Consider the following 56,837-nt stretch of genomic DNA (forward strand, 5'->3'; position numbering starts at 1 on the left):
CCCGAATTTCTTGACGACCATAGAGCATTGGAACCACCTGATCCCATCCCGAACTCAGCAGTGAAACGATGCATCGCCGATGGTAGTGTGGGGTTTCCCCATGTGAGAGTAGGTCATCGTCAAGATTGAATTCCGAAACCCCTATCTGCATCTGCAGGTAGGGGTTTTGTTTTGTCCGCAGGAAAGTTCGTACAGCATCATCGGACCGCTCCCGGCTGTCACAGTCTCGCTCAGGCGTCATGTCGATGAGCATTTTCTTCTTCGATGAGTGGACAGTTTGGCAAGGACACGAAGTTTATGCAGGAGTAAGACTTACTTATCTGATCGAGGAAATCTAATGCCAAACCAACTGGAGCAACCGGTTCTGCTGTTTTCCTATGGCACCTTGCAGGACCAGGCAGTCCAGCTGTCCACTTTCGGGCGCAAGTTGAAAGGGCGCCCTGACAACCTGCCAGGCTATAAGCAGACCTTGGTCGAGATAACCGATCCGACGGTGCTGGCTGCGAGCGGGAAAACCCATCATCCCATCGTGCAGGAGAGTGGCGACTTGTTGGACGAGATCGCCGGCACCGTTTTCGAGATCACAGCGCAAGAACTAGTCGCAGCCGACAAATACGAGGTGGCGGACTACAAGCGCATCAGTGTGACCCTCAAGTCCGGCATCAGCGCCTGGGTCTATGTGCGAGCGTGATTGGGCTGCAGCCACTGTGCGAGGAGAAACATATTTGTCTCGATTTCGCTGTAGGCTTCGGGTGGGATGATGACTGGAAGACTTCCATCCTCCGTATCATTACCCTGAAATCAAGGCAGCGACTGGCTGCTCGCTCTCATGACCCCCGCCTCACCATTAGCCACGAGCCACCGAAACAGCTCGGCCACCGACACTGTGTGGCTGCGCTCTATCCAGCGTACCAGCGCCGGGCCGTAGTGTTCGGTGTAACGGGTGAGCACCAATTGGCGACAGTCCGGTGACAGGCGCAGGATGATTTCCCGACAGTGCAGATGACGATTGGCCGAGTCGTCGCGTATCACCCGTTGCTGCAGAGTCAGGCTTTCAGAAACCATCGGCCGGTGCTCCTGTGCATTGAAGGGGCTGTTCTCTGGCGAGCCTTGTTTGCCATCGGCCACGTAAGCAGCACGATGCTCGGCCACCACATTGCGCAACGCGCTGTAGTAGTCCGGCAATTTTTGCAGGCTATCGGTCAGCGGTAAGGCTTCTGCCCGACCATCGACGATGCCACCGACAGTGCTGATAGTGGACAGCATGTCCACGGTATCGTTATTGCTGCCGAACGGTCGACCAAGAAGCCGAGCACGCGGCTGGCGGCGTCGCCCGAAAGTCTGACCGAAGTCCGCATCGATTATTGCGGCGCTGACGTTTTATTGCAGCGTTGAAATATATGACGAGCAGCCTCGAATGGTTTTAGATGGCGGTTCCATTCGCCCCTTAAGTGACCTTCGGTGAGCAGCCTTTTAATTGTGGACAACGACCTTGAAGTCCTCGATCTCCTGAAAAAATTCTTCATGCAGCACGGCTTCAGAGGTCGCCACAGACGGCGCCTCGCTGTGGGCGACCCTCGAGCGCCAGGCGCCGGACCTGCCGGTCCAGGTAGGGTAGGGCACAGGTCATCCCAATCGCCTTCGGTCACTTCGTGAGTGAAGGCGCTATGCCATCACTTTTTCCTCTGCTAAGGTTCTGATGCATAAATGGATCCACATCTCATGGAGTAGAAGATGTTCAAGTCTCTCACGGATAAAGCGCGAGCTCTGTCAGGCGGGATCGCCGACAAGGCCATGGCAGCGAAAGACACTGTGTCCGGCAATTTTTCGTCAGGCACATCCAAAGCCTCTGAATTTTTGGAAAATAACTGGGGCAGGGTCGAAAACGTTTTGGTCAATGCCTACTGACTGTCACGGAAGAAAAGCTCAAGGATGATGAGGTCTTCATCATGTTGGTCAAAAAAGCTTATGAAATGCTGCCAACGCCTGTCCGTCTGATCCTCTCTCGTACGACGTTCATCAATCACACCCTGACCCATCGCGAAAGCCTTGTCGCCAAGTTGCGGGAGAAAAAAGCCCTGCGTTTGCTCAACGGGCATGTGCAGGTAAATCGTCACGGGCAACTTTTCCCGACTAAAAACACCGTTATTCCGCGAGATATCCTGGAGCCTCTGGAGTCAGGCTGTTTCGCGTTGGGTGATGTCGCGGACGTCGATCGATTTTTGGCGGTTAACACGCTGCCAGCGTTCGAGCCCCCAGAGGAGGGCCGGGCAGCCGCGACCGACGAATATGCCGAACAGTGGGCAACGTATCTGAGTTTTTGTCAGCGTTTTGTCGATGAAGTCAGCGTCGGCTGGCTGCAAGGCGATAATGGCTACGAACGATCGAATGAATGGTGCCTGTTCAAAGAAGGGTGCGGCGCGGCCGCTGGTGCTCTTTTCCGCGGTGTATTCCAAGCACGCCGATGGTGGCTTCATCGATCGGCGACCGAGCATGCTCAACGTAGCGGTATCCCGGGCCAAGGACAGCTTCCTGGTATTCGGTGACATGGACCTGTTCGGCATGGTGCCCCCCGGCAAGCCTCGTGCCCTGCTCGCCGAGTACCTGCTGCGCGACCCTGCGAGTGAGCTGGCTTTCGAATACTTGCCACGCAAAGACCTGGAGTCTCTCCAGTCAACGCTTAGCCATCTGATAGATGCGGACGCTCACGACGACTTCTTGTTGAAAACCTTGGCCACCGCCATGCGTGAAGTACACATCGTTTCGCCATGGATCAAGTTGAAACGGATCCACGAAATCGGCGCATGGGAGGCTATGAGTGCCGCGGTTGAGCGAGGCGTCAAAGTGCGTGTTTATACCGACAGGGATTTCAATATTTCAGAACAGTCGCCAGACACTCAAGTTAGAAGAGACGAACTCAAGCACGCGATTGAGGCCCTACGAGGCCAGCGTATCGAATCCCATGTGGTGGCCCGGGTGCACAGCAAAATCGTCATGGCCGACGATGAGTTGCTGTGTATGGGATCATTTAACTGGTTTAGTGCGAACCGTGGCCGCTGGGCCAACTATGAAACCTCAATGGTCTATGAGGGGCCGGATGTGACGGGGGAAATTAAGGTGCACCGGGAGAGTCTAGTGTCGCGGATAGATTCACGGCTCTGACATCAGGGCCTGGCTGCTCAGCGGCCAGGCCAGCAGAGATTCCCGTTTATTGCGGCGATCAGAACCAAGGGTCGACGTTCAAATAGAGAAATAATATGGACATTAAATGGCGCCGCTTTATACAAATTGGAGCGATCCTCCTGCTTCTCATCACACCGTTTTTTGCTCAAGCGGATATTACCGAGGAACAAGCGACCGCCAATTGCCTCAAGATCAGCGAGTATTCCGCCGAGGGCGGGAAGTATTACAAGCTCAAACAGTACCCCAAGGCTCGGGAACAACATGAGCGGCAGGCTGGCTGGTCTGAAAGCTGTCAGCTGGACGAAGCGAAAATTGCCCTGGCCTACAATAACGTTGCACTCACCTACATCCATGAAGGCAATTACCTGAAGGCCCGGGCGTGGCTGAGCATCCTGCCAGACGACAAAAAGTCGATCTTCAACCTTGGCAAAATCGGTGGCGAAATCGAAAACTCGCTTGAGAAGCTTTCGAATCAGCGAGAAGGGCAATATTGGCAATATGCCGGGGCGGCGTTATGGAACTCCATGACGATCAAGCCACAAGGCCAGCAATTTTTTTTAATGTCGAAATCGTAGGCACAGTCGCCATTGTCTTCTTCACTCATGGTGTAATGCACCTTGCCGTTATCAACCGCTAATACCGTTGAAAATTCACCGATATTGGGACCGTAATACATCGCCATCAGCCCGGCGTAATAACCCTGGAAATCAACTTTGTAAACTGTTCACGGTAACGCGCACGGCCGGTGAGTCATGTGGTTTTGGCCACAATGTGGGCGCTGAAGGGGTTTATCAACGGGTCGAGTTCTAGGTTGAAAATATGGAAAGCCCCGAAAAGCTCGGGGCTGATTCCAAGGGATCAATGAACCTAAGCCTCCCAGCCCGCCCCACTGACCGCAGCCTGCGCCAGCGGGTGCAAGTCTGCCCCCTGATGCGCTGTCTGCCAGGCCAACAACTCCTTGCGCATGCCGGGCGTCCAGTACATCTGCAGGTGATTACGCACGCCGAGCACGGCCTGTTGCTGGTCCGGTTCGCTGGCGAAGTATTGGGCGATCTGGTTGACCATTTTGATCAGGTTGTCAGTGCTCATCGGCGCACCTCGGCTTTTGTTCCGGCGGTGCGTGCCTGGCGGCGTTCGTCGAGCAGGCGTTGTTGTTCATCGCTGAATGCCTGATAGCGTTTTTGCCACTCGGAAGGGTGGTAAACGCGGCTGACTTCCACGGCGGTGACCTTGTACTCCGGGCAGTTGGTGGCCCAGTCGGAGTTGTCGGTGGTGATGACGTTCGCCCCCGATTCAGGAAAATGGAAGGTGGTGTATACCACGCCTGGGGCTACCCGCTCGGAGACTCGCGCACGCAGTACGGTCTGTCCGGCGCGGCTGCCGATGCCGACCCAGTCACCCTCGTTGATACCACGACTTTCGGCGTCGGTCGGGTGGATTTCCAGACGGTCTTCGTCGTGCCAGGCGACGTTGTCGGTACGCCGGGTCTGGGCGCCCACGTTGTACTGGCTGAGGATGCGCCCGGTGGTCAGCAGAAGCGGATAGCGACTGTTGACCTTCTCCTCGGTCGGCACGTAGCCGGTGAGCATGAAACGCCCCTTGCCGCGCACAAACTCTTCGATGTGCATGGTCGGCGTGCCGTCCGGGGCCGCGGCGTTGCACGGCCATTGGAGGCTGCCGTGGCGATCCAGTTCGGTGTAGCTGACGTTGGTGAAGGTCGGCGTCAGGCTGGCGATTTCATCCATGATTTCTGACGGGTGCTGGTAGTTCATCGGATAGCCCAGGGCGTTGGCCAGGGCCACTGTGCCTTCCCAGTCGGCCTTGCCACCCAGCGGGTCCATGACTTTGCGCACTCGGGAGATGCGTCGCTCGGCATTGGTGAAGGTGCCGTCCTTTTCCAGGAACGAGGCGCCCGGCAGGAACACGTGAGCGAACTTCGCGGTTTCGTTGAGGAAAATGTCCTGCACCACGATGCACTCCATGGCCGATAGAGCCGCAGTGACGTGCTGAGTATTGGGATCGCTCTGGGCGATGTCTTCGCCCTGGCAGTACAGGCCCTTGAAGCTGCCGGCCAATGCCGACTCAAACATGTTGGGGATGCGCAGACCCGGGTCGGGTTGCAGAGTGACATTCCAGGCCTGTTCGAACTGCGCCCGTACCACCTCGTTGGAGACGTGGCGGTAGCCGGGCAGCTCGTGGGGGAAAGAGCCCATGTCGCAGGAGCCCTGAACGTTGTTCTGCCCACGCAGCGGGTTCACACCCACGCCTTCGCGACCGATGTTACCGGTGGCCATGGCGAGGTTGGCGATGCCCATGACCGCGGTGCTGCCCTGGCTGTGCTCGGTGACGCCGAGGCCGTAGTAAATCGCCGCGTTACCGCCGGTGGCATACAGTCTAGCGGCGGCACGGATGTCGGCTGCGGCTACACCGCAGATGTCGCCCAGGACTTCTGGCGAGTTTTCCGCGCGGCTGACGAACTCGCTCCAGCGAGCGAAATCGCTGCCCTCGCAACGGGCGTCGATAAAGGCCTGGTTGAGCAGTCCTTCGGTGACGATGACGTGGGCCAGGGCGTTGAGCATGGCGACGTTGGTGCCCGGGCGCAGGGCCAGGTGCAGTTCGGCGCGGGCATGCACCGAGTTCACCAGATCAATGCGTCGAGGGTCGATGACGATCAGCCGCGCGCCTTCACGCAGACGGCGTTTGAGCTGGGAGGCGAACACCGGGTGAGCGTCGCTGGGGTTGGCGCCCATCACCAGGATCACATCGGCCTGCATCACCGAGTCGAAACTCTGGGTACCGGCGGACTCGCCCAGGGTTTGTTTCAGGCCATAGCCGGTCGGCGAGTGGCAGACCCGCGCACAGGTGTCGACGTTGTTGTTGCCGAAGGCGGCGCGCACCAGTTTTTGCACCAGATAAGTTTCTTCGTTGGTGCAACGGCTGGAAGTGATGCCACCAATGGAGTCGCGGCCGTATTTTTGCTGCAAACGACGGAATTCGCTGGCGGCGTAGGTCACCGCTTCATCCCAGCTGACTTCCTGCCAAGGATCGTTGATGTGTTTGCGGATCATCGGCTTGGTGATGCGATCCGGGTGGGTGGCGTAACCCCAGGCAAAGCGCCCTTTGACGCAGGAGTGGCCGTGGTTGGCCTGGCCGTTCTTGTCCGGAACCATGCGCACCAGCTGGTCGCCTTTCATCTCGGCGCGGAACGAGCAGCCCACGCCGCAATAGGCACACGTGGTGATTACGCTGCGTTCGGGCTGACCCAACTCGACCACGCTTTTTTCCATCAGGGTCGCGGTGGGGCAGGCTTGCACGCAGGCACCGCAGGACACGCATTCCGAGTCGAGGAAGTTATCGCCACCGGCGGCCGCGACTCGGGATTCGAAACCGCGCCCGGTAATGGTCAGGGCAAAGGTGCCCTGGGTTTCTTCACAGGCGCGCACGCAGCGGTTGCAGACGATGCACTTGCTCGGGTCGTAATCGAAGTAGGGGTTGGAAGTATCCTTCACGTCGGCCAGATGATTGTCGCCTTCATAGCCATAACGCACTTCCCGCAGGCCAACCTGGCCGGCGACGGTTTGCAGCTCGCAGTTGCCATTGGCCGAGCAGGTCAGGCAGTCCAGCGGGTGATCGGAGATGTACAGCTCCATGACGTTGCGGCGCAGGGTGGCGAGCTTCGGCGTCTGGGTGTGCACGCTCATGCCTTCGCTGACCGGCGTGGTGCAGGACGCCGGGTAGCCGCGCATGCCATCTATCTCCACCAGGCACATGCGGCAGGAGCCGAAGGCTTCCAGGCTGTCGGTGGCACACAGTTTGGGAATGGTGGTGCCCAGCAGCGCGGCGGCGCGCATCACCGAGGTGCCTTCGGGCACGCTGATGCTGCGGCCGTCGATGTTCAGGGTGATTTGCACCTGGCTGTCGCGGGCCGGCGTACCCAGGTCAATGTCTGTTTTCGGGTCGAAGAGAGTGATCATTGTTCGGCCTCCGAGGCTTGCAGACCGAAGTCAGCGGGGAAGTGCTTGAGGGCGCTGGCCACGGGATAAGACGTCATGCCGCCCAACGCGCACAGCGAACCGTATTGCAGGGTGTCGCACAGATCCTTGAGGATGATCACCTGCTCATCGCGACTGCTCTGGTCAGGCGCGGCCAACAGACGGTCGATCACCTCGACGCCACGGGTCGAGCCGATGCGGCAGGGGGTGCATTTGCCACAGGATTCTTCGGCGCAGAACTGCATGGCGAAGCGCGCCATGCGGGCCATGTCCAGGGTGTCGTCAGCCACCACCACACCGCCGTGGCCGAGCATCGCGCCAATGGCCATAAAGGCTTCGTAATCCAGCGGCGTGTCGAATTGCGAAGGTGGCACCCAGGCGCCAAGCGGGCCGCCCACCTGTGCAGCCTTCAGCGGCCGGCCACTGGCGGTCCCGCCGCCGTAGTCTTCCACCAGTTCGCGCAGGGTCAGGCCAAAGGCCCGTTCCACCAGACCGCCGTGACGAATATTGCCCGCCAGCTGGAAGGGCATGGTGCCCAGGGAGCGGCCCATGCCGTAATCGCGATAGAACTGCGCACCCTTGGCCAGAATCAGCGGCACCGAGGCCAGGGTCAGCACGTTGTGCACCAGCGTCGGCAGGCCGAACAATCCCTGCAAGGCGGGGATCGGTGGCTTGGCGCGGACGATCCCGCGCTTGCCTTCGAGAGAGTCCAGCAGCGCGGTTTCTTCACCGCAGATGTAAGCGCCGGCACCGACGCGTACTTCCATATCGAAGGCCAGACCGCTGCCACCGACATTGGCGCCGAGGTAACCGGCATCTCGGGCGATATTCAACGCTGCACGCAGTGTGGCCACGGCATCGGGATATTCCGAACGCACATAGATGTAGCCGTAGGTGGCCCCGACGGTGATACCGGCAATGGCCATGCCTTCGATCAGCAGGAAGGGGTCGCCTTCCATCAACATGCGATCGGCGAAAGTGCCGGAGTCGCCTTCGTCGGCGTTGCACACAATGTATTTCTGCGCAGCCTGAGTGCCGCGCACCGTGCGCCATTTGATCCCGGCTGGAAAGGCCGCGCCGCCACGGCCGCGCAGGCCCGAATCGAACACGGCGGTCGCAGTCTGCTCGCCGCCCAGGGCGATGGCCTGGGTCAAACCCTCGAAGCCACCGTGGGTCCGGTAATCCTCCAGCGACAGCGGTCGGGTAATGCCGGCGCGGGCGAACAGCAGGCGTTGTTGAGTCTTCAGATACGGCAACTCTTCCACCAGGCCCAATGCCAAGGGATGAGAAGACGGGTCGCCCTGGAGCGCTTCGAGCACAGACGGCACATCGGCAGCCGTCAGCGGGCCAAAGCCGATACGGCCTTGCGGGCTGTCCACTTCCAGCAGCGGTTCCAGCCAGTACAGGCCGCGAGAACTGGTGCGTTGCAGGTCCAGTGACAGATTGCATTCCCGGGCCTGAGTGGCAAGGGCCACGGCGACTTCATCTGCGCCCACGGCGCGGGCCAGGGAATCACAGGGCAAATAGAGGCGCGGCATCATGCGTCCTCCCGGCAAGCATCGAGCAGGGCATCCAGACGCTCGGGGCTGAGCCGCGCATGCAGCTGACCATCCAGCTCCAGGGCTGGCGAACAGGCGCAGGCACCAAGGCAATACACCGGACGCAAACTGATGCTGCCGTCGGCGCTGCTGCCGTGATCGTCCAGTTGCAGACGCTCGCGCAACTGCGCAGCCAGCTGCTCGGCACCGCGACTCTGGCAGGACTCGGCCCGACACAGACGCAGGATATGCCGTGCGGGCGGCGCGGTACGGAAGTCATGGTAAAAACTGATCACCCCACGAACCTCGGCCTGGCTCAGGTTGAGGGCATGGGCAATCTCGGGGATGGCGGCATCGGGAATGTAACCGATGCCCTCCTGAATCTCATGAAGGATCGGCAACAGTGCGCCGGGGGAGCGTTTGTGGCGCTCCAGCAGGCTGTTGACCATAGGCAGGTGCAACATCTCATCAGGCATACAGCATTCCTCACGATCACGGACAAACCAGGCGGATGTCAGTTGTCCGAAAGTGTCGGCTGCGGCAGTCACACCACGTCACGGTATCGTGGCATTTCCAGGCCGTTGGCCAGGCACCCTGAGCGGGCATCTTGTTGGGCCCGGTGCGGTCTTTGCCGCACCTCTTCAAGGCATAACAGGCAGCTTGCCACGCTGCCTTTGATTCATCTGCACCAAAGCGACGTGTTCGATTCTGTCTACGACTATCCATTGAGTCTAGATGAGTGCCGCGCGGGGCGTTCACTCACCGGCCTAATGCCCTGAGGGCCTGTCGATGGTTGATATATAGCAATCATTACAGGTGAGAAACAGCATCAGATCTGTAGGTAATTCCAGGGAGCAGATGCGTTGATCTCTTCCGCTGTAAACCGAAAGCCAAGCAAGCCGTCACTCTGAGCCGAGTGACAAAAAGCCCCGAAAAACCTCGGGGCTAATCCCAAATGCCAGTCAGCCCACACAACCCTGTGGGAGCGGGCTTGCCCGCGATAGCGCCGGACCAGCCCACATCAATGCCAATGCCCGGCCATCATCCCAAGCAGCTCACGGCCTCAGGCGTCATACCAGTACCGACTGACATCAGAGCATCCCGCCATTTTCAGCCGCTTCAGGCTTCTCCGCCGTCCGCTTAGCTGCCGATGCAGAAGTCTGATCCCGAGTAAGCACTTTCACTGCATCATCAACCACCGCCTTACTCATCGCCGTCAAATGATGCGCAGCCCAGGCGTGGCGGTCGGTGTCTCTGGCGTAAGCAGCATCTTCGGTCAGCTTCTTGGCGAGAAACAGAAAATCAGAAGCCATGGCCAACGCATCACCGAGGGGAACGCCGCTAGTGACATGGAACAGCGGTTGATCGGCGCAGTAAATGGCGGGTGTTAGTCCGATGGTTTTCAGCTCTGATTGTTCGGTCATTTGCCACCTCCGATGATCGAGAGGCGGTGGGAGAGGGTGGATGATGAGGCGTTACGCGATTGGGAATTGCGTAGAGGGGAAAACCAAATTTTATACGGATTCATGCTGCGCATTATCAGACTCCTTGATATGGGGAGCTGCCACGTTCGTTTCCACACGAATGGGTGACAGCTGTGCGCGGGGTGGAAAACCGGGAATCAAGGAAACCGGCACGCCCGAAGACGTCCCACGCACAGCCGCCATAACTCACGCCGCAGGCATAAAAAAAGCGCCGGCAGACGTGATGGGGGCGCTGTTGCGCCTTGAATTACACGGGTTTCCACACCCGGTCGCTGAATTGGCAGCGACGGTTGAAAGGGTATCGCGCAGACCCTCTTCCTGCAAGCTTCGAAAGCCCTAACCAAAGTACTTTTTTATTGAGTTCCCTCGGGGGGGCATAAAAAATGCCTACAACCATTTCAGAAGCGTCCTATATGCGCTTCTATTACTTTCCTTTATTGTCCCGGTGATCAGGAGGATAAAAATAACCAGGTAGAGCAGAAATTGAAGATTGACCGAGCTTTTAATTCTGAAATTGCATAAGCCCTCAAGCTTTTTCCAAGCTATAAGATAAATACTGAGAAATCTTTGATCGATAGGCTAATAGGCTCAGTGGTTGGCGTTACCGAAAGTACAATAAAAAAGGATGTGGCTCATGGCAGCTGTTGAAGCAGGGCTTCGTGTAGTAGGAGGAACAAGCATTGGTAGCGGCTTTGATGACGTGCTTGCGATTGAAAAGACATTGACTCCACAGGTCGTAATTGCTTTGTGTGGCCCTTTGGGGACGCCGCTACACGAGGTTGCTCAAAGTTTCAAAGAGCTTTTGCTAAGTACGGATTACGGCTATGAGTATGTAGAGGTAATTAGGCTAAGTGACGAGATAAGAAATCATAAAGGTATCGGTCCCGAAAGCTCAACCAAAGAGCTCATTGAGGCTGGAAATGAGTTGCGCAGAGATCATGGGAATGAAGTATTAGCGAAACTGGCTGTCAGGAGAATAAGTGTCGCCCGAGCCGCTGAGCAGGCGAAAGCTACCGCTGCAAAAAAAGCCGAACATCCTGACCTATTTAGGGATGATGCAGATGATATTTTGGTACCGAATGTGACACTGAAATGGTGTCATATTATTGATTCTGTGAAGCATGTCGACGAGTTACGTCTGCTGCGATCGATATACGGAGAGATGTTGTATGTGGTAGGTGTCTATTCGCCTATAGAAATGCGTATAGCTAGACTTGAGAGTGCATCAAAGAATGAGAAGATCCATGATTTGATTGATCGTGATTCAGGCGAAGAGATAGACCACGGTCAGCGTGTTGAGGATACATTTCCGCAATCCGATTTTTTTCTGCGCGTTGAGAAGATAACCGATTCTCATCGAATTAGTAGAGTAAGGCGTTTTTTGGATTTGATGCTGGGGACCGTAATTGCAACTCCAACTGTTAATGAACGCGCAATGTATGCTGCTTTTTCGGCAGCTAGGAATTCAGCGTGTCTTTCCAGGCAAGTTGGTGCTGCAATTACTAGCAACGAAGGGGAGTTGATATCGACAGGATGGAATGATGTTCCTAAAGCATTCGGTGGGCTGTATCAGACAGAGGGCGATGGACTCAGTTCTGATGAGGATCGTCGGTGTTGGAATATGGGAGGTGGTGTTTGCTCAAATGATCAGGAGAAGAAAGCAATATCCAACTATATCGTGGATAAGCTGATTGAATCGGAAATCATATCTGCTGATAAAAAGGACGCGGCTTTATCAGTTATTAGAAGCAAAACTCAACTTAAGAGTTTGATTGAGTTTTCTAGAGCGGTACATGCTGAAATGCACGCTTTGCTTAATGCAGGGGCAACAGATGGCGCAAAAATTCGAAGTGGGAAACTATTTGTCACCACTTATCCCTGCCATTCGTGTGCTAGGCATCTGGTGGCGGCGGGTATTAAAGAAGTAATTTTTCTTGAGCCGTACCGTAAGAGTCTTGCTACCAGATTGCATCAAGATGCTATAACTGAAAATGAGAGTGATACCTCGAAGGTACGGGTGCTCCCTTTCGATGGTGTGGCTCCATCGAGGTTTCTCAAATTCTTTTCCGCCCATCCCGCCGGTCGGAAAAAAGATGGACGCATGATCCTAAGAGATGCGGAACCAGTGGCACGTATCTCAATGGAGGCGGTCTCTACTCTTGAAGGATTGGTAGTGAAGGGACTAGAATCCTGCCGCCTTTAAAGGCCAGTAGCGAAGGAGTTTATGTATGGATCGGTTAGAAGAAAAACGCGAAGCTGAGAAAACGGCGCAGCTATCCTTCTGTTTTGAGGCCGTAAGCTCCGCAATAATTGTGGGTGGCTGCGAGGCTGACTTCACTCCAAGCAGGGCAATCGCAGATGCCGTTCCTGTACGAAGTGTAGTGTTGTCTTTCCCGCAAAACCGCTGCTCGTCCGGTTCTCAGGCGCAGCTAATCCAACGAATTCTCCAGCGCTCTCGTTTTTTTTGAGGCGTTCAATTTAGAAAATCGAGAAAGATCACGTTTTCCTCGCTTGTTCAGCGTGGAAAATGTGGCTCGCTTCTTCTTATCGTGCGGTCAGGCAATCAAATTTAGCGTGTGCACTGGATTGGGATTTCCGGTGTCCACTTGGCCGAGTATTCACACAATTTCTTTCAGGTAATCCTTGAGCGCAATGAGTGGCACTTCAAACTGCTCCATCGTCCGCGCATTGCTGAAATCAGCAGACAACCGATGCAGTTCACGCCCAAGCGGCGTATCAACACCGCCTAAAGCTTCCATCGCCATATCCACACAATGCGCCACCCTAAACTGAATCCCCTCAACATCCCCCCGCCGCACCAGCAACCCAAACACCTCCCTCTCATAATCACTCATGATCGGATCATCACGTAGAATCGGACTTTCACCTTCCGTTTCATAAGCCAGCTTGAAGGCGAAAAGGGCAACGGTTTCCAGTGGCAATTCCATTGTGTGAGTCCTTGATTCGTTAGCCGAGCGGTTTCGGGTTGTGGCATTGAAAAGCAAGATCAAAAGATCGCAGCCTTCGGCAGCTCCTACACGGGGCGGTGGGTGTCAGGTGCTTTCTTGCAGACGAAAAAAAAGGCCTTGCAAAGCAAGACCTTTCTTAATTTTGGTGCCCCGAGGGAGACTCGAACTCCCACTCCTTTCGAAAACGGATTTTGAATCCGCCGCGTCTACCAATTCCGCCATCAGGGCTCAATGGCGGCGAAGTATAGAGATGAGATAACCGTTGGTCAATCAGGTACATGGAGAATTTTTGATATTTCCGCTAGACTTCCCGGCCCTGCTAGACGAACCCCATCATGCGCGTTGCTGACTTTACCTTTGAGCTCCCTGATTCGCTGATTGCTCGCCATCCTTTGGCCGAGCGTCGCGGTAGTCGCCTGTTGACCCTGGACGGGGTCAGCGGCGCCCTGGCACACCGTCAATTCACTGATTTGCTTGAGCATTTGCGCCCGGGCGATTTGATGGTGTTCAACAATACCCGGGTGATTCCGGCGCGGCTGTTTGGCCAGAAGGCTTCCGGCGGCAAGCTGGAAATCCTGGTGGAGCGGGTGCTCGACAGTCATCGCGTGCTGGCGCATGTGCGTTCCAGCAAGTCGCCGAAACCGGGTTCGAAGATCCTGATCGACGGCGGTGGCGAAGCCGAGATGCTGGCGCGTCACGATGCGTTGTTCGAACTGGGGTTTGCCGAAGAGGTGTTGCCGCTGCTCGACCGCGTCGGGCACATGCCGTTGCCTCCTTATATAGATCGCCCTGATGAAGGCTCGGACCGCGAGCGTTACCAGACGGTGTACGCCGAGCGCCTGGGCGCGGTGGCGGCGCCGACGGCGGGGCTGCATTTCGATCAGGTGTTGATGGAGGCGATTGCCGCCAAGGGCGTCGAGACCGCGTTCGTGACCCTGCACGTCGGCGCTGGCACTTTTCAGCCGGTGCGCGTGGAGAAGATCGAAGACCACCACATGCACAGCGAATGGCTGGAAGTCGGCCAGGACGTGGTGGATGCCGTTGCTGACTGCCGCGCTCGCGGTGGTCGCGTGGTGGCCGTGGGGACCACCAGCGTGCGTTCTCTTGAAAGTGCTGCGCGCGATGGCGTGCTCAAACCGTTCAGTGGCGACACCGACATCTTTATCTACCCGGGCCGGCCGTTTCATGTGGTCGATGCCCTGGTCACCAATTTCCATTTGCCCGAGTCCACGCTGTTGATGCTGGTTTCGGCATTCGCCGGTTATCCCGAGACCATGGCCGCCTATAAAGCCGCCGTCGACAACGAATACCGCTTTTTCAGCTACGGTGATGCGATGTTTATCACCCGTAACCCCGCACCACGTGGCCCAGAGGAAACAGAATGAGTCGCACCAGTCGCATGTCTTTTGAGCTCCTTGCCACCGACGGCAAGGCTCGTCGCGGTCGTTTGACCTTCCCGCGCGGTACCGTCGAGACCCCGGCCTTCATGCCGGTGGGCACATACGGCACGGTCAAGGGCATGTTGCCGCGGGATATCGTCGCCACTGGCGCGGAAATCATTCTGGGCAACACCTTCCACTTGTGGCTGCGTCCTGGCACCGAAGTGATCAAGAAGCACGGCGACCTGCACGATTTCATGCAGTGGAAAGGCCCGATTCTTACAGATTCCGGCGGTTTTCAGGTGTTCAGCCTGGGCGCGATGCGCAAGATCAAGGAGGAGGGCGTGACCTTCGCTTCTCCTGTCGACGGCGCCAAAGTATTCATGGGCCCGGAAGAGTCGATGCAGGTCCAGCGCGATCTGGGCTCGGACATCGTGATGATTTTCGACGAATGCACCCCGTATCCGGCCGATGAAGACGTCGCTCGCGTATCGATGGAACTGTCGTTGCGCTGGGCCCAGCGTTCGAAAAACGCCCATGGCGACAACACGGCGGCGCTGTTCGGCATCGTTCAGGGCGGTATGCACCAGGATTTGCGCATGCGCTCCCTGGAAGGCCTCGACAAGATCGGCTTCGACGGCCTGGCCATCGGTGGTCTGTCGGTGGGCGAGCCCAAGCATGAGATGATCAAGGTGCTGGATTACCTGCCAGGCCAGATGCCGGCTGACAAACCTCGTTACCTTATGGGCGTTGGCAAACCGGAAGATCTGGTTGAGGGTGTGCGCCGCGGTGTGGACATGTTCGATTGCGTGATGCCAACCCGTAATGCCCGCAATGGGCATCTGTTCATTGATACTGGCGTGCTGAAGATCCGTAATGCGTTCCATCGCCATGATGATTCGCCGCTGGATCCGACCTGCGATTGCTACACCTGCCAGAACTTCTCCCGTGCTTATCTGCATCATCTGGACAAATGCGGCGAAATGCTGGGTAGCATGTTGAATACCATCCACAATTTGCGCCATTACCAGGTGCTTATGGCTGGTTTGCGCGAGGCTATTCAACAGGGTACATTGGCCGCCTTTGTCGATGCCTTCTACGCCAAACGCGGGTTACCTGTTCCGCCTTTGGACTGAGTTTTCTGACCCCAAGATTCAACATTTGCAACTGGAGTGCTAAATGAGCTTTTTTATCTCTAACGCCATGGCTGACGCCGCTGCACCTGCTGCTGGCCCAATGGGCGGCGGCTTTGAGTGGATTTTCCTGGTCGGTTTCCTGGTCATCTTCTACCTGATGATCTGGCGTCCACAGGCCAAGCGCGCCAAAGAGCAGAAAAACCTGCTGGGCAGCCTGCAAAAAGGTGACGAAGTGGTGACCACCGGTGGTATCGCCGGCAAGATCACCAAAGTGTCCGACGACTTCGTTGTTCTGGAAGTCTCCGACACCGTCGAAATGAAATTCCAGAAAGGCGCCATCGCCGCCACGCTGCCAAAAGGCACGCTCAAAGCGATCTAAGTTTCAACTTCTACTCAATCGACGGGGCGCGCAAGGCGCCCCGCGTCATAAGCGGGCGGCGTGATGCTGAACAAATACCCTCTGTGGAAATACATTCTGATCCTGGCGGTGCTGGCGATCGGTCTGATTTATTCCGCTCCCAATCTTTATCCTGATGACCCGGCCATTCAGGTCAGCGGTGCCAGCACGGCGCTGCAGGTCACTCAGGCTGATCTGGATCGTGTGAGCACCGCGCTCAAGGATTCCGGGATCAACGTCAAGGCGGCCACCCTGGCTGCGGGCGGCAAGGGCGGTCTGATCCGTCTGACCAAGGCTGAAGATCAGCTGCCAGCCAAAGACGTCGTGCGCAAGGCATTGGGTGATGACTACGTCGTTGCACTGAACCTGGCACAAACCACCCCGCAATGGCTGCGCAACCTTGGCGCGCACCCGATGAAGCTGGGTCTGGACTTGTCCGGTGGTGTGCACTTCCTGCTCGAAGTGGACATGGATAAAGCCCTTGATGCACGCCTGAAAGTCTACGAAGGCGACGTCAAGAGCCTGTTGCGCAAAGAGCGTCTGCGCTATCGCAGCCTGCCGCAACTGGGCGGTGCCATTCAGCTGGGCTTCACTGACGAAACAGCCCGTGAAGAGGCGCGTGCGCTGATTCGCAAGAACTTCAACGATTTCGACATTGTTCCGGCCGACCTCAATGGCCAACCGGTACTGCGTCTGGCGATGACCCCGGCCAAGCTGGCGGAAATCCGCGAATACTCCATCAAGCAGAACTTGACCACGGTACGTAACCGCGTCAACGAGCTGGGTGTTGCCGAACCTATCGTTCAGCGCCAGGGCGCCAACCGCATCGTGGTTGAGCTGCCGGGCGTGCAAGACACTGCAGAAGCCAAACGTATCCTCGGCAAGACGGCCAACCTTGAGTTCCGTCTGGCGGCTGAGCCTGGCGCTTCGAAAGCCACTTCCGAGTCGTTCGAGTTCCGTGAAGGCAATCGTCCTCCAGCGCTGATCGAACGTGGCCTGATCATCACCGGTGACCAGGTGACTGACGCCAAGGCTGGCTTCGGCGAGCAAGGCACGCCAGAAGTGAACATCCGTCTGGATGGCCACGGCGGCGAGTTGATGAGTCGTGCGACTCGCAACAACGTCGGTCGCAGCATGGCGGTGATCTTCATCGAACAACGTCCTGTCACCACTTACGTCAAGCAAGTGGTCAACGGTGTCGAGAAAGACGTACCGGTTCAGACGTTTAAAGAAGAGAAGAAGATCATCAGCCTGGCGACCATCCAGTCGCCACTGGGTGCTCAGTTCCGCATCACTGGCCTGAACGGCCAGGGCGAATCGTCCGAACTGGCGCTGCTGCTGCGTGCCGGTGGTCTGGCGGCACCGATGTACTTCGCAGAAGAACGCACCATCGGCCCAAGCCTGGGTGCTGACAACATCACCAAGGGTATCGATGCCTCGCTGTGGGGCATGCTGTTCGTCTCGCTGTTCATCATGGCCATCTACCGCTTCTTCGGCCTCATCGCCACCGTCGCGCTGACGGTGAACATGGTGATGCTGCTGGCCTTGATGTCGCTGCTGGGTGCAACGCTGACCCTGCCGGGTATCGCCGGTATCGTGTTGACCATGGGTATGGCGGTCGACGCCAACGTACTGATCTTCTCGCGGATACGTGAAGAGATCGCGGCCGGCATGAGCGTGCAACGGGCAATCAACGAAGGCTTCGGCCGGGCATTCACCGCGATTCTCGACGCCAACCTGACCACCTTGTTGGTCGGCGGGATTCTCTTTGCCATGGGCACCGGTCCGGTCAAAGGCTTCGCAGTGACCATGTCCCTCGGGATCTTTACCTCGATGTTCACGGCCATCATGGTGACCCGCGCGATGGTCAACCTGATCTTCGGCGGTCGTGACTTCAAGAAGTTGTGGATTTAAGGGGCTGCCATGTTACGTACAATCAACTTCATGGGCGTTCGCAACATTGCGTTCGGCGTCACATTGTTCCTTACGGTTCTGGCTCTGTTCAGTGTCGCCACCAAGGGCATGAACTGGGGTCTGGACTTCACCGGCGGTACGCTCATCGAGCTGACCTACGAGCGTCCGGCCGATGTTACCAAGGTGCGTGAGCAACTGGTGACAGCGGGTTATCAAGACGCGATCGTGCAGAGCTTCGGTGCGACTACCGATCTGCTGGTGCGTATGCCAGGTGAAGACCCGCAGCTGGGTCACCAGGTGGCTGAAGCGCTGCAAAAAGTCGGCGGCGACAACCCGGCCCAGATCAAGCGCGTCGAATTCGTCGGCCCTCAGGTCGGTGAAGAACTGCGCGATCAGGGCGGCCTCGGCATGCTGATGGCGCTGGGCGGCATTTTGATCTACCTGGCTTTCCGCTTTCAGTGGAAGTTTGCGGTGGGTGCGATCGTTTCGTTGATCCACGACGTGATCGTGACCATCGGTATCCTGTCGTTCTTCCAGATCACCTTCGACCTGACGGTACTGGCGGCGGTGCTGGCAATCATCGGTTACTCGCTCAACGACACCATCGTGGTATTCGACCGGGTTCGTGAGAACTTCCGGGTACTGCGCAAGGCCAGCCTGATCGAGAACATCAACATCTCGACCACGCAAACCCTGCTGCGGACCATGGCCACTTCGATCTCCACTTTGCTGGCGATCGCGGCCCTGTTGTTCTTCGGTGGCGACAACCTGTTCGGCTTCTCCATTGCCCTGTTCATCGGTGTTCTGGCGGGTACTTACTCGTCGATCTACATTGCGAACGTGGTGCTGATCTGGCTGAACCTGAGCAGCGAGGACCTGATTCCTGCTGCGGCGGTCGAGACGGAAGTCGACGACCGTCCATAACGGTAATCGTTTTTCCCGCTATGGCCGAGAAGGCGCGAGTATTGAACTCGCGCCTTTTTTTATGCTCCAAGGCTGGGAGAAGCGCGGGTTTGTCCCGCCTGTGATGGCCAGGAGGTTCATGTGAACAAGTCGTTGCTGGTTGGTGCGGTATTGGGTGCCGTCGGTGTCACTGCCGGTGGTGCTGTTGCCACCTACAAACTGGTTAAAAGCGGCCCTGAATATGCGCAAGTGCTGGCCGTTGAACCGGTCAAGACACAAATCAAGACTCCACGTGAAGTGTGCAAGGACGTTACGGTTACCCGGCAAGCGCCGGTAAAAGATCAACACCAGATCGCCGGTACGGTGGTCGGCGCGCTGGCCGGTGGCCTGTTGGGCAACCAGATCGGCGGCGGTACAGGCAAGAAAATCGCCACAGTGGCCGGTGCGGTCGGCGGCGGTTATGCGGGTAACAAGGTGCAGGAAGGCATGCAGGAGCGTGACACCTACACCACCACTCAAACTCGCTGTAACACCGTGAATGACATCAGCGACAAAGTTGTGGGCTACGACGTTCGTTATTCACTGGATGGCAAGGAAGGCAAAGTGCGGATGGATCGCGATCCGGGCAACCAGATTCCGGTCGACAAGGAAGGCAAGTTGATCCTGGGGCAAAACGAACCGGCTCAACAATAAGCTGAGCGCCACACACAAAAAGAAGCATCTCGAGAGGGATGCTTTTTTTGTGCCTGAATTTTATGTTCACCGCCAACGTGCTATGAAAGACTCTTCATTTTTCGCGGCCTTACGCCTGCCTGTCTGAGACTCCATGCCTGCCATCGATCATCCCCTGATAGACCAGTTCCTCGACGCCCTGTGGCTGGAAAAAGGTCTTTCCGATAACACCCGCGATGCCTATCGTAGCGACCTGGCCTTGTTCAACGGTTGGTTGCAGGAGAAAGGCCTTGAGCTGATCAATGCTGGACGCGAGTTGATTCTCGATCACCTGGCCTGGCGACTGGAGCAAAACTACAAACCCCGTTCTACGGCGCGATTTCTCTCTGGTGTGCGCGGCTTCTATCGCTATTTGCTGCGTGAAAAGCTGATCGCTGTCGATCCGACTTTGCGCGTCGATATGCCGCAACTGGGTAGGCCATTGCCTAAGTCCTTATCGGAAGCCGATGTGGAAGCGCTGCTGGCCGCGCCAGACCTGAGCGAAGCCATCGGCCAGCGAGACCGCGCCATGCTTGAGGTGCTTTATGCCTGTGGCTTGCGGGTCACGGAGCTGATCAGCCTGACGCTGGAACAGGTCAACCTGCGCCAGGGTGTGCTGCGGGTGATGGGCAAGGGCAGCAAGGAACGGTTGGTGCCGATGGGCGAGGAGGCGATTGTCTGGGTTGAACGCTACATGCGTGATGCCCGTGGCGAGCTGCTGGGCGGGCGTCCCAGCGATGTGTTGTTTCCCAGCCTGCGCGGCGAGCAGATGACCCGCCAGACCTTCTGGCATCGCATCAAGCACCAGGCCAAGGTCGCCGGTATCGGCAAGTCGCTGTCGCCTCATACCCTGCGCCATGCCTTCGCCACGCACCTGCTCAACCACGGTGCCGATCTGCGAGTGGTGCAAATGCTGCTCGGCCACAGCGATCTTTCGACTACCCAGATCTATACTCACGTCGCCCGCGCACGTTTGCAGGACTTGCACGCCAAACATCACCCGCGGGGCTGAATATTGTGCGATCTGCTCTGTGTAGGAGCGGCGGTGCGGCGATCCGACTTGCCCGCGATGACGGCGGTACAGTCAAGATGGATGTCGACTGATATACCGCTTTTCGCGAGCAAGCTCGCTCCTGCAGGGTTCCCGTGTTTCCTCGATGTCTCGCGTCACCCGCATTCGGCCACAGGGGCCTTATGTGGTAGGCTTTGCCGGTTTGCACGATGGGCGTTTATGACCCGGTGTTTCGGCACGGGCGTTCTGATCGTCCCATTTGTCCGCCTTCAGGAGTTCTCATGCGTCTGACCCAGATTTTCGCCGCCGCAGCCATTGCGTTGGTCAGCACCTTTGCCGTCGCCGATGACGCGGCCGAAAAAGCCATTCGTAAAAGCCTGGAAAACCTCCAGCTTGACGTGCCGGTCGAAACCATCACCGCCAGCCCGCTGCCAGGTCTGTACGAAGTCAAACTCAAGGGCAGCCGCGTGTTGTACGCCAGTGCCGACGGCCAATATGTCGTCCAGGGCTATCTGTTTCAGCTAAAGGACGGCAAACCGGTCAACCTGACGGAGAAAACCGAGCGCCTGGGCATTTCGAAATTGATTAACGGCATTCCAGTGGCTGAAACCGTGGTTTACCCGGCCATCGGCGAAACCAAGTCGCACATCACGGTCTTCACCGACACCACCTGCCCGTACTGCCACAAGCTGCACGCCGAAGTGCCGGCGCTGAACAAGCTGGGTATCGAAGTGCGTTATGTTGCGTTCCCGCGCCAGGGCCTGGGCTCGGCGGGTGACGAGCAATTGCAAGCCGTGTGGTGCTCGAAAGACAAGAAAGCCGCCATGGACAAAATGGTCGATGGCAAGGAAATCAAGGCCGCCAAGTGCGAGAACCCGGTGTCCAAACAGTTCGCCCTCGGCCAGTCCATTGGTGTGAACGGTACACCGGCTATCGTTTTGGCCGACGGACAGGTCATTCCGGGCTACCAGCCTGCGCCACAAGTCGCCAAACTGGCATTGAGCGCGAAATAGTTTCGCATCGTCATGGTCAGCCTTTGACGATCATGGTTCGGCGGCAATATTGTCGGGCCATTAATAGAGAACCGCGAACATGCGGTTGTTTTCACGGCCGGCCTTGAGTCGGCCGTTTCATGGGGAGTTCACAGTGAAACCGGTCAAAGTAGGCATCTGTGGGTTAGGGACCGTCGGTGGCGGTACCTTCAACGTACTTCAGCGCAACGCCGAGGAAATTGCTCGTCGTGCCGGGCGTGGAATCGAAGTGGCACAAATTGCCATGCGCACGCCAAAGCCTCAGTTCCAGACGACCGGTATTGCGATTACCAACGATGTGTTCGAAGTGGCCACGAACCCTGAGATCGACATCGTTATAGAGCTGATGGGCGGCTACACCGTTGCCCGCGAGCTGGTACTCAAGGCCATCGAGAATGGCAAGCATGTGGTCACCGCGAACAAGGCACTGATCGCCGTTCACGGTAATGAAATTTTCGCCAAGGCACGCGAGAAGGGCGTGATCGTTGCGTTCGAAGCGGCTGTGGCCGGTGGCATCCCGGTGATCAAGGCGATCCGTGAAGGTTTGTCTGCCAACCGTATCAACTGGGTCGCCGGGATCATCAATGGCACCGGCAACTTCATCCTCACCGAAATGCGTGAGAAGGGTCGCACCTTCGAAGACGTACTCGCCGAGGCGCAAGCTCTGGGTTACGCCGAAGCGGATCCGACCTTCGACGTCGAAGGCATCGACGCAGCCCACAAGCTGACGATCCTGGCGTCCATCGCGTTCGGCATTCCGCTGCAATTCGACAAGGCTTACACCGAAGGCATCACCAAGCTGACCACCGCTGACGTGAACTACGCCGAAGCGCTGGGCTATCGCATCAAGCACTTGGGCGTGGCGCGCATCACCGCGGCCGGTATCGAGCTGCGTGTGCACCCGACGCTGATCCCGGCCGATCGTTTGATTGCCAACGTCAATGGCGTGATGAACGCCGTGATGGTCAATGGCGATGCTGCCGGATCGACTCTGTTCTATGGCGCTGGCGCCGGCATGGAACCGACCGCTTCGTCGGTGATCGCCGATCTGGTGGACGTGGTGCGTGCCATGACCTCCGACCCGGAGAACCGCGTGCCGCACCTGGCCTTCCAGCCGGATTCGCTGTCGGCTCATCCGATCCTGCCGATCGAAGCCTGCGAAAGCGCTTATTACCTGCGTATTCAGGCCAAGGACCATCCGGGCGTGTTGGCTCAGGTGGCGAGCATCCTGTCGGAGCGCGGCATCAACATCGAATCGATCATGCAGAAAGAAGTCGAAGAGCATGACGGTCTGGTGCCAATGATCCTGCTGACCCACCGGGTGCTGGAGCAGCGCATCAACGACGCGATTACCGCCCTGGAGGCCTTGGAAGGCGTGGTCGGCCCGGTCGTACGGATCCGCGTCGAGCACCTGAACTAAGCCGTTATCGTTCACCGGGCTCGCACGAGGGCCCGGCATTGCGAACACTGTCTATTGGAGCCAGTCATGCGTTATATCAGTACCCGCGGCCAGGCACCGGCCCTGAATTTCGAAGATGTCCTGCTGGCCGGTCTCGCCACCGACGGCGGTCTGTACGTCCCGGAAAACCTGCCTCGTTTCACCCAGGAAGAGATCGCTTCCTGGGCCGGCCTGCCTTATCACGAGCTGGCCTTCCGGGTGATGCGCCCGTTCGTCACCGGCAGCATCCCTGATGCCGATTTCAAAAAGATTCTTGAAGAAACGTATGGCGTGTTTTCCCACAACGCCGTGGCACCCCTGCGTCAGCTGAATGGCAACGAATGGGTAATGGAGCTGTTCCACGGCCCAACCCTGGCGTTCAAGGACTTTGCCCTGCAACTGCTGGGTCGTCTGCTCGACTACGTGCTGGAAAAGCGCGGCGAGCGCGTGGTGATTGTTGGCGCCACCTCCGGCGACACCGGTTCGGCGGCGATCGAAGGTTGCAAGCACTGCGAAAACGTCGACATCTTCATCCTGCACCCGCACAACCGTGTGTCCGAAGTGCAGCGTCGGCAGATGACCACCATCTTCGGCGAGAACATCCATAACATCGCTATCGAAGGCAACTTCGATGACTGCCAGGAAATGGTCAAGGCCAGCTTCGCCGACCAGAGCTTCCTCAAAGGCACGCGCCTGGTGGCAGTGAACTCGATCAACTGGGCGCGGATCATGGCCCAGATCGTTTACTACTTCCACGCAGCCCTGCAGTTGGGCGGCCCGGCGCGTTCGGTGTCGTTCTCGGTGCCGACCGGCAACTTCGGCGATATCTTCGCCGGTTACCTGGCGCGCAATATGGGCCTGCCGATCAACCAGTTGATCGTCGCCACCAACCGCAACGACATCCTGCACCGCTTCATGAGCGGCAATCAGTACGTCAAGGAAACCCTGCACGCCACGCTGTCGCCTTCCATGGACATCATGGTCTCGTCGAACTTTGAACGCCTGCTGTTCGACCTGCACGGTCGCAATGGCGCGGCGATTGCCGGTTTGATGGACACCTTCAAGCAGGGCGGCGGTTTCAGCGTCGAACAGGAACGCTGGACCGAAGCACGCAAGCTGTTCGATTCGCTGGCCGTGGACGACGCTCAAACGTGTGAAACCATTGCCGAAGTCTTTGAACAAACCGGCGAGCTGCTGGACCCGCACACTGCCATCGGCGTAAAGGCTGCGCGTGAATGCCGTCGCAGCCTGGATATCCCGATGGTGATCCTCGGCACGGCCCATCCGGTCAAATTCCCGGACGCAGTGGAAAAAGCCGGTGTAGGAAAAGCACTTGAACTACCTGCACATCTTTCTGATTTGTTTGAGCGAGATGAACGTTGCACCGTATTGCCGAACGACCTGAAAGCCGTGCAGGCCTTTGTCAGTCAGCATGGCAACCGCGGCAAGCCGCTGTAACCGGCAAAAGCTGTCACATTTTGAAGCCCGTCTCCTGACGGGCTTTCTCATTTCTGCATGCCACACTTGTCGGGTTTCGTAAAAGAAGAGCCGCCCATGAAGGACGGGCGAGACGATCACCAAGGAAGTGGCAATGCTGTTTTTCAGAGGGTTTAAACCAGCCGTGTGCTGGATGTTTTTGCTGGGCGTCCTGGGCTTTGGGCAATGGGTGAAGGCCGCACAATTAACGACACACGAATCCCGCGAGTCAGCCACCGTCGCACGCATTGAGCTGGACGCTCAGGAGCGGCAATGGATTGCTGAACATCCCATGGTTATCGTCGCGTCGGCGCAGTACCCGCTGTACCTGTTCAAGGATGAGCACGGTCACTGGAGCGGTTTGAACAATGATGTGCTCAACCGCATCAGCGCCATGACCGGGTTGCGGTTTGTCCATGAAGAGTCGTTTTCCACCGACCAACTGTTGGAGCGACTGGAACGTGGCGCGGCGGACTTGAGCACGACGCTGGCAATGAATGACGAGCGCAAGGTATTTCTGGATTTCAGTCATGCGTTCGGCGGGGCAGGCTGGGTTCTCGTGGGACTGGCCGGCACGCCTGCGTTACAGTCCCTGGAACAGCTTTCGAAAAGGGTCCTGGTATTGCCGGCCCGGCACGCCCTGGAGGGGGCGATTCGGCGTGACTACCCGGCGATCGAGCTGCGCTCGGTCAAAACCCAGGTTGAGGCCCGGGCACTGGTGGAAAGTGGCGAGGCCTACGCCACCATTGAAAACGAAATTGGAGCGCAGCTCTATCCCTCGGGCCGGCTCAAGGTCGGGCATGCGGTGGAGGGCAAATGGGAGGCTGATCACTTGGCGGTTCGTAAAGGACAGCCGCAGCTATTGAGCATCCTCAACAAGGCGCTCGAAGCATTTCCGCCCGCCGAATTACGTGCCATGCGGCTGAAATGGCTGAACGGAATTGCGCCGGTACACGCGCCCTCGGCCTGGCAGCGGATAACCCAGTGGGGTTGCTGGAGCCTGTTCATCGTTAGCCTGTTCGGCTTGCTCTCATTGCTTTGGAACCGCCGGCTCGCGGCACTGATCAAGCAACGTCGGGACGCCGAGAAAGACCTCAATGACCAGCTCGCCTTCCAGCACGCATTGATAGACGCCATGCCCGATCCGATGTTCGTGCGTGATCTGGAAGGACGTTTGATCATGTGCAACAAAAGTTATGAGGAGCGCTTGTCGACCCGTTTCGACCAGGTTCAGGGGCGACAACTGATCGAGCTCGATGTCTTGCCCAAAGAGACCGCCGAACAGTTGCACGCCGAATTCATGACTCAGCTCGGTACTCGCAAGCCCCGCTTCAGCGAACGTCAGTTGATGTTCAAGGATGGCGTCAGAGACATCTACCAGTGGACGGTGCCGTTTTACAGCGCGGACGGTCAATTGCGAGGATTGCTGGGCGGATGGAGCGATATCGGCAAGCGCATAAGGCAGCCATGAATGGGCAGGCGCAATCCCTGTGGGAGCGGGCTTGCTCGCGAAGAGGGAGTGTCAGTCGACATTAATATTGCCTGGCACACCGCATTCGCGAGCAAGCCCGCTCCCACAAGTTCTGCACCTGGCATCAAGCGTGAGTTTTTACTGTCATCTTTGCCGTGCATGCTCTATCTACCAGAGGCGCCGGTGCGCCTGCCGTTGGAATCCAGAACTTTCTTCTCGGGCCTGGGATCATTTACTGTGGACACGCCCCAGGCACTTTGTTTTCGGACTATTGAGTGGTGATGATGGAAAGTATCAGTCTATTGCTCGGTGAGGCTCTGAGCCCGTATCAGGTCACGTTGACCCCATCGGGCGGCCATGGCGAATGCCTGGTGACACTGAAGAGTGCGAGCGGCGCTATCGTGGTCGAACGGCTGTTCAATCAGGCCCAGTTAACCGATAAACGTCTGCTGACGGATGTGGTCGACGGGCTGCACCGCGACGTTCTGATCGCGGAAGGACGGCTGGAGCCCTGTGTCATTGCGGCGTTGCGCAATGCTGCTCAGGACAAAATCCTGGCCAGCCGAAATTGAACTGTTTTTTGTGGGAACCTTCCTGCGCCAAGGTCAGTCAGACCCTGTAACAGCAGGATCAAGCATTGTGCTCCGGTGCTTGTAGCTTGTTGTCACTGGCCTTTATTCAGGCCACGTTTAACCCCGAGTTGTCTCCCCACTTCTCGGGGTTTCTTTTTGCCTGCGATTTGTCATTGCTGATGAAAGCAGGCGTTTCAGCTTAGATAGCGCCGTCTTCACGCAGCCGTGCGATCTGTGCCGGGTCGTAGCCAAGATCGTGGAGTACCTGCGCATTATGTTCACCCAGCTGCGGCCCGACCCATTCGGAGCTGCCGGGCGTCTCAGAGAGTTTTGGCACGATGCCAGGCATCTTGAAATCCTTGCCATCGGGCAGCTTGGCTTGCAGGAACATTTCCCGGGCCAGGTACTGCGGATCGCTGAACATATCTTCGGCGCTGAAGATCCGGCTGGCGGGAACGTCGGCCTGGTTCAGTTGCGCGATCACCGCGTCCAGCGGCAGTGAGTTGACCCAGCGATCGATCACTCCGTAAATCTCATCGCGACGGCTGTCGCGTCCGTCATTGCTGGCCAGTGCAGGGTCGTTGGCCAGGTCTTCGCGACCGATGATCAGCATGAAACGCTTGAAGATCGCATCGCCGTTGGCGCCGATCTGCACGTGTTTGCCGTCGGCGCTGGTGTGAATGGAGGAGGGCGTGATGCCCGGCATGATGTTGCCGGTGCGTTCGCGGATGAAGCCGAACACGTCGAACTCCGGAACCATGCTTTCCATCATGGCGAAGATCGCTTCGTACAGTGCCACGTCCACCACTTGCCCCAAGCCACCGTTGACCTCGCGATGACGCAAAGCCATCAGCGCGCCGATCACGCCCCAGAGCGCGGCAATCGAATCGCCGATGGAAATCCCGGTGCGCACCGGAGGCCGGTCCTCGAACCCGGTGATGTAGCGCAGGCCGCCCATGGATTCACCGACCGCACCGAAACCTGGCTGATCTTTCATCGGCCCGGTCTGGCCAAAGCCCGAAAGCCGCACCATCACCAGTTTCGGGTTCAGTGCATGCAAGACTTCCCAGCCCAGACCGAGCTTTTCCAGCACGCCGGGGCGAAAATTCTCGATCAAAATGTCCGCTTCGCTGAGCAGCTGTTTCAGAATCGCCAGGCCGTCCGGGTGTTTCAGGTTCAGGGTCAAAGACTTTTTGTTTCGCGCCTGAACGAACCACCACAGCGAAGTGCCTTCATACAACTTGCGCCATTTGCGCAATGGATCACCGCCGTCCGGGGACTCGATCTTGATCACTTCGGCGCCGAATTCGCCGCAAATGCGCGAGGCAAACGGCCCGGCAATCAACGTACCCAATTCAATGACTTTCAGACCCGAGAGCGGCTTATTGGAGAACGGCATACTGAATCCTGTAGGACAAAGGCTGAGCGAATACAGCGTTTTAACATAGGCCGGCGTCAGTCACCCAAAGTTGATCGCCTTCAATTCGTTGATTGCCTGTTGCATCGGTTAGACTTGCCGCCTTTCCTCGTATCAAGAAGCCCGTTCATGGCCCAGCCGTCCACAACCTACAAGTTTGAACTGAACCTCACCGACCTCGACCGCAGCGTCTACGAGAGCGTGAAGCAGACCATCGCCCGTCACCCTTCGGAAACCGAAGAGCGCATGACCGTGCGGCTGCTGGCCTACGCTTTCTGGTACAACGAGCAGTTGTCCTTCGGTCGCGGTCTGTCAGACGTGGATGAACCGGCGCTGTGGGAAAAGAGCCTGGATGACCGCGTCCTGCACTGGATCGAAGTCGGCCAGCCAGACGCCGATCGCCTGACCTGGTGCTCGCGCCGCACCGAGCGCACCAGCCTGTTGGCTTACGGCAGCCTGCGTGTCTGGGAAGGCAAAGTGATCCCGGCGATCAAAACCCTGAAAAACGTCAACATCGCCGCCGTGCCCCAGGAAGTGCTGGAAACCCTGGCCAAGGACATGCCGCGCGTTATCAAGTGGGACGTGATGATCAGCGAAGGAACGATTTTCGTCACCGACGACCGTGGTCAGCATGAAGTCCAGTTGCAATGGCTGGCCGGCGAACGCGGCTGATTATTCGCCGCTGAACCGCCTTACCCGGTTTTATCCTACGTATTCAAGAGAAGCACCTGTCACCCCATGCGCATCGAACCTCGCCTGTTGCCCGACACCCTGCCATTCCTCGGTGATATTCCACCGCTGTTGACCCGCCTTTACGCAGCGCGAGGCGTGCAATCCGAGGCTGAACTGGATAAGAGCCTGGCGCGGTTGATTCCGTATCAACAGCTCAAAGGCATCGATGCGGCGGTGGATTTGCTGGTGACGGCCCTGGAGCAGCGTCAGCGGATTCTGATCGTCGGCGACTTCGACGCCGATGGTGCGACGGCCAGTACCGTGGGCATGCTGGGGTTGCGCCTGTTGGGCGCGGCGCATGTCGACTATCTGGTGCCGAACCGGTTCGAGTACGGCTACGGCCTGACGCCGGAGATCGTCGAAGTGGCGCTGACTCGCCAGCCGCAACTGCTGATCACCGTGGACAACGGCATCTCCAGCGTCGAAGGCGTGGCCGCGGCGAAAAAAGCCGGGCTCAAGGTGCTGGTCACCGACCACCACTTGCCCGGCGATGAGCTGCCGTTGGCCGATGCCATCGTCAATCCGAACCAGCCGGGTTGCGCGTTCCCGAGCAAAGCCCTGGCCGGTGTCGGGGTGATCTTCTATGTGTTGATGGCCCTGCGCGCACGCTTGCGCAGCCTGGGCTGGTATGAGAGCAAGCCGCAGCCGAACATCGGCGAATTGCTGGACCTGGTGGCGCTGGGCAGCGTCGCCGACGTGGTGCCGCTGGATGCCAACAACCGGATTCTGGTGCATCAAGGGCTCGAGCGAATTCGCGCCGGGCGTGCGCGGCCGGGAATCAAGGCGATTCTTGAAGTGGCTAAACGTGACCACTCGCGCATCACTTCCACCGACCTGGGCTTCATCCTCGGCCCACGCCTGAACGCGGCGGGGCGTCTGGACGACATGAGCCTGGGCATCGAATGCCTGCTCACCGAAGACGCGGGCGCTGCCCGTGAAATGGCCGCTCAGCTGGATGGCATGAACCAGGACCGCAAATCCATCGAGCAGGGCATGCAGCGTGAGGCGCTGGCCCAACTCAAGGATTTGCCGGTGGAATCGATGCCATTCGGACTGTGCCTGTTCGATCCCGAGTGGCACCAAGGCGTCATCGGTATCCTCGCGTCGCGTATGAAAGAGCGCTATTTCCGTCCGACCATTGCCTTTGCCGATGCCGGCGACGGCCTGCTCAAGGGCTCGGGGCGTTCGGTTCAGGGTTTTCACATTCGCGATGCCTTGAGCGTGGTCGCGGCGCAGCATCCGAATCTGATCAGCAAATACGGTGGCCACGCCATGGCGGCCGGCCTGACGTTGCCGGAAGCGAATTTTCCGTTGTTTGCCGAGGCCTTTGACGCCGAAGTGCGCAGGCAAATGCGTGAAGAAGACCTGACCGGACGCCTGCTGTCGGACGGCACGTTGGCGGTCGAAGAGTTTCACCTGGAACTGGCTCGCGCCCTGCGCCACGCCGGGCCGTGGGGGCAACACTTTCCAGAGCCACTGTTTCATGGGGTGTTCCAGTTGGTCGAGCAGCGCGTCGTGGGTGAGCGACACCTCAAAGTGGTGCTGAGAAGCGAATGCGGTTCGGTGAAGCTGGACGGTATTGCCTTCGGTATTGACCGTGATATCTGGCCGAATCCGACCATCAAGTGGGTCGAATTGGCTTACAAACTCGACCTTAACGAGTTTCGTGGGAACGAGACGGTTCAGTTGATGATTGCCCACATCGAACCGCGTTGAATCCTTCGCGGGCAAGCCTCGCTCTTACAGACTGTGCATAACCTGTAGGAGCGAGGCTTGCCCGCGAAAGCAATTTTCCCCGCACCAAATCCCTCGGATTCCTTCCTGATCCCACGATGTCGACTAGGCTCTAAGCACTGCTTGATTATCCTTGTGACGTCTTGTCGAATTCTTTGCCCGCGGGGGCGGGTGCTGCACCTTTTTCCTGTCACTCGTCGACTATTCAAACAGAACCCTGGAGCCTGCCCACTGATTCGAGAGGTGCCCCATGAGTCTGCTGCTTGAGCCCTATACCCTTCGTCAATTGACCCTGCTTAACCGCATCGCGGTATCACCGATGTGCCAGTACTCCAGCGTCGATGGACTGGCCAATGACTGGCATCTGGTCCACCTCGGCAGCCGTGCTATCGGCGGCGCTGGCCTGGTATTCACCGAAGCCACGGCGGTCACCGCCGACGGGCGTATCACTGCCCAGGACCTCGGACTGTGGAATGATGAACAGATCGAACCCTTGCAACGTATTACCCGCTTTATCGCCGCGCAGGGCGCCGTTGCCGGCATTCAGCTGGCCCACGCCGGGCGCAAAGCCAGCACCCATCGGCCGTGGCTCGGCAAGCATGGCAGCGTCAAGCCGGAAGACGGCGGCTGGATCCCGGTCGGTCCTTCGCCCATCGCTTATGACCCTCAGCACACACCACCGAAACAGCTCGATGAGGGCGAGATCGCCGACGTCATTCAGGCCTTCGTCGATTCGGCCAAACGGGCGCTGACCGCCGGTTTCAAAGTGGTCGAAGTCCACGCCGCCCACGGTTACCTGTTGCACCAATTTCTTTCGCCCCTGAGCAATCAACGGCGCGATCTGTACGGTGGTTCGTTCGAAAATCGAATTCGGCTGGTGCTGCAAGTCACCGAAGCGGTGCGTGCGGTGTGGCCTGAAGAATTACCGGTGTTTGTGCGGGTGTCGGCCACCGATTGGGTGGAGGACGGCTGGAACCCTGATGAAACCGTAGAGCTGGCGCGACGCCTCAAAGATCTGGGCGTGGACCTGATCGACGTCTCGTCGGGCGGCACGGCGGTAAACGCCGAGATTCCTACAGGCCCCGGTTATCAGACCCGTTTCGCCGAGCGCGTACGCAAGGAGTCAGGCATTGCCACCGGCACCGTAGGAATGATTACCGAACCGGCCCAAGCCGAGCACATTCTGCGTACTTGTCAGGCCGACATCATCTTCCTCGCCCGGGAACTGTTGCGTGATCCGTATTGGCCGCTGCATGCCGATGATGATCTGGGCGGGAACAAGGCTATCTGGCCGGCGCAATATCATCGGGCTACCCATCGTGACCAGCCGATTCATGAATCGGATTTGCGTGATTGAATGCTGCTGTAAAACCAAAAAAGCCCCGGTCGTGTTGACCGGGGTTTTTTGCATTTTTGTGCTGGGATGTTTGTTGTCTGTCAGGCCGTCTTCGCGGGCAAGCCTCGCTCCTACAGGTTTTGTGTCGGTCAATGAAACGACGCGATCCTGTAGGAGCGAGGCTTGCCCGCGAAGGGGCCCGCCCAAACAATCACCTACCCTCAGGTGTACTTACGCTTCTCCGGCGCCGGCGGGAAATACTGGTACAACCAGGTTTCACTCAACGTCCGGTCATTGGTGCGAATGAACAACCGCAGCTCCACCGGTGCCACGCTGTCATTGGTCGGGTACCAGTCGAAAGTAATGCGGTAGCCCTTGATGTCATCGAGCACCAACACATTGAAGTCCTTCACTTCGCCGTTCGAGCAGGTCACCACCGGCTCGATCCCCGCACCTTCGGGCAAGCGGTCCAGACCGCCGCCGGTGAAGTCCACGGCAAAGCGTCGCGCCCAGACTGGCGGGTAATGCTCACCCGGCGCCCAGCCTTCAATGAAGCCGCCCATGCCCGAACGGGTCGCGTTGACCCGCGCTAGCGGCGTGCCGACCGGCGGCAGGGCGCTCCAGTAGAGCTTGTAGCCGTAATTGAGGGAGTCCCCGGCCGCGACCGGTTTTTTCGGCGTCCAGAACGCGACGATGTTATCCAGGGTTTCGCCGGTTGTAGGAATTTCCAGCAGATCGATAGAGCCTTCGCCCCACGCGGTCGTAGGTTCTACCCACAAGCTCGGGCGCTTGCTGTACCAGTCGACGGTGTCCTGATAATTGGCGAACTCGTGATCGGTCTGCACCAGACCAAAGCCTTTCGGATCGGTGTCGGCAAAGGCATTGAATTGCAGGGTGGCCGGGTTATTCAGCGGGCGGCAGATCCACTCGCCATTGCCGCGCCACATCGCCAAGCGATCGGAGTCGTGGATTTGCGGGTGGATCGTGTCGCACATGCGCCGCTCATGGGTGCCGCAGCTGAACATGCTGGTCATCGGCGCGATGCCCAACTGCTCGATGGCGGTGCGGGCATTGACGTGGGCGTCGACTTCCATCACCACACGCTCGGCCTGGCAATCGATGTCAAAACGGTAGGCGCCGGTGGCGCTCGGCGAGTCGAGCAAGGCATAAACCACGAAGCGGGTGCTGTCCTTGTCCGGTGTCTCGAACCAGAACTTGGTGAAGTCCGGGAATTCTTCGCGCTTCTTGGCGTACGTATCGATCGCCAGGCCGCGGGCCGACAAACCGTACTGGCCGGTGGCATCTACCGCGCGGAAATAGCTGGCGCCGAGGAACGACAGCACGTCGTGCTGATCCAGCTCCGGGGCCTTGAACAGCTTGAACCCGGCGAAACCCAGATCGCCCTTGAGCTGTTGAGTGTCGACGGTGGTTTTTTCGTAGTTGAACAGCGACGGACGGAAATGCACCTCGCGCGCCAGTCGAGTCTTGGGATCGACGCTGTACATGCGCACCGGTTGCTTGAAACCCATGCCGACGTGGAAAAACTGCACGTCCAGCTGACCTTTCAGGTCCTTCCACAGCGAGTGGTTGCCGTCGTAGCGGATCGCATTGAAATTCTGCGGCGTCATGGTCGCCAGCGTGGGCGGCAGCACCTGCTTGGTGTCCTGATAAGGCTTGCCGGCGAGCTGTTTGGCCTGACTCTTCAGCGCTTCGAAGTCGAACGCCACAGCGTCGCCATCAGCCGTGCTACTGCCAGCCCAGGCGCGTGCCGCCAATAGGCCGGTGGCCGAAAGACCAGTGTAAGCCGCGATGGCCATGGAGGCTTTGAGCAAATTCCTGCGGTGCATAAGTACAACCTGTCGTGAACAATCCCGCGCCGTTCCTGGCACGTGCTGGATCAGAAATAACGGTTCGGACATGCCTTGGCCAAACGCAACGGACTTTAGAGCAGATGCCAATAAGCTTAAACCGTTCAGTTGCAGAGCAAAAATGATTGATGGCACCGCGACAGCGCGGCAATGAAACAAGACATGTCAGGTAACGTTTCTCACAGGGCTTTCTGATTTATAGGGCATATCTGCTTTTTTCGACTAATTACTCTAAAAATTGTTTTTCAGCGCCGATTTAATTTCTATTCTATGGGAATGACCGGTTTCGGCCCTTCAGGCCGGTGGGTTCAGCGGGCTTAAGGTGTTCGCTGAAAGTGATAGGGCGATGCGGTTTTGAAGTTTTCTCTGACGTATAGAAGGACATCGTCCATGTCGAAAGTACAAGGCATCACTGAAATGTTAGGAATCTTCCCCTGCCTGGCCACCGGGCGGAGAAGGCGTCGGCTCAGTTCGGAGGAGTTGAAGTTGGTGGAGCGCTATCGCGAGCTGTCGGAGAGTGACCGGATTGCGATGCGGTATCTGGTGGATGCGATGAGGAGTGTTTCGCGGTTTTGAGGAGGTTATGGATTCGGCCATGACAGTGTTTGTTGCGGTCGAATCCTTCAGTACGAAGAGAACTTGCCTACGATGAGCGGCGGTTGCAGGCTCGCACGCTAAGTATTACGTTTGTCCGTAGAGTAATACTTCAGGAGATCATCATGACAACAACCATGACCAGTAAAGGGCAAGTCACCATTCCCAAGCCTATTCGTGACGCATTGCATCTGAAGCCAGGTGCGGCAATTGAATTCAGCGTCAACGCGCAAGGTGAAGTGGTGCTGCATAGCGGTAAACCCAAAATGGGTAAGGCAGTTACTATCGACCGCTTTGAAGCCGTGCGTGGAAAGGCGGATATAAAATGGCGAACCGACGATTTGATGGCACTACTACGGGGTGACGACTGATGATATTGGTCGACACGAACGTGTTGATTGATGTCTTGGAGGACGATCCTGCCTGGGCTGATTGGTCCATACAACAACTTCGCGCCCAATCCCAGATCCATGAATTGGCCATCAACCCAATTATTTACGCTGAACTGTCACAGGCATTTTCCAATTTCGAAGCGTTGGATGATGTCGTCACGCAGCTTGGTCTTGTCATGCAAGAAGTCCCGCGTCCTGCCTTGTTTTTGGCAGGAAAGGCTTTCGTTCGTTACCGTAAAGTGGGTGGTGGGAAAAATAATGTTTTGGCGGATTTTTTCATCGGAGCTCATGCTGCTGTGAAAAAACTGCCGTTATTGACGCGGGATGCCAAGCGCTACCGTAGCTATTTTCCATCGGTTGAAGTGATAGCGCCGGCCTGATAGCTCTGTGTTTCCACGGGACAAACGTGCGGTGACGCCATCGCGGGCAAGCCACGCTCCCACAGGTTCAGTGCAGTTCCTGTAGGAACGAGCGGTGCGGCGATCCGACTTGCCCGCGAAGCATTTTTAATGCTTGAACATCACATGCCGCACAACGGTGTAATCCTCCAGCCCATACATCGACATGTCCTTCCCATAACCGGACAATTTCTGACCGCCGTGAGGCATTTCGCTGACCAGCATGAAGTGGGTGTTCACCCATGTGCAACCGTACTGCAGGCGTGCAGACAGCCGATGCGCACGGCCGACGTCAGAGGTCCAGACCGACGATGCCAGGCCGTAGTCTGAATCGTTGGCCCAAGCCAGTGCTTGCGCTTCATCGGTGAACCGGGTGACCGACACTACCGGGCCGAACACTTCGCGGCGCACGATCTCGTCGTCCTGTTGCGCGTCGGCCAGCACCGTTGGCTCAAAGAAGTAGCCATTGCCTTCCACCGCTTTACCGCCAGTGATCAAACGAATATGCGGTTGCGCCATGGCACGCTCGACCAACCCGGTTACGCGGTCGCGATGTTGTGCGCTGATCAACGGGCCAAGCTCTGTCGATGGATCGTCCTGCAGGCCGTACTTGATACTGCTGACGGCCGCACCGAGCTTCTCGACGAACTGCTCGTAGATGCCTGCCTGCACGTAAATACGGCAGGCGGCGGTGCAGTCCTGGCCGGCGTTGTAGAAACCGAAGGTGCGAATGCCTTCTACGGCGGCGTCGATGTCGGCATCGTCGAAGATGATCACCGGCGCCTTGCCGCCCAGTTCCATGTGCATGCGCTTAACGTTGCCGGCGGTGCTGGAAATGATATTCGAGCCGGTGGCGATGGAGCCGGTCAGCGACACCATGCGCACTTTCGGATGATTGACCAGTGCGGTACCGACCGCAGAACCACGGCCGTACACCAGGTTAAGTACGCCGGCCGGGAAGATGTCCGACGCCAGTTCTGCCAGACGCAGGGCGGTCAGCGGGGTTTGTTCCGACGGCTTGAGCACCACGGTATTACCGGCGGCCAGGGCCGGGGCGATTTTCCAGGCAACCATCATCAGCGGGTAGTTCCACGGCGCGATGGAGGCAATCACGCCCACCGGGTCGCGGCGGATCATCGAGGTGTGGCCAGGCAAGTATTCACCTCCCAGCGCCCCGCTCATGCAACGGCTGGCGCCGGCGAAGAAACGGAACACGTCGGCAATCGCCGGAATCTCGTCGTTAAGCGCGGCGCTGTAGGGTTTGCCGCAGTTGTCCGACTCCAGTTTAGCCAGCTCTTCGCCATGGGTTTCGATGATGTCGGCGAGTTTGAGCAGCAGCAGCGAGCGCTCTTTCGGTGTGGTTTGTGACCAGGTTTCGAAGGCGTTGTCGGCGGCCCGCACGGCGGCGTCGATCTGGGCTTCGCTGGCTTCGTTGATGTCTACCAGCACGCGGCCGAGGGACGGGTTGAACACGGCTTGTGCGGGGCCGTCGCCGTTGATGAGTTGGCCGTTGATCAAGAGTTTGGTTTGCATGTTCATGTCCTCCTCGAAGCTATTGTTTTCTGCCGGAACCGAATCCTGTAGGAGCGAGGCTTGCCCGCGAAGCTTTTGACGTTCTTGAGGACGCCTTCGCGGGCAAGCCTCGCTCCTACAGGATCCGGTTCTCACATCGGGAATGAATTGTCCGTTATTTCCCGCCACTGCCTGCAACGCTTTCCCCACCACGGGTCAGGTAATAGGCGCCAAGGATCGGCAACATGGTCACCATCATCACCAGCATCGCCACGACGTTGGTCACCGGCACGTCCCGTGGGCGGCTGAGCTGGTTGAGCAGCCACAACGGTAAGGTGCGTTCGTGGCCGGCGGTGAACGTGGTGACGATGATTTCATCGAACGACAGGGCAAACGCCAGCATGCCGCCAGCGAGCAACGCCGAGCCGAGATTTGGCAGGACGATGTAGCGGAAGGTCTGCCAGCCGTCGGCACCGAGGTCCATCGACGCTTCGATCAAACTGTATGACGTGCGGCGCAACCGGGCGATGACGTTGTTGTAGACGATCACCACACAGAAGGTCGCATGGCCGACGATGATGGTGAACATCCCCGGTTCGATCCCCAGCGTTTTGAAAGTCGCCAGCAGCGCGATCCCGGTGATGATCCCGGGCAGGGCAATCGGCAGGATCAGCATCAGCGAGATACCCTGTTTGCCGAAGAAATCCCGTCGGTACAGCGCCGCCGACGCGAGGGTACCGAGGACCATCGCAATCAGCGTCGCGACGGCCGCGATTTGCAACGACAGCTTGATCGCTTCCAGCACGTCGGGCCGGGAGAACGCCACGCCGATCCACTTCAGGGTGAAGCCCTTGGGCGGAAAGCTGAACGCCGCGTCTTCGGTGTTGAAGGCGTAGAGGAAGATGATCAGGATCGGAAAGTGCAGAAACACCAACCCGCCCCAGGCGGCGATGCGCAGGCCAAGGGATGCCCGATCTTGAGATGAAGCATCAGAGCGCATCGAAAGCCCCCAGACGTTTGACGATGGACAGGTAAATGGCGATCAACACGATCGGCACCAGAGTGAAGGCCGCCGCCATCGGCATGTTGCCGATCGCTCCTTGCTGGGCGTAAACCATGCTACCGACGAAGTAACCCGGCGGGCCCATCAGTTGGGGCACGATGAAGTCGCCCAGGGTCAGCGAAAACGTGAAGATCGAACCGGCCGCGATGCCCGGAATCGACAGCGGCAGAATCACTTGCATGAAGGTCTGGCGCGGCTTGGCGCCGAGGTCCGCCGAGGCTTGCAGCAAGGACGGCGGCAGGCGTTCCAGTGAAGCCTGAATCGGCAGGATCATGAACGGCAGCCAGATGTAGACGAACACCATGAACCGTCCCAGATGCGAGGTCGACAAAGTGCTGCCGCCGACGCCGGGAATCCCGAGCACGAACTGCAACACCGGCTCCAGCCCCAGGTGCTGAACGAACCACTGCGCGACGCCGCCCTTGGCCAGCAGCAAAGTCCAGGCGTAGGCCTTGACGATGTAACTGGCCCACATCGGCATCATCACCGCGATGTAGAAAAATGCCTTGGTCTTGCCGCTGGTGTAACGCGCCATGTAGTAGGCGATCGGGAAGGCCACCACGGCACTGGCAATCGACACGACAATCGCCATGCTCAGCGTGCGCAGAATGATGTCGAAGTTCGATGGCTGGAACAGCGCAGCGAAGTTCGCCAGGGTCAGGTCAGGGGTGACCGCCATGGTGAAGTCATCGAAGGTGTAGAAGCCTTGCCACAACAACGTCAATAGCGAGCCGAGGTAGATCGCCCCGAACCACAGCAACGGCGGCACCAGCAGCAGCGACAGATACAGGTTCGGCCGGCGGTACAGCAGGTTGGAAAACCGGCGCAACGGCGAGCCGCTTGCGGGGATTTGAGGAACGCTCACGCTGTTCATCTCAGGCCCCGCTCACAACATTGTCGTGCAGCGGGATCATCGCTTCGCGCGCCCAACGAGCGCTGATACGTTGCCCGGTCTGATGTTGCGCGCTGACGTCCAGCCACTGGACATTGGCCTGGCTGATGTTCAGGGTCTGGCCGTTTTCCAGTTTCAGTTCATAGCGGGTGGCGCTGCCCTGGTACTGAATGTCATGCAGCAGGCCGCTGACTTCGATTTCATGGCTGGCCAGCGGACCTTCGGCGAAACGCACGTGTTCCGGGCGAATCGAAAACGGCTGTGGATTGCCGCTCAACTGTTGCGCCAGATCGCCGCGAATCACATTGGAGGTGCCGACGAATTCGGCGACGAACGTAGTCGCCGGTTTCATGTACAGGTTGCGCGGCGTGTCGACCTGTTCGATGCGACCCCTGTTGAACACCGCCACGCGGTCGGACATCGACAGCGCTTCGGTCTGATCGTGGGTGACGAAGATGAAGGTGATGCCGAGCTGGCGTTGCAGCTTCTTCAGCTCGCCTTGCATTTGCTCGCGCAGCTTCAGGTCGAGGGCGCCCAAGGGTTCGTCGAGCAACAATACGCGCGGGCGATTGACCAGTGCGCGGGCCAGGGCCACACGCTGACGCTGGCCGCCTGAGAGTTGCACCGGTTTGCGCTCGCCGTAGCCGCCGAGGGCGACCATGTCGAGGGCTTCTTCGGCACGTTTTTGGCGTTCGGTCTTGCCGACCCCTTTGACTTTCAAACCGTAGGCGACATTGTCGAGTACGTTCATGTGCGGGAACAGCGCGTAATCCTGGAACACCGTGTTCACGTCGCGCTGATAGGGCGGCAGCCCGGCGGCTTCGGCGCCATGAATGCGGATGGAACCCGCGCTCGGTTGTTCGAAACCGGCGATCAGGCGCAGGCAGGTGGTTTTGCCCGAGCCGGAAGGGCCCAGCATGGAAAAGAACTCGCCGTCCTGGATATCGATAGAAACCCGGTCAACGGCCTTCACTTCGCCAAACTGACGGGAAACGTTGGTGAACTGGACTGCAAGCGTCATGGTGCGGAGCTCCGAAAAGGCGAGGATCGTTCACAGCGGCCTTGCCTGGACTTCTTAAATCTTCATTGATGATCGTTCCCACGCTCCGCGTGGGAATGCAGCCCGTGACGCTCTGCGTCAGCTCTGCGCGAATGGACGCGGAGCGTCCGTTGATGCATTCCCACGCAGAGCGTGGGAACGATCAGTTGGTGTTAACGACCGCCCATAATCGCAATGTAATCCTGGGTCCAGCGGCTATAAGGCACGAACTTGCCGCCCTCAGCCTGCGGGGTTTTCCAGAAGGCGATCTTGTCGAACTGGTCGAAACCGTTGGTCTTGCAACCCTCGGCGCCCAACAGTTCGCTTTCCTTGCACGCCGCCGGAACCGCCGGCAGTGAGCCGAACCAGGCAGACACATCGCCCTGGACCTTTGGCTTTAGCGACCAGTCCATCCATTTGTAAGCGCAGTTCGGGTGTTTGGCCTCGGCGTGCAACATGGTGGTATCCGCCCATCCGGTGGCGCCTTCTTTCGGGATGGTCGATGCGATCGGCTGTTTCTCGTTCATGAGGCTATTGACCTGGTAGGGCCAGGAGCTGGAAGCCACCACACCTTCGTTCTTGAAGTCACTCATTTGCACGGTGGTATCGTGCCAGTAGCGATGGATCAACTTTTGCTGGGCGCGCAGAAGATCGAGAACGGCCTTGTACTGTTTTTCGTCAAGCAGGTATGGGTCCGTGATGCCCAGTTCCGGCTTGGCGGTTTTCAGGTACAGCGCCGCGTCCGCGATATAGATCGGGCCGTCATACGCTTGTATGCGGCCCTTGTTGGATTTGCCGTCGGACAGCTTCTGCTCTTCGAACAGCACGCCCCAACTGGTCGGCGGTTGCGTGAACACCTTGGTGTTGTACATCAGCACGTTCGGACCCCACTGATAGGGAGTGCCGTAGGTCTGTTTGTCCACCACATACCACGGTGCATCCTTCAGGCGCTGGTCGAGATTCTTCCAATTGGGGATCAGTGCGGTGTTGATCGGTTGCACACGTTTGCCGGCGATCAGGCGCAGGGAGGCGTCGCCGGACGCCGTCACCAGGTCGTAACCGCCCTTGGTCATCAGGCTGACCATTTCATCGGACGTGCCGGCCGTCTTGACGTTGACCTTGCAGCCGGTTTCCTTCTCGAAACCGGTCACCCAGTCGTAGGCCTTGTCGGTTTCGCCCCGCTCGATATAGCCAGGCCAGGCGACGATATCCAGCTGACCTTCGCCGGCACCGACGGCTTTCAGCGGTTCGGCGGCCTGCAAGCTGGCGCTGGCCAGCAGTGCTGTGGTGATTGCACTGAGCAGTGCGGTCTTGTGCACAAGCATGGGTAAACCCTCTTCTTTAAATTATGGTCGGGGCAGTGCTGAACGGGGTGATGCGCCGTGTGCGGCTTGTTATTTAGCTTAGTGCGCTTTGTGAGAGGCGTTCCCACCTGTTTGCCGCAAAGTGAGCAACATCTGGAAGCACTCTCGCGAAGAGGCGTCGGGCACTTTCGATCTAGGCTGGAGGCCTTAAAGATCCGGTTAACCCGAATTCGTGGAGACAGCAAAATGAATACCCGTGGATTGCTCGATCAATTACTCAAATCCGGTCAGGATCTGTTGCAGAACAAGGCCGGCGGCGCCCAGAACAAAGGCTTCAGCGGTGTTTCGGGCGGCCTCGGCAGCCTGATGTCGGGGGCGGGTGGCGGCGCATTGGCGGCTGGCGCGATGGGTCTGCTGCTCGGTAACAAGAAGGCGCGCAAAGTCGGCGGCAAGGTCGCGATCTACGGCGGCCTTGCGGCATTGGGCGTGATTGCCTACAAAGCGTACGGCAACTGGCAGGCCCAGCAGGGCACCGCCCCCCAAACCGAACCGCAAACCCTTGATCGCTTACCGGCGGCGCAGGTTGAACAGCACAGCCAGGCGATTCTCAAGGCGTTGGTGGCCGCGGCCAAGGCTGACGGTCATGTCGATGAGCGTGAGCGTCAATTGATCGAAGGCGAGTTCAGCAAACTCGACAACGATGAGGAACTGCAACACTGGCTGCACGCCGAACTCAACAAACCGCTGGACCCGACCGATGTCGCCCGCGCCGCCAGCACGCCGGAAATGGCGGCAGAAATGTACATCGCCAGTGTGATGCTGGTGGATGAGGAGAACTTCATGGAAAAGTCCTACCTCGACGAGCTGGCGCGGCAGTTGAAGCTGGAGCCGGGGTTGAAAGCAGAGCTGGAGAAACAGGTGCGGCAGGTTTCGGTGTAGGTCTTCAAACCGCCTTCGCGGGCAAGTCGGATCGCCGCACCGCTCGCTCCTACAGGATCGTGTCGAACGACAAGCGTGCGTACGACCATCAACCGTAGGAGCGAGGCTTGCCCGCGAAGGCGGTGTGTCAGGCAACAGATTTTTTCTGGCTGGACGTCATCGCGACAACTTTCCCAATGACCGATCCACGGTCCGTTTCTGCCGAATCCCGGCTTTTTTTCGGCAGGATGAGAAGCGGAGCTCAGCGTCTGATAAATGAAACACCGCCCTCGGCTATACTCCCCCGCAATTTGAACCGCACCGAGGACTGACTGTGAAGAACTGGACGTTGCGCCAACGCATTTTGGCGAGCTTTGCGGTAATTATCGCGATCATGCTGTTGATGGTCGTGGTGTCCTTTTCCCGGCTGATGAAGATCGACGTCAGCGCAGAAAGGGTCCGCACCGATGCGGTGCCCGGGGTGTATTTCAGCTCGATGATGCGCGGTGCCTGGGTCGACAGTTACAACCTGACCCAGCAGATTGTCGGCCTTTCCGGACGTCGCGAAATAACACCCGCCGATCACGCCATGTACAAGAGCTTCGAAGAGCGCTTGAACGAACAGATGGCCAGCTACCGCAAGACTATTTTTACACCGGAAGATCAGGCCACATTCGACAAATTCGAAGCGTACCATCAGCTCTTCAATCAAGAATTGACGAACGTCATCGACCTCTATCAGCGCAAAGAGTACGAACCCGCGCGTCTTGCCCTGGAGCAAAAGCTCACCTCGGCCTGGGTTAATGGGCGCCAGCAATTGAATAAGCTCATCGAGCATAATCACAATCTGGCTGAAGAATCCACGCTGGCCATTAGTGACGCGGTGACGACCGCCAAAATCAGTATGGGCGTCTCTTTGCTGGTGGCGATCATCGTCGCCGGCCTCTGCGGTCTGCTGCTGATGCGCGCGATCATGGCGCCGATGAATCGCATCGTGAATATCCTCGAAATCATGCGCACGGGTGATCTCAGCAGCCGCCTGGATCTTGACCGCAAGGACGAGTTCGGTGCAGTGGAAACCGGTTTCAACGACATGATGACCGAGCTAACCTCGCTGGTGTCCCAGGCGCAGCGCTCCTCGGTGCAGGTCACCACGTCGGTCACGGAAATCGCCGCGACGTCCAAGCAGCAGCAGGCCACCGCCACCGAAACCGCCGCCACCACCACCGAAATCGGTGCGACATCGCGGGAAATTGCCGCCACCTCGCGGGATCTGGTGCGCACCATGACCGAAGTCTCCACCGCCGCCGATCAGGCCTCGGTGCTGGCCGGCTCCGGTCAACAAGGCCTGGCGCGCATGGAAGACACCATGCATTCGGTAATGGGCGCGGCGGATCTGGTGAACGCCAAACTGGCGATCCTCAACGAGAAGGCCGGCAACATCAATCAAGTGGTGGTGACCATCGTCAAAGTCGCCGACCAGACCAACCTGCTGTCCCTGAACGCCGCGATCGAAGCGGAGAAGGCCGGTGAATACGGTCGCGGGTTTGCCGTGGTCGCCACCGAAGTGCGGCGTCTGGCGGACCAAACCGCGGTGGCCACCTACGACATCGAGCAAATGGTGCGTGAGATCCAGTCGGCGGTATCGGCCGGGGTCATGGGCATGGACAAGTTTTCCGAAGAAGTGCGCCGTGGCATGTCCGAGGTGCAGTCGGTGGGCGAGCAACTGTCGCAGATCATCCATCAGGTCCAGGCGCTGGCGCCTCGGGTGTTGATGGTCAACGAAGGCATGCAGGCCCAGGCCACCGGCGCCGAGCAGATCAACCACGCACTGGTGCAGTTGGGCGATGCCAGCAGCCAGACTGTCGAGTCCCTGCGACAGGCCAGTTTTGCTATCGATGAACTGAGCCAGGTGGCCGTGGGGCTGCGTGGCGGCGTCTCGCGATTCAAAGTCTGATGAGCGAACTTGCGGCCAAACGCGGCACGGTGATGCCAGCGAAGCAGTCGTTGTTTCTGGTGTTCCGCATCGGCAACGAGCGTTACGCCCTGCAGGCCATCGAGGTGGCCGAAGTGCTGCCGCAGCTGCCGTTGAAACCGATTCCCCGGGCGCCGGACTGGGTGGCCGGGGTGTTCGCCTGGCGCGGCGCGGTGGTGCCGGTGATCGACCTCAGTGCCCTGACGTTCGGTCAACCGGCCCAGGCCCGCACCAGCACTCGGCTGGTGTTGGTGCATTATCGGTCGGATGAGGCGACACCTGCGCAATTGCTCGGGCTGATCCTGGAGCAGGCCACCGATACGTTGCGCTGCAACCCGGCGGATTTTCAGCCTTATGGCCTGGACAATCGCCAAGCGCCGTACCTCGGGCCGGTGCGCGAAGATGCCCAGGGTTTACTGCAATGGGTGCGGGTTGCCGATTTGCTGGACGAACAGGTCCGCGCCTTGTTATTTCCCTCGCCGCCGCGGGACCTGGCGCAGCTTGAGGAGCAGGGATGAGCAGCGATCAACGGTTTTTCGATTTCCTCAAGGAACGCATCGGTCTCGATGTGGGCTCGGTCGGCCCGGCGATCATCGAACGCGCGGTGCGCCAGCGCATCACGGCGGCTCGGGCGCTGACGGCCGATGAGTACTGGCACACCTTGCTGGGTTCGCGCGACGAACAACAGGCGTTGATCGAAGCAGTGATCGTCCCCGAGACCTGGTTTTTCCGTTACCCGGAATCCTTTGCCACGCTGGCGAAACTGGCAATTAAACGGCTGGCCGCTATCAATAACATGCGCGCCCTGCGAATTCTCAGCCTGCCGTGTTCCACCGGCGAAGAGCCGTACTCCATCGCCATGGCATTGCTCGATGCCGGACTGGCGCCGCACCAGTTCAAAGTCGACGGCATGGATGTCAGTCCGCTGTCGGTGGAAAAGGCCAGGCTGGCGCTGTACGGCAAGAACTCGTTTCGTGGTCAGGACATCGACTTTCGCGAGCGGCATTTCACAGCTGAAAACGACAACTATCGTCTTAGCGGACGCGTGCTTGAGCAGGTGCGTTTACAGGTCGGCAATCTGCTGGATCCGGCGTTGCTGGCCAGTGAGCCACCTTATGACTTCGTGTTCTGCCGTAATTTGCTGATCTATTTCGATCAGCCAACCCAGCAGCAAGTGTTCGAAGTGCTCAAGCGTCTGACCCACGTCGATGGTGTGCTGTTTATCGGGCCGGCGGAGGGCAGTTTGTTGGGGCGTTTCGGCATGCGCTCGATCGGCGTCCCGCAATCGTTTGCCTTCAGTCGTCAAAGTGCGCCGGAATCGCTCGCGACCTTCGTGCCGACGCCGCTGCCGCTGCCGGTGCAACAACCGGTGCGCAGTGTGGCACCGCCGCCAGTGCGCAGTCGGCCTTTCGCGACGGTCGTCCCTATGCCTCAGGCTCCCAAAGCCACACCTTCGCAGGCCTCCTCTTCAGACGCCGCCACGCTGCTGGCGAACATCGCCGCGCTGGCCAACGAAGGCAAAAGCTTGGATGCCCGCGTCGCGTGCGAAAGTTTTTTGCGCAGTCACGAGCCGGTGGCTCAGGTGTTCTACTGGCTAGGGCTGCTGAGCGATGTCGCCGGCAGCGCGCTCGAGGCCCAGGGCTTTTATCGCAAGGCGTTGTACCTCGAACCGCAACACCCCGACGCATTGATGCACTTGGCCGCCTTGCTCCAGTCTCAGGGCGACACGGCCGGTGCCAGACGATTGCAGGCCCGCGCCGCCCGCAGCGAGCGCGCCGCTGACAGTGAGCGTAAACGATGAACGCCGCCGACACTTTGAGCGTCACCCATGAAGATGCCCAGGCCATCGACGACTGCTGGAACCGCATCGGTATCCACGGCGACCAGTCCTGCCCGCTGCTGAGCGAGCACATTCATTGCCGCAATTGCGCAGTGTATTCGGCCGCCGCCACGCGCTTGCTCGACCGCTATGCGTTGCAGCAGGACGACCGCGAGCAAGTCTCCACAGTGGCCGGGAGTGATGTGGAAACTCGCTCGCTATTGATGTTTCGCCTCGGCGAAGAATGGTTGGGCCTGACCACCCGCAGCCTGGTCGAAGTGGCGCCGCTGCAGGCGATTCACTCCTTGCCGCATCAGCGCTCCCGGGCGTTGCTCGGCGTGGCGAATGTGCGCGGTGCCTTGGTGGCGTGCCTGTCGCTGGTGGAGCTGCTGGGGCTCGACGGCACCAGTGGCGTGGCGTCCGGCGCGCGGGTGATGCCGCGGATGCTGATCATCTCCGCCCATGGCGGGCCGGTGGTGGTGCCGGTGGACGAGGTGGATGGGATTCACGCCATCGACGAGCGCATTCTCGATGCGGCGTCCCGGTCCGGCACCCAGGCCAGCGCCAAATACACCCGTGGCGTCTTGCAATTCAGAGGTCGCAGTCTGCGTTGGCTGGATGAAGAACAGCTGCTGTCCGCCGTGACCCGGAGCCTGACATGACCCCCGAGCAAATGCGTGACGCTTCTTTGCTGGAGCTGTTCAGCCTCGAAGCCGAGGCCCAGACCCTGGTACTGAGCGCAGGTCTTTTGGCGCTTGAGCGCGATCCGACCCAGGCCGATTACCTTGAGTCGTGCATGCGCGCAGCCCATTCGCTCAAGGGCGCGGCACGGATTGTCGGTGTCGATGCCGGGGTCAGCGTCGCCCATGTGATGGAAGATTACCTGGTCAGCGCCCAGGAAGGGCGCTTGCACCTGCGGCCCGAACACATTGATGCACTGTTGCAAGGCACCGATCTGCTGATGCGGATTGCGACGCCGGGCAACGCTCCGGCGCCTGCGGATGTCGAGGCTTACGTCGTCTTGATGGGACGCTTGCTTGATCACATGGCGGCCACTGCCCCCATGACGCCACCCATGGCAGAACTTCAGCTGGAACCGCCGCCGCCCAAGGTTGAGCCGCCCATGTCGGCCGCCACCGAGGCCCCTCCGGCAACGCCCGTCGAGCCAGCGGCCACGACTAAACGCACCACTGAAAGTGGCGAACGCGTGTTGCGCGTCACGGCCGAGCGCTTGAACAGCCTGCTCGATCTGTCGAGTAAATCCCTGGTGGAAACCCAGCGGCTCAAGCCGCATCTGGCCACCATGCAGCGCCTTAAACGCATGCAGAGCAACGGCCTGCGGGCGCTGGAAAGTCTCAACGTCCATCTCAAGGGCCATGCCTTGAGTCTCGAAGCTCAGGAAGCCTTGGGCGATGCCCGCCGATTGCTGGCCGAGTCCCAGCAATTGCTGGTGGAAAAAAACGCCGAACTGGATGAATTCGCCTGGCACGCCAGCCAGCGCGCACAGGTGTTGTATGACACGGCGCTGGCCTGTCGCATGCGGCCGTTCGCCGACGTGCTGAGCGGGCAAGTGCGCATGGTCCGCGATCTCGGCCGCAATCTCGGTAAACAGGTGCGGCTGGAGATCGAGGGCGACAAGACTCAAGTCGATCGCGACGTTCTGGAAAAACTCGAAGCGCCGCTGACGCACCTGCTGCGCAATGCGGTGGATCACGGCATCGAAACCCCCGAGCAGCGGCGGTTGGCCGGCAAACCGGAAGAAGGCGTGATCCGTCTGCGAGCGTCCCATCAGGCCGGTCTGCTGGTGTTGGAACTCAGCGATGACGGCAATGGTGTTGATCTGGAAAAACTTCGCCGCAACATCGTCGAGCGGCAGTTATCCCCAGCCGAAACCGCCGCCCAGTTGAGCGAAGAAGAGCTGCTGACCTTCCTGTTTCTGCCGGGTTTCAGCCTGCGCGACGCGGTTACCGAAGTGTCCGGGCGCGGCGTCGGGCTGGATGCGGTTCAGCACATGGTCCGTCAGTTGCGCGGCGCTGTGGTGCTGGAGCAAACGGCGGGCGAGGGCAGTCGTTTCCATCTCGAAGTGCCGCTGACGTTGTCGGTAGTGCGCAGTCTGGTGGTGGAAGTCGGTGACGAGGCCTATGCCTTCCCGCTGGCGCACATCGAGCGCATGTGCGACCTGGCGCCGGAAGACATCGTGCAGGTCGAAGGCCGGCAGCATTTCTGGCATGAAGGCCGGCATGTCGGGCTGGTCGCCGCCACTCAGCTGTTAAATCGCCCGGCGAGCCAGAACAGCGCGCAGACCCTCAAAGTCGTGGTCATCCGCGAGCGAGATGTCATTTACGGGGTGGCAGTCGAGCGGTTTATAGGCGAACGGACGTTGGTGGTGCTGCCGCTGGACGAGCGTCTGGGCAAGGTGCAAGACATTTCCGCCGGAGCCTTGCTCGATGACGGCTCGGTGGTGCTGATCGTCGACGTCGAAGACATGCTGCGTTCGGTAGACAAACTGCTCAATACCGGGCGACTGGAGCGCATTGCCCGGCACGCCAATCTGGCCGTCGAAGCGGCGCGTAAACGGATTCTGGTGGTGGACGACTCGCTGACCGTTCGTGAGTTGCAGCGCAAATTGCTGCTCAATCGCGGCTATGACGTGGCGGTGGCGGTGGACGGTATGGATGGCTGGAATGCCCTGCGTTCGGAGGATTTCGATCTGCTGATCACCGACATCGACATGCCGCGCATGGATGGCATCGAGCTGGTGTCTTTATTGCGTCGCGATAATCGCCTGCAATCCCTGCCGGTGATGGTGGTGTCCTACAAGGATCGCGAAGAAGACCGCCGCCGTGGCCTCGACGCCGGAGCCGACTATTATCTAGCCAAAGCGAGTTTTCATGATGACGCTTTGCTGGATGCAGTGGTTGAGCTCATTGGAGGCGCGCGGGCATGAAAATCGCTATCGTCAATGACATGCCCATGGCGGTAGAGGCTTTGCGCCGCGCCTTGGCGTTCGAACCGGCACACGAGGTGATCTGGATCGCCGGCAATGGGGCCGAGGCGGTGCAACGTTGCACCGAGTACACCCCGGATCTGATCCTGATGGATTTGATCATGCCGTTGATGGACGGTGTGGAAGCGACCCGGCGAATCATGGCCGAGACTCCGTGCGCGATTGTCATTGTCACGGTCGACCGCGAGCAGAATGTGCACCGGGTGTTCGAAGCCATGGGCTACGGCGCGCTGGATGTGGTCGATACCCCGGCTATCGGGGGCGGCAATCCTCAGGAAGCCGCCGCACCGCTGCTGCGCAAGATCATGAACATTGGCTGGCTGATCGGCGACAAGAGCAATCGGGTGCGATCGACACCGAGCTCGCACCGTCACTCGTCCTCGCGCCAGCATTTGGTGGCCATCGGTTCATCCGCGGGCGGGCCGGCGGCACTGGAAGTGCTGCTTAAGGGCCTGCCTCGAGATTTTTCGCCGGCCATCGTGCTGGTCCAGCATGTGGATCAAGTGTTCGCTGCGGGCATGGCCGAATGGCTTGCCAGCGCCAGTGGCCTGGACGTGCGCCTGGCCCAGGAAGGCGAACCGCCACGAAGCGGCACGGTCTTGCTCGCCGGTACCAATCATCATATTCGCCTGCTGAAAAACGGCACGCTGGCCTACACCGCCGAACCGGTCAACGAGATCTATCGGCCTTCGATCGATGTGTTTTTCGAGAGTGTGGCCAGTTATTGGAGTGGTGACGCCGTAGGCGTTCTGCTGACCGGTATGGGGCGCGACGGCGCGCAGGGGCTTAAACTCATGCGCCAACAGGGCTACCTGACCATCGCTCAGGACCAACAAAGCAGTGCGGTGTACGGCATGCCGAAGGCGGCCGCGGCCATCGACGCGGCTGTGGAAGTTCGCCCACTGGACAAGATAGCGCCACGATTGCTGGAGATTTTCTCAAAATGACTATCATTAGCAGCAATCGTGGCCAAAGCAGTACTCAGGTGACCGCACATGAATGATTTACAGCTCGACGACTTCAAAACCGACGAAAACGCCGCCATGGTGTTGTTGGTGGACGATCAGGCGATGATCGGCGAGGCGGTGCGGCGTGGTCTGTCGAATGAAGAAAACATCGACTTCCATTTCTGCGCCGACCCGCACCAGGCCATCGCCCATGCGGTGCGCATCAAACCGACGGTGATCCTTCAGGATCTGGTCATGCCCGGCCTCGACGGCCTGAGCCTGGTGCGTGAATACCGTAATCACCCGGCGACCAAGGACATACCGATCATTGTCCTGTCGACCAAGGAAGACCCGTTGATCAAGAGCGCTGCGTTTGCCGCCGGTGCCAATGATTACCTGGTCAAACTGCCGGACAACATCGAACTGGTGGCGCGCATCCGCTATCACTCGCGCTCCTACATGACCCTGCTGCAGCGTGACGCGGCCTATCGCGCGTTACGGGTCAGCCAGCAGCAGTTGCTCGACACCAACCTGGTGCTGCAACGCTTGATGAACTCCGACGGCCTGACCGGCCTGTCGAACCGTCGGCATTTCGACGAATACCTGGAGCTGGAGTGGCGGCGTTCGCTGCGGGATCAGACCCAACTGTCATTGCTGATGATCGACGTCGATTACTTCAAGTCCTACAACGACAGTTTCGGCCACCTCGAAGGCGATGAGGCTCTGCGTAAAGTCGCCACGGCGATTCGCGATGCCAGCGCCAGGCCATCGGACTTGCCGGCCCGCTACGGCGGTGAAGAATTCGTCCTGGTCCTGCCCAACACCTCGCCGGGCGGCGCACGGCTGGTGGCGGAAAAACTGCGCCTGACTGTCGCTGCGTTGAAAATTCCGCACATTTCCCCGACCGAAGGTTCGAGCCTGACCATCAGCATCGGCCTCTCGACCATGACCCCGCAGCCGGGCAGCGATTGCCGGCAATTGATCTCGGCGGCGGACAAGGGGCTGTACCTGGCAAAGAACAATGGGCGCAATCAGGTGGGGATTGAATGAACCATAAGGTTCATTCACCGCTAAAGCCGCCAGGCGGGCTGCCTTGACAGCCTGATTACGTTATACTCGCCGGCTTTCAAAAGTTCGCCAACGAGTGCTGCCCGCCATGGAAATCAACCCGATCCTTAACAGTATCAAGGACCTGTCCGAGCGCTCCGAAACTATTCGGGGGTATCTTTGACTACGATCAAAAGCATGAGCGTCTGACTGAAGTCAATCGCGAGCTTGAAGATCCGTCTGTCTGGAACAACCCGTCGTACGCTCAGGAACTGGGCCGCGAGCGGTCGCTGCTGGCTCAGATCGTCGAAACCCTCGACGAAATGCACAGCGGTCTGGCCGATGCCAAAGACTTGCTGTTGATGTCCGCCGAAGAAGAAGACCAGGCCGCCGTCGATGACGTCGCAGCCGAAGTCGAGCGCCTGCGCGAGTCCCTGGAAAAACTCGAATTCCGTCGCATGTTCAGTGGTGAGATGGACGCCAACAACGCCTACCTGGATATCCAGGCCGGCTCCGGCGGTACCGAGGCTCAGGACTGGGCCAACATCCTGCTGCGCATGTACCTGCGCTGGGCTGACAAACGCGGTTTCGACGCGACCATCATGGAGCTGTCGGCCGGTGAAGTCGCCGGTATCAAAGGCGCTACCGTGCACATCAAGGGCGAATACGCCTTTGGCTGGCTGCGTACCGAAATCGGCGTGCACCGTCTGGTTCGCAAGAGCCCGTTCGACTCCGGCAACCGTCGTCACACCTCGTTCTCGGCCGTGTTCGTGTCGCCGGAAATCGATGACAACATCGAAATCGACATCAACCCGTCAGACCTGCGCATCGACACCTACCGCTCCTCCGGTGCCGGTGGTCAGCACGTTAACACCACCGACTCGGCCGTACGGATTACCCACGTACCGACCAACACCGTGGTCAGCTGCCAGAACGAACGTTCCCAGCATGCGAACAAAGACACCGCGATGAAAATGTTGCGGGCGCGTTTGTATGAGCAGGAAGTGCAGAAGCGCAACGCCGCTTCCCAGGCGCTGGAAGACACCAAGTCGGACATCGGCTGGGGTCACCAGATCCGTTCGTACGTGCTCGATGCCTCGCGGATCAAGGATCTGCGTACCAACATCGAACGCAGCGACTGCGACAAGGTGCTCGACGGCGACATCGACGAATACCTGGAAGCCAGCCTGAAACAAGGGCTTTAACGCACGCCCTACGGGGGTCAATACGACCCTGTAGGAGCGAGGCTTGCCCGCGAACCCCGGCGAATGCCGGGGGCAACGAACCCGTGATGGAATATTTAAAGACATGAGCGACCTACAACTCGACCCGCAAGCCCTGCAACAGGAAGAAAACTCCCTGATCGCCCTGCGCAAGGAAAAGCTTGCTGCCGAGCGCGTCAAGGGCAATGCCTTCCCGAACGACTTCCGCCGCGACAATTACTGCGAAGATTTGCAGAAACAGTACGCGGACAAGACCAAGGAAGAGCTGGCAGAGGCTGCAATCCCGGTCAAGGTTGCCGGTCGCATCATGCTCAACCGTGGCTCGTTCATGGTGATCCAGGACATGACCGGGCGGATCCAGGTTTACGTCAACCGTAAAACCCTGTCCGAAGACACCCTGGCCGCGGTGAAAACCTGGGACATGGGGGACATCATCGCCGCCGAAGGCACCCTGGCCCGTTCCGGCAAAGGTGACCTGTACGTTGAAATGACCCACGTGCGCCTGCTGACCAAGTCGCTGCGCCCGCTGCCGGACAAACACCACGGCCTGACCGATACCGAACAGCGCTACCGCCAGCGTTACGTTGACCTGATCGTCAACGAAGACGTACGCCAGACCTTCCGCGTTCGCTCGCAAGTGATTGCGCACATTCGCAGCTTCCTGATGAAGCGTGACTTCCTGGAAGTGGAAACGCCGATGCTGCAAACCATCCCAGGCGGTGCGGCGGCCAAGCCGTTCGAGACGCATCACAACGCGCTGGACATGGAAATGTTCCTGCGTATCGCGCCTGAGCTGTACCTCAAGCGCTTGGTAGTCGGTGGTTTCGAGAAAGTGTTCGAGATCAACCGCAACTTCCGCAACGAAGGCGTTTCGACGCGTCACAACCCTGAATTCACCATGTTGGAGTTCTATCAGGCTTACGCCGACTACGAAGACAACATGGACCTGACCGAAGAGCTGTTCCGCGAACTGGCGCAGCTGGTTCTGGGCAGCACCGACGTGCCTTACGGCGACAAAGTGTTCCACTTCGGCGAACCGTTCGTGCGTCTGTCGGTGTTCGACTCGATCCTCAAGTACAACCCTGAGCTGACCGCTGACGACCTGAACGACATCGACAAGGCTCGCACCATTGCCAAGAAGGCCGGCGCCAAGGTGCTCGGCTTTGAAGGTCTGGGCAAACTGCAGGTGATGATTTTCGAAGAACTGGTCGAGCACAAGCTGGAACAGCCGCACTTCATCACTCAGTACCCGTTCGAAGTGTCGCCACTGGCCCGTCGTAACGACGACAACCCGAACGTCACCGACCGTTTCGAACTGTTCATTGGCGGTCGTGAAATCGCCAACGCCTACTCCGAGTTGAATGACGCGGAAGACCAGGCCGAGCGTTTCATGGCGCAGGTGGCTGACAAGGACGCCGGTGACGACGAAGCCATGCACTACGACGCCGACTTCGTTCGCGCGCTGGAGTACGGCATGCCGCCGACCGCCGGTGAAGGGATCGGTATCGATCGCTTGGTGATGTTGCTGACCAACTCACCGTCGATCCGCGATGTGATCCTGTTCCCGCACATGCGCCCGCAAGCGTAAATGTTTCAATTAAAAAGCCGCCGATAACAGGCGGCTTTTTATTGCCTGTCTGGTACAAACGTATCAATTGGTTACTTTTGACGTTTTAGAGAGGAATACCTGTCGTGAATCGTGCAATGGCTCAAGAAGGTGCAGCGGATATCGCCACTGCGGTCGCTGAAAGTGTTCAGTACCAGGGCCGCAAGGCCAGCCGACAGGGCAGCGAACAGCGTCGACAGGACATTCTCGACGCGGCGATGCGCATTGTCGTGCGCGATGGCGTGCGGGCCGTACGGCACCGTGCAGTGGCCGCTGAAGCGGGTGTGCCGCTGTCGGCCACTACGTACTATTTCAAGGACATCGATGACCTGCTCACCGATACCTTCGCGCAATATGTGGAACGCAGCGCGGCGTACATGGCCAAGCTGTGGGTGAACAACGAAGGCTTGCTGCGCGAGATGGTGATCGGCGGCGACGGCAGTCAGGAGTCGCGCTCGCAACTGGCGGACGATATTGCACGGCTGATGGCCGACTATGTTCATCGGCAATTGCTCAATCGTCGCGAACACTTGATGGCCGAGCAGGCGTTCCGTCAGGAGGCGCTGCTAAACCCGCGCCTGGCGTTGTTGGTACGCTCCCATCAGCAAATTCTCCTGCAGGGCACCTGTCAGCTTTTCGAAGTATTGGGTTCCCGTGAGCCACAACAGGATGCCAAAGTGTTGACGGCGATTATCGGACGGATGGAATATCAGGGCCTGCTCAACGACGCCGAGCCTGTGGCCGAAGAGGAAATGCTCGGCATCCTCAACCGCTACATGCATTTGGTGTTGGCGTCGGTGTAACCCCAGTGTGGTAACTCAACCCTGTGGGAGCGGGCTTGCTCGCGAAAGCGGTTTAACATTCAACATCTTTGTTGTCTGACACACTGCCTTCGCGAGCAAGCCCGCTCCCACAAGGTCGGTGACCATTTGAGGTCGGCGTTGTGTTCATAGGGAGTGTTGAATGAAAGCCTGGCGCGTCATGGTGATCGCCTTGTCGATCTTGCTGCTCAGTGGTTGCCTAGTGACTTTCAAGGAGCCGCTGCCCGCCAGCGAGCCCGCGCCCCAAGGGTTGCTCGGCAGATGGACCAGCACCAATGCCTGGGGCGAGCCGATGAACCTGGAACTGACGCGCATCGGCGACAATCGCTATCAGGCGGTCAGCTACTTCAAGGCCAAGCCCCATGAGCGTGAAGCCTATCCCTTCACCGTGTCGCGCCATGGCAATCGCTGGTACCTGTCGGCGAAGGTGCCGGCGCAGTTCGGCGGGAATTTCACCATCACCGGTTTCGAACTCAACGATAAGCACGAACTGGTGGTCTACAACCTCGACCTCGAGCAGATCAAACAGGCCATGGGCCAAGAAGCCCTCAGTGGCGAACGCTTCCAGACCGATGACGGCGACGGGGTGTTGATCAACAACAGCCTGGATCAGGTGTTTGCCTACCTCGATGATCCGGCCAATTCCGATGTGTTCGTCGAAGCGGTGCGCTACCAGCGCCTGGCCAAAACCAAATAAACCCAGCACGTAACGGTTTTACTACAGGAGTTTCGGGTGGACGAATACCAGCAGACGATACGCATTTTGTCCGATCGCATAGTGCTGGCGCAGACGCCGATTCGCGTTCTGGATGCGGTCAAGTGGGACGACAGCATTCGCAAGGGGTTCTTCAAAGGCAAGGGCAAGGAAATGCCGGCCGTGGACCGCGACTACTACCTCAATCGACCGCTGGCATTTGACTCCAGCAAAGTGAAGCTGGAATTCCAGAACATCGAGCGCGACATCACCCGTCAGCTCGGCCAGTTCAACCCGGTCGGGCAGATCATGCGCCGCATGTGCAAGGAATACCGCATGGTGGTGCGCATGCTCGAAGCGCGCGGCACCGAGGATTTCGGTCTGATTTCACAGGAATTGTATGGCGCAGCGTCCGATGCATTCCACGCTGGCGACCCGACCCTGGCCGACCTGGGCCTGATGCTCTCCGATTACCTGAACAACATCGATGGCCGTGGCGACCTCAAGGACGAACCGAAAATCCTCACCGCCAAGGAAGCCGTCGACCTGCTGCAACATCGGTTGAACAAGGTGTTTGGCGAAAACGAGGAAACCATTCGGGTATTCGAATCCGACGGGATCGTCGCCGATGCCGCAGCCGGCGCTGACTACATCAAGATCCGCGCCGACGCGATGTTCAACGACCGCGACGTGCGTGCGCTGGAAGTCCACGAAGGGCTGGTACATGTGGGCACCACGCTTAACGGGCTGAATCAGCCGATCTGTACCTTCCTGTCCAAAGGCCCGCCATCGTCCACCGTGACCCAGGAAGGCTTGGCGATCCTGATGGAAATCATCACCTTCGCCTCCTACCCGAGCCGCCTGCGCAAACTGACCAACCGCACCCGCGCCATTCACATGGTGGAAGAGGGCGCGGACTTCTTGCAGATCTACGATTTCTTCTGTGAGCAAGGCTTCGAAATGGCCGAAAGCTATGGCAATGCCAGTCGGGTTTTCCGCGGCTCCGTGCCGACCGGTCTGCCATTTACCAAAGACTTGTCCTACCTCAAGGGCTTTATCATGGTTTACAACTACATTCAGTTGGCCGTGCGTAAAGGCAAATTGGAGCAGATACCACTGTTGTTTTGCGGCAAGACCACGCTGGAAGACATGCGGACCTTGCGCCAATTGGTGGACGAAGGCCTGGTGGTGCCGCCCAAGTACCTGCCCGACCAATTCCGCGACATGAACGCGCTGTCAGCCTGGATGTGCTTCTCCAACTTCCTCAACCACCTGAGCCTTGACCGGATCGAAGCGGATTATTCCAATATCCTCTAACGATGACGCACTCCAAATGTGGGAGCGGGCTTGCTCGCGAAAGCGGTGTGTCAGTCGACATCAATGCTGGATGGAAAACCGCTTTCGCGAGCAAGCCCGCTCCCACATTGGGTCGTATTCCAACTCCCTATTTTCGCGAGGCTTCACCGGATGAGAATCCTCGGTATCTTTTGTCTGCTCCTGACCCTCGGCGGTTGCGACTCTCTGTTGTTCTACCCCGAGCCCGGCCAGCCATTCACCCCGGCAAAAGCCAAACTCGAATTTCGCGACGTCACCCTGACCACCGCTGACGGTCTTAAGCTGCATGGCTGGTGGCTGCCGGCGAAAAAAGGTGTCGAGGTCAAAGGCACGGTGCTGCATTTGCACGGCAACGGCGGCAACCTGGCGTGGCATTTGGGTGGGAGCTGGTGGTTGCCGGAGCAGGGCTATCAAGTGTTGCTGGTGGACTATCGCGGGTACGGCTGGTCCGAAGGTAAACCGGCGTTGCCGGCGATCTATCAGGACATCGACGCCGCGTTCAAATGGCTTGACCAGGCTCCAGAGGCCAAGGGCAAACCGCTGATCCTTCTCGGTCAG

General features: G+C 58.7%; 53 protein-coding genes, 1 tRNA gene, 1 rRNA gene and 2 pseudogenes (1 of these 57 running past the window's edge). 41 read left to right on the top strand and 16 right to left on the bottom strand.

The window, feature by feature from the left end:
* The first annotated feature begins 9 nt into the window (after positions 1-9).
* Both rrf and MEB48_RS25340 read left to right on the top strand, forming a co-directional pair.
* A 5S ribosomal RNA gene (gene rrf / locus MEB48_RS25335) occupies positions 10-125 on the top strand.
* 212 nt (positions 126-337) lie between these two features.
* Complete coding sequence (locus tag MEB48_RS25340) at positions 338-691, top strand: gamma-glutamylcyclotransferase family protein (RefSeq protein WP_237886546.1); 354 nt, start codon at positions 338-340, stop codon at positions 689-691.
* A 110-nt stretch (positions 692-801) separates the two neighbouring features.
* On the opposite strand, the gene MEB48_RS25345 is transcribed toward MEB48_RS25340, so the two are convergent.
* Positions 802-1,065 (bottom strand): hypothetical protein, encoded by a 264-nt coding sequence (locus tag MEB48_RS25345; RefSeq protein ID WP_237886547.1) that lies wholly within the window; start codon positions 1,063-1,065, stop codon positions 802-804.
* Positions 1,055-1,337 (bottom strand): annotated as a pseudogene (locus tag MEB48_RS25350) (MlaA family lipoprotein); the annotation flags it as partial. The gene MEB48_RS25345 and the pseudogene MEB48_RS25350, both read right to left, overlap by 11 nt.
* 124 nt (positions 1,338-1,461) lie before the next feature.
* On the opposite strand from MEB48_RS25350, the pseudogene MEB48_RS25355 reads away from it, so the two are divergent.
* From MEB48_RS25355 to MEB48_RS25375, 5 genes and pseudogenes are all read left to right on the top strand, one after another.
* Positions 1,462-1,600 (top strand): annotated as a pseudogene (locus tag MEB48_RS25355) (DNA-binding response regulator); the annotation flags it as partial.
* A 134-nt stretch (positions 1,601-1,734) separates the two neighbouring features.
* Complete coding sequence (locus tag MEB48_RS25360) at positions 1,735-1,908, top strand: hypothetical protein (RefSeq protein ID WP_237886548.1); 174 nt, start codon at positions 1,735-1,737, stop codon at positions 1,906-1,908.
* 41 nt (positions 1,909-1,949) lie between these two features.
* Positions 1,950-2,546, top strand: a complete 597-nt coding sequence (locus MEB48_RS25365) for a hypothetical protein (protein ID WP_237886549.1) — start codon at positions 1,950-1,952, stop codon at positions 2,544-2,546.
* Complete coding sequence (locus MEB48_RS25370; RefSeq protein ID WP_237886550.1) at positions 2,494-3,162, top strand: phospholipase D-like domain-containing protein; 669 nt, start codon at positions 2,494-2,496, stop codon at positions 3,160-3,162. The genes MEB48_RS25365 and MEB48_RS25370 overlap by 53 nt, the downstream gene beginning before the upstream one ends.
* Before the next feature lie 95 nt (positions 3,163-3,257).
* On the top strand, positions 3,258-3,758 hold the full coding sequence (locus tag MEB48_RS25375) for a hypothetical protein (protein ID WP_237886551.1): 501 nt from the start codon (positions 3,258-3,260) through the stop codon (positions 3,756-3,758).
* A gap of 292 nt (positions 3,759-4,050) precedes the next feature.
* Here the strand turns inward: MEB48_RS25375 and MEB48_RS25380 are convergent, their stop codons facing one another.
* The 5 genes from MEB48_RS25380 to MEB48_RS25400 all read right to left on the bottom strand — a co-directional run bounded on the left by MEB48_RS25380 (position 4,051) and on the right by MEB48_RS25400 (position 10,137).
* Positions 4,051-4,272: a formate dehydrogenase subunit delta gene (locus MEB48_RS25380; protein ID WP_237886552.1), complete on the bottom strand. Its 222-nt coding sequence runs from the start codon at positions 4,270-4,272 to the stop codon at positions 4,051-4,053.
* Positions 4,269-7,157, bottom strand: a complete 2,889-nt coding sequence (gene fdhF, locus MEB48_RS25385) for a formate dehydrogenase subunit alpha (protein ID WP_237886553.1) — start codon at positions 7,155-7,157, stop codon at positions 4,269-4,271. Before fdhF ends, MEB48_RS25380 begins: the two co-directional genes overlap by 4 nt.
* Positions 7,154-8,716: a formate dehydrogenase beta subunit gene (locus MEB48_RS25390; RefSeq protein WP_237886554.1), complete on the bottom strand. Its 1,563-nt coding sequence runs from the start codon at positions 8,714-8,716 to the stop codon at positions 7,154-7,156. Before MEB48_RS25390 ends, fdhF begins: the two co-directional genes overlap by 4 nt.
* Complete coding sequence (locus MEB48_RS25395; protein WP_237886555.1) at positions 8,713-9,189, bottom strand: formate dehydrogenase subunit gamma; 477 nt, start codon at positions 9,187-9,189, stop codon at positions 8,713-8,715. Before MEB48_RS25395 ends, MEB48_RS25390 begins: the two co-directional genes overlap by 4 nt.
* A gap of 615 nt (positions 9,190-9,804) precedes the next feature.
* Complete coding sequence (locus MEB48_RS25400; RefSeq protein ID WP_237886556.1) at positions 9,805-10,137, bottom strand: DUF3077 domain-containing protein; 333 nt, start codon at positions 10,135-10,137, stop codon at positions 9,805-9,807.
* A gap of 694 nt (positions 10,138-10,831) precedes the next feature.
* Here MEB48_RS25400 and MEB48_RS25405 point away from each other — a divergent pair.
* Positions 10,832-12,400 (top strand): anti-phage dCTP deaminase, encoded by a 1,569-nt coding sequence (locus MEB48_RS25405; protein WP_237886557.1) that lies wholly within the window; start codon positions 10,832-10,834, stop codon positions 12,398-12,400.
* Between the two features lie 25 nt (positions 12,401-12,425).
* The gene (locus tag MEB48_RS25410) at positions 12,426-12,665 is read left to right on the top strand and encodes a hypothetical protein (protein WP_237886558.1); all 240 of its coding nucleotides are present in this window, start codon (positions 12,426-12,428) and stop codon (positions 12,663-12,665) included.
* Positions 12,666-12,815: 150 nt separating this feature from the next.
* Here the strand turns inward: MEB48_RS25410 and MEB48_RS25415 are convergent, their stop codons facing one another.
* Both MEB48_RS25415 and MEB48_RS25420 read right to left on the bottom strand, forming a co-directional pair.
* Positions 12,816-13,145 (bottom strand): hypothetical protein, encoded by a 330-nt coding sequence (locus tag MEB48_RS25415; RefSeq protein ID WP_237886559.1) that lies wholly within the window; start codon positions 13,143-13,145, stop codon positions 12,816-12,818.
* Between the two features lie 164 nt (positions 13,146-13,309).
* Positions 13,310-13,394: transfer RNA gene (locus MEB48_RS25420), tRNA-Leu, on the bottom strand.
* A 107-nt stretch (positions 13,395-13,501) separates the two neighbouring features.
* On the opposite strand from MEB48_RS25420, the gene queA reads away from it, so the two are divergent.
* The 12 genes from queA to MEB48_RS25480 all read left to right on the top strand — a co-directional run bounded on the left by queA (position 13,502) and on the right by MEB48_RS25480 (position 26,606).
* The gene (gene queA, locus MEB48_RS25425) at positions 13,502-14,551 is read left to right on the top strand and encodes a tRNA preQ1(34) S-adenosylmethionine ribosyltransferase-isomerase QueA (protein ID WP_237886560.1); all 1,050 of its coding nucleotides are present in this window, start codon (positions 13,502-13,504) and stop codon (positions 14,549-14,551) included.
* A 14-nt stretch (positions 14,552-14,565) separates the two neighbouring features.
* Entirely contained in the window at positions 14,566-15,681 is a 1,116-nt protein-coding gene (gene tgt / locus MEB48_RS25430) for a tRNA guanosine(34) transglycosylase Tgt (RefSeq protein ID WP_019651852.1), read from the top strand.
* A gap of 43 nt (positions 15,682-15,724) precedes the next feature.
* Entirely contained in the window at positions 15,725-16,060 is a 336-nt protein-coding gene (gene yajC / locus MEB48_RS25435; RefSeq protein WP_008014002.1) for a preprotein translocase subunit YajC, read from the top strand.
* Positions 16,061-16,123: 63 nt separating this feature from the next.
* On the top strand, positions 16,124-17,992 hold the full coding sequence (secD, locus tag MEB48_RS25440; protein ID WP_237886561.1) for a protein translocase subunit SecD: 1,869 nt from the start codon (positions 16,124-16,126) through the stop codon (positions 17,990-17,992).
* 9 nt (positions 17,993-18,001) lie between these two features.
* On the top strand, positions 18,002-18,916 hold the full coding sequence (secF, locus tag MEB48_RS25445) for a protein translocase subunit SecF (RefSeq protein WP_237886562.1): 915 nt from the start codon (positions 18,002-18,004) through the stop codon (positions 18,914-18,916).
* Positions 18,917-19,036: 120 nt separating this feature from the next.
* Positions 19,037-19,588: a glycine zipper 2TM domain-containing protein gene (locus tag MEB48_RS25450; RefSeq protein WP_008072859.1), complete on the top strand. Its 552-nt coding sequence runs from the start codon at positions 19,037-19,039 to the stop codon at positions 19,586-19,588.
* A 133-nt stretch (positions 19,589-19,721) separates the two neighbouring features.
* Complete coding sequence (xerD, locus tag MEB48_RS25455) at positions 19,722-20,618, top strand: site-specific tyrosine recombinase XerD (RefSeq protein ID WP_019651849.1); 897 nt, start codon at positions 19,722-19,724, stop codon at positions 20,616-20,618.
* Positions 20,619-20,899: 281 nt separating this feature from the next.
* A complete protein-coding gene (gene dsbC, locus MEB48_RS25460) occupies positions 20,900-21,631 on the top strand; it encodes a bifunctional protein-disulfide isomerase/oxidoreductase DsbC (protein WP_237886563.1) in 732 nt (243 codons plus the stop codon).
* Positions 21,632-21,764: 133 nt separating this feature from the next.
* On the top strand, positions 21,765-23,069 hold the full coding sequence (locus tag MEB48_RS25465; protein WP_095054238.1) for a homoserine dehydrogenase: 1,305 nt from the start codon (positions 21,765-21,767) through the stop codon (positions 23,067-23,069).
* Positions 23,070-23,135: 66 nt separating this feature from the next.
* Entirely contained in the window at positions 23,136-24,545 is a 1,410-nt protein-coding gene (gene thrC, locus MEB48_RS25470; protein WP_237886564.1) for a threonine synthase, read from the top strand.
* A gap of 133 nt (positions 24,546-24,678) precedes the next feature.
* Complete coding sequence (locus MEB48_RS25475; protein ID WP_237886565.1) at positions 24,679-26,034, top strand: transporter substrate-binding domain-containing protein; 1,356 nt, start codon at positions 24,679-24,681, stop codon at positions 26,032-26,034.
* Positions 26,035-26,318: 284 nt separating this feature from the next.
* Positions 26,319-26,606, top strand: coding sequence for a DUF3509 domain-containing protein (locus tag MEB48_RS25480; protein ID WP_237886602.1), 288 nt, complete (start codon positions 26,319-26,321; stop codon positions 26,604-26,606).
* 199 nt (positions 26,607-26,805) lie between these two features.
* Here the strand turns inward: MEB48_RS25480 and MEB48_RS25485 are convergent, their stop codons facing one another.
* The gene (locus tag MEB48_RS25485) at positions 26,806-28,005 is read right to left on the bottom strand and encodes a CaiB/BaiF CoA transferase family protein (protein ID WP_237886566.1); all 1,200 of its coding nucleotides are present in this window, start codon (positions 28,003-28,005) and stop codon (positions 26,806-26,808) included.
* A 147-nt stretch (positions 28,006-28,152) separates the two neighbouring features.
* Between MEB48_RS25485 and MEB48_RS25490 the strand changes: the two genes are divergently transcribed.
* The 3 genes from MEB48_RS25490 to MEB48_RS25500 all read left to right on the top strand — a co-directional run bounded on the left by MEB48_RS25490 (position 28,153) and on the right by MEB48_RS25500 (position 31,846).
* Positions 28,153-28,695 carry a YaeQ family protein gene (locus MEB48_RS25490; RefSeq protein WP_095054212.1) on the top strand — a complete coding sequence of 181 codons (543 nt, stop codon included), beginning with the start codon at positions 28,153-28,155 and terminating at the stop codon, positions 28,693-28,695.
* Positions 28,696-28,761: 66 nt separating this feature from the next.
* Complete coding sequence (gene recJ / locus MEB48_RS25495; protein ID WP_237886567.1) at positions 28,762-30,471, top strand: single-stranded-DNA-specific exonuclease RecJ; 1,710 nt, start codon at positions 28,762-28,764, stop codon at positions 30,469-30,471.
* Positions 30,472-30,739: 268 nt separating this feature from the next.
* Entirely contained in the window at positions 30,740-31,846 is a 1,107-nt protein-coding gene (locus MEB48_RS25500; protein ID WP_237886568.1) for an NADH:flavin oxidoreductase/NADH oxidase, read from the top strand.
* Positions 31,847-32,046: 200 nt separating this feature from the next.
* Here MEB48_RS25500 and MEB48_RS25505 read toward each other — a convergent pair whose 3' ends face one another.
* Positions 32,047-33,672 (bottom strand): glucan biosynthesis protein D, encoded by a 1,626-nt coding sequence (locus tag MEB48_RS25505; protein WP_237886569.1) that lies wholly within the window; start codon positions 33,670-33,672, stop codon positions 32,047-32,049.
* Positions 33,673-34,083: 411 nt separating this feature from the next.
* Between MEB48_RS25505 and MEB48_RS25510 the strand changes: the two genes are divergently transcribed.
* From MEB48_RS25510 to MEB48_RS25520, 3 genes are all read left to right on the top strand, one after another.
* Positions 34,084-34,269, top strand: coding sequence for a hypothetical protein (locus MEB48_RS25510; RefSeq protein WP_105344867.1), 186 nt, complete (start codon positions 34,084-34,086; stop codon positions 34,267-34,269).
* Positions 34,270-34,412: 143 nt separating this feature from the next.
* Positions 34,413-34,658: an AbrB/MazE/SpoVT family DNA-binding domain-containing protein gene (locus MEB48_RS25515; RefSeq protein ID WP_030131147.1), complete on the top strand. Its 246-nt coding sequence runs from the start codon at positions 34,413-34,415 to the stop codon at positions 34,656-34,658.
* Positions 34,658-35,059 (top strand): type II toxin-antitoxin system VapC family toxin, encoded by a 402-nt coding sequence (locus tag MEB48_RS25520; protein ID WP_237886570.1) that lies wholly within the window; start codon positions 34,658-34,660, stop codon positions 35,057-35,059. The genes MEB48_RS25515 and MEB48_RS25520 overlap by 1 nt, the downstream gene beginning before the upstream one ends.
* Positions 35,060-35,185: 126 nt before the next feature.
* Here the strand turns inward: MEB48_RS25520 and MEB48_RS25525 are convergent, their stop codons facing one another.
* The 5 genes from MEB48_RS25525 to ydcS form a co-directional block, all read right to left on the bottom strand.
* Positions 35,186-36,610: a gamma-aminobutyraldehyde dehydrogenase gene (locus MEB48_RS25525; RefSeq protein ID WP_237886571.1), complete on the bottom strand. Its 1,425-nt coding sequence runs from the start codon at positions 36,608-36,610 to the stop codon at positions 35,186-35,188.
* A gap of 154 nt (positions 36,611-36,764) precedes the next feature.
* Positions 36,765-37,589: an ABC transporter permease gene (locus MEB48_RS25530; protein WP_007897624.1), complete on the bottom strand. Its 825-nt coding sequence runs from the start codon at positions 37,587-37,589 to the stop codon at positions 36,765-36,767.
* A complete protein-coding gene (locus MEB48_RS25535; protein WP_237886572.1) occupies positions 37,579-38,526 on the bottom strand; it encodes an ABC transporter permease in 948 nt (315 codons plus the stop codon). The genes MEB48_RS25530 and MEB48_RS25535 overlap by 11 nt, the downstream gene beginning before the upstream one ends.
* Position 38,527: 1 nt before the next feature.
* Positions 38,528-39,565 carry an ABC transporter ATP-binding protein gene (locus MEB48_RS25540; RefSeq protein WP_237886573.1) on the bottom strand — a complete coding sequence of 346 codons (1,038 nt, stop codon included), beginning with the start codon at positions 39,563-39,565 and terminating at the stop codon, positions 38,528-38,530.
* Positions 39,566-39,756: 191 nt separating this feature from the next.
* A complete protein-coding gene (ydcS, locus tag MEB48_RS25545) occupies positions 39,757-40,908 on the bottom strand; it encodes a putative ABC transporter substrate-binding protein YdcS (RefSeq protein ID WP_237886574.1) in 1,152 nt (383 codons plus the stop codon).
* A gap of 225 nt (positions 40,909-41,133) precedes the next feature.
* Between ydcS and MEB48_RS25550 the strand changes: the two genes are divergently transcribed.
* The 14 genes from MEB48_RS25550 to MEB48_RS25615 form a co-directional block, all read left to right on the top strand.
* Positions 41,134-41,826 carry a tellurite resistance TerB family protein gene (locus tag MEB48_RS25550; protein ID WP_237886575.1) on the top strand — a complete coding sequence of 231 codons (693 nt, stop codon included), beginning with the start codon at positions 41,134-41,136 and terminating at the stop codon, positions 41,824-41,826.
* Between the two features lie 313 nt (positions 41,827-42,139).
* Positions 42,140-43,762 (top strand): methyl-accepting chemotaxis protein, encoded by a 1,623-nt coding sequence (locus MEB48_RS25555; protein ID WP_237886576.1) that lies wholly within the window; start codon positions 42,140-42,142, stop codon positions 43,760-43,762.
* Positions 43,762-44,298, top strand: a complete 537-nt coding sequence (locus MEB48_RS25560; protein WP_237886577.1) for a chemotaxis protein CheW — start codon at positions 43,762-43,764, stop codon at positions 44,296-44,298. The genes MEB48_RS25555 and MEB48_RS25560 overlap by 1 nt, the downstream gene beginning before the upstream one ends.
* The gene (locus MEB48_RS25565; RefSeq protein ID WP_237886578.1) at positions 44,295-45,581 is read left to right on the top strand and encodes a CheR family methyltransferase; all 1,287 of its coding nucleotides are present in this window, start codon (positions 44,295-44,297) and stop codon (positions 45,579-45,581) included. The genes MEB48_RS25560 and MEB48_RS25565 overlap by 4 nt, the downstream gene beginning before the upstream one ends.
* A complete protein-coding gene (locus MEB48_RS25570; protein ID WP_237886579.1) occupies positions 45,578-46,261 on the top strand; it encodes a chemotaxis protein CheW in 684 nt (227 codons plus the stop codon). The genes MEB48_RS25565 and MEB48_RS25570 overlap by 4 nt, the downstream gene beginning before the upstream one ends.
* Positions 46,258-48,546 (top strand): hybrid sensor histidine kinase/response regulator, encoded by a 2,289-nt coding sequence (locus tag MEB48_RS25575; RefSeq protein ID WP_237886580.1) that lies wholly within the window; start codon positions 46,258-46,260, stop codon positions 48,544-48,546. Before MEB48_RS25570 ends, MEB48_RS25575 begins: the two co-directional genes overlap by 4 nt.
* Entirely contained in the window at positions 48,543-49,553 is a 1,011-nt protein-coding gene (locus MEB48_RS25580) for a chemotaxis response regulator protein-glutamate methylesterase (protein WP_237886581.1), read from the top strand. The genes MEB48_RS25575 and MEB48_RS25580 overlap by 4 nt, the downstream gene beginning before the upstream one ends.
* A 48-nt stretch (positions 49,554-49,601) precedes the next feature.
* Positions 49,602-50,603, top strand: a complete 1,002-nt coding sequence (locus tag MEB48_RS25585) for a diguanylate cyclase domain-containing protein (protein ID WP_237886582.1) — start codon at positions 49,602-49,604, stop codon at positions 50,601-50,603.
* 106 nt (positions 50,604-50,709) lie between these two features.
* Positions 50,710-51,805 (top strand): peptide chain release factor 2 gene (gene prfB / locus MEB48_RS25590; protein WP_141228962.1). Its coding sequence is split into 2 segments (ribosomal slippage): positions 50,710-50,781 and positions 50,783-51,805, totalling 1,095 coding nucleotides; the frame shifts between segments, so codons are not numbered across the junction.
* A 103-nt stretch (positions 51,806-51,908) separates the two neighbouring features.
* The gene (gene lysS, locus MEB48_RS25595) at positions 51,909-53,411 is read left to right on the top strand and encodes a lysine--tRNA ligase (RefSeq protein WP_237886583.1); all 1,503 of its coding nucleotides are present in this window, start codon (positions 51,909-51,911) and stop codon (positions 53,409-53,411) included.
* A gap of 104 nt (positions 53,412-53,515) precedes the next feature.
* A complete protein-coding gene (locus MEB48_RS25600; protein ID WP_237886584.1) occupies positions 53,516-54,232 on the top strand; it encodes a TetR/AcrR family transcriptional regulator in 717 nt (238 codons plus the stop codon).
* Between the two features lie 160 nt (positions 54,233-54,392).
* On the top strand, positions 54,393-54,947 hold the full coding sequence (locus MEB48_RS25605; protein ID WP_237886585.1) for a hypothetical protein: 555 nt from the start codon (positions 54,393-54,395) through the stop codon (positions 54,945-54,947).
* Positions 54,948-54,983: 36 nt separating this feature from the next.
* The gene (locus tag MEB48_RS25610; protein ID WP_052967470.1) at positions 54,984-56,261 is read left to right on the top strand and encodes a flavohemoglobin expression-modulating QEGLA motif protein; all 1,278 of its coding nucleotides are present in this window, start codon (positions 54,984-54,986) and stop codon (positions 56,259-56,261) included.
* Positions 56,262-56,411: 150 nt separating this feature from the next.
* Positions 56,412-56,837, top strand: partial view of an alpha/beta hydrolase gene (locus tag MEB48_RS25615; RefSeq protein ID WP_237886586.1) — the 5' end (the start) only. The gene runs 489 nt beyond the window's last position; the window shows 426 of its 915 coding nt (coding positions 1-426); it begins with the start codon at positions 56,412-56,414; its stop codon lies off the right edge, out of view.

Origin of the sequence: Pseudomonas sp. PGPR40, assembly GCF_022014505.1 — a bacterium.
In the GTDB taxonomy this organism is placed as follows: domain Bacteria; phylum Pseudomonadota; class Gammaproteobacteria; order Pseudomonadales; family Pseudomonadaceae; genus Aquipseudomonas.

Coding starts and splice junctions, on each gene's coding strand:
- MEB48_RS25480 (WP_237886602.1), top strand. CDS start 26,319: ATGGAAAGTATCAGTCTATTGCTCGGTGAGGCTCTGAGCCCGTATCAG.
- recJ (WP_237886567.1), top strand. CDS start 28,762: ATGCGCATCGAACCTCGCCTGTTGCCCGACACCCTGCCATTCCTCGGT.
- MEB48_RS25570 (WP_237886579.1), top strand. CDS start 45,578: ATGAACGCCGCCGACACTTTGAGCGTCACCCATGAAGATGCCCAGGCC.
- yajC (WP_008014002.1), top strand. CDS start 15,725: ATGAGCTTTTTTATCTCTAACGCCATGGCTGACGCCGCTGCACCTGCT.
- MEB48_RS25585 (WP_237886582.1), top strand. CDS start 49,602: ATGAATGATTTACAGCTCGACGACTTCAAAACCGACGAAAACGCCGCC.
- MEB48_RS25550 (WP_237886575.1), top strand. CDS start 41,134: ATGAATACCCGTGGATTGCTCGATCAATTACTCAAATCCGGTCAGGAT.
- thrC (WP_237886564.1), top strand. CDS start 23,136: ATGCGTTATATCAGTACCCGCGGCCAGGCACCGGCCCTGAATTTCGAA.
- MEB48_RS25505 (WP_237886569.1), bottom strand. CDS start 33,672: ATGCACCGCAGGAATTTGCTCAAAGCCTCCATGGCCATCGCGGCTTAC.
- secD (WP_237886561.1), top strand. CDS start 16,124: ATGCTGAACAAATACCCTCTGTGGAAATACATTCTGATCCTGGCGGTG.
- MEB48_RS25540 (WP_237886573.1), bottom strand. CDS start 39,565: ATGACGCTTGCAGTCCAGTTCACCAACGTTTCCCGTCAGTTTGGCGAA.
- MEB48_RS25560 (WP_237886577.1), top strand. CDS start 43,762: ATGAGCGAACTTGCGGCCAAACGCGGCACGGTGATGCCAGCGAAGCAG.
- xerD (WP_019651849.1), top strand. CDS start 19,722: ATGCCTGCCATCGATCATCCCCTGATAGACCAGTTCCTCGACGCCCTG.
- queA (WP_237886560.1), top strand. CDS start 13,502: ATGCGCGTTGCTGACTTTACCTTTGAGCTCCCTGATTCGCTGATTGCT.
- MEB48_RS25360 (WP_237886548.1), top strand. CDS start 1,735: ATGTTCAAGTCTCTCACGGATAAAGCGCGAGCTCTGTCAGGCGGGATC.
- MEB48_RS25565 (WP_237886578.1), top strand. CDS start 44,295: ATGAGCAGCGATCAACGGTTTTTCGATTTCCTCAAGGAACGCATCGGT.
- ydcS (WP_237886574.1), bottom strand. CDS start 40,908: ATGCTTGTGCACAAGACCGCACTGCTCAGTGCAATCACCACAGCACTG.
- MEB48_RS25390 (WP_237886554.1), bottom strand. CDS start 8,716: ATGATGCCGCGCCTCTATTTGCCCTGTGATTCCCTGGCCCGCGCCGTG.
- MEB48_RS25605 (WP_237886585.1), top strand. CDS start 54,393: ATGAAAGCCTGGCGCGTCATGGTGATCGCCTTGTCGATCTTGCTGCTC.
- secF (WP_237886562.1), top strand. CDS start 18,002: ATGTTACGTACAATCAACTTCATGGGCGTTCGCAACATTGCGTTCGGC.
- MEB48_RS25475 (WP_237886565.1), top strand. CDS start 24,679: ATGCTGTTTTTCAGAGGGTTTAAACCAGCCGTGTGCTGGATGTTTTTG.
- MEB48_RS25380 (WP_237886552.1), bottom strand. CDS start 4,272: ATGAGCACTGACAACCTGATCAAAATGGTCAACCAGATCGCCCAATAC.
- MEB48_RS25405 (WP_237886557.1), top strand. CDS start 10,832: ATGGCAGCTGTTGAAGCAGGGCTTCGTGTAGTAGGAGGAACAAGCATT.
- MEB48_RS25340 (WP_237886546.1), top strand. CDS start 338: ATGCCAAACCAACTGGAGCAACCGGTTCTGCTGTTTTCCTATGGCACC.
- MEB48_RS25520 (WP_237886570.1), top strand. CDS start 34,658: ATGATATTGGTCGACACGAACGTGTTGATTGATGTCTTGGAGGACGAT.
- MEB48_RS25375 (WP_237886551.1), top strand. CDS start 3,258: ATGGACATTAAATGGCGCCGCTTTATACAAATTGGAGCGATCCTCCTG.
- tgt (WP_019651852.1), top strand. CDS start 14,566: ATGTCTTTTGAGCTCCTTGCCACCGACGGCAAGGCTCGTCGCGGTCGT.
- MEB48_RS25370 (WP_237886550.1), top strand. CDS start 2,494: ATGCTCAACGTAGCGGTATCCCGGGCCAAGGACAGCTTCCTGGTATTC.
- MEB48_RS25580 (WP_237886581.1), top strand. CDS start 48,543: ATGAAAATCGCTATCGTCAATGACATGCCCATGGCGGTAGAGGCTTTG.
- MEB48_RS25415 (WP_237886559.1), bottom strand. CDS start 13,145: ATGGAATTGCCACTGGAAACCGTTGCCCTTTTCGCCTTCAAGCTGGCT.
- fdhF (WP_237886553.1), bottom strand. CDS start 7,157: ATGATCACTCTCTTCGACCCGAAAACAGACATTGACCTGGGTACGCCG.
- MEB48_RS25410 (WP_237886558.1), top strand. CDS start 12,426: ATGGATCGGTTAGAAGAAAAACGCGAAGCTGAGAAAACGGCGCAGCTA.
- dsbC (WP_237886563.1), top strand. CDS start 20,900: ATGCGTCTGACCCAGATTTTCGCCGCCGCAGCCATTGCGTTGGTCAGC.
- MEB48_RS25485 (WP_237886566.1), bottom strand. CDS start 28,005: ATGCCGTTCTCCAATAAGCCGCTCTCGGGTCTGAAAGTCATTGAATTG.
- MEB48_RS25535 (WP_237886572.1), bottom strand. CDS start 38,526: ATGAACAGCGTGAGCGTTCCTCAAATCCCCGCAAGCGGCTCGCCGTTG.
- MEB48_RS25515 (WP_030131147.1), top strand. CDS start 34,413: ATGACAACAACCATGACCAGTAAAGGGCAAGTCACCATTCCCAAGCCT.
- MEB48_RS25490 (WP_095054212.1), top strand. CDS start 28,153: ATGGCCCAGCCGTCCACAACCTACAAGTTTGAACTGAACCTCACCGAC.
- MEB48_RS25575 (WP_237886580.1), top strand. CDS start 46,258: ATGACCCCCGAGCAAATGCGTGACGCTTCTTTGCTGGAGCTGTTCAGC.
- MEB48_RS25345 (WP_237886547.1), bottom strand. CDS start 1,065: ATGGTTTCTGAAAGCCTGACTCTGCAGCAACGGGTGATACGCGACGAC.
- lysS (WP_237886583.1), top strand. CDS start 51,909: ATGAGCGACCTACAACTCGACCCGCAAGCCCTGCAACAGGAAGAAAAC.
- MEB48_RS25525 (WP_237886571.1), bottom strand. CDS start 36,610: ATGCAAACCAAACTCTTGATCAACGGCCAACTCATCAACGGCGACGGC.
- MEB48_RS25395 (WP_237886555.1), bottom strand. CDS start 9,189: ATGCCTGATGAGATGTTGCACCTGCCTATGGTCAACAGCCTGCTGGAG.
- MEB48_RS25365 (WP_237886549.1), top strand. CDS start 1,950: ATGTTGGTCAAAAAAGCTTATGAAATGCTGCCAACGCCTGTCCGTCTG.
- MEB48_RS25500 (WP_237886568.1), top strand. CDS start 30,740: ATGAGTCTGCTGCTTGAGCCCTATACCCTTCGTCAATTGACCCTGCTT.
- MEB48_RS25530 (WP_007897624.1), bottom strand. CDS start 37,589: ATGCGCTCTGATGCTTCATCTCAAGATCGGGCATCCCTTGGCCTGCGC.
- MEB48_RS25510 (WP_105344867.1), top strand. CDS start 34,084: ATGTCGAAAGTACAAGGCATCACTGAAATGTTAGGAATCTTCCCCTGC.
- MEB48_RS25400 (WP_237886556.1), bottom strand. CDS start 10,137: ATGACCGAACAATCAGAGCTGAAAACCATCGGACTAACACCCGCCATT.